This window comes from Nonomuraea sp. JJY05 (genome assembly GCF_043496855.1).
Taxonomy (GTDB): Bacteria; Actinomycetota; Actinomycetes; order Streptosporangiales; family Streptosporangiaceae; genus Nonomuraea.
The window spans coordinates 1-54,608 of record NZ_JBIEIS010000004.1; the positions used below are offsets into that span (position 1 = coordinate 1).

At 73.1% G+C, this 54,608-nt stretch carries 54 protein-coding genes and 2 pseudogenes (1 of these 56 running past the window's edge); 25 read left to right on the plus strand and 31 right to left on the minus strand.

From position 1 onward, the window contains the following. On the plus strand, nt 1-841 hold an 841-nt coding region (locus tag ACFKCF_RS06090), incomplete at its 5' end, for a sensor histidine kinase (protein WP_394491487.1). Continuing rightward, on the plus strand, nt 781-1,419 hold the full coding sequence (locus ACFKCF_RS06095) for a response regulator (protein WP_394491489.1): 639 nt from the start codon (nt 781-783) through the stop codon (nt 1,417-1,419). The genes ACFKCF_RS06090 and ACFKCF_RS06095, both read left to right, overlap by 61 nt. Before the next feature lie 48 nt (nt 1,420-1,467). Here ACFKCF_RS06095 and ACFKCF_RS06100 read toward each other — a convergent pair whose 3' ends face one another. Further along, nucleotides 1,468-2,244, minus strand: a complete 777-nt coding sequence (locus tag ACFKCF_RS06100) for a DUF2267 domain-containing protein (protein WP_394491491.1) — start codon at nt 2,242-2,244, stop codon at nt 1,468-1,470. Nucleotides 2,245-2,525: 281 nt separating this feature from the next. On the opposite strand from ACFKCF_RS06100, the gene ACFKCF_RS06105 reads away from it, so the two are divergent. From ACFKCF_RS06105 to ACFKCF_RS06115, 3 genes are all read left to right on the plus strand, one after another. Next, complete coding sequence (locus ACFKCF_RS06105) at nt 2,526-3,944, plus strand: alkaline phosphatase PhoX (protein WP_394491492.1); 1,419 nt, start codon at nt 2,526-2,528, stop codon at nt 3,942-3,944. A gap of 246 nt (nt 3,945-4,190) precedes the next feature. Then, nucleotides 4,191-5,609, plus strand: coding sequence for an amidase (locus tag ACFKCF_RS06110; protein ID WP_394491494.1), 1,419 nt, complete (start codon nt 4,191-4,193; stop codon nt 5,607-5,609). Nucleotides 5,610-5,692: 83 nt separating this feature from the next. After that, nucleotides 5,693-6,652: a hypothetical protein gene (locus ACFKCF_RS06115; RefSeq protein WP_394491496.1), complete on the plus strand. Its 960-nt coding sequence runs from the start codon at nt 5,693-5,695 to the stop codon at nt 6,650-6,652. 385 nt (nt 6,653-7,037) lie between these two features. On the opposite strand, the gene ACFKCF_RS06120 is transcribed toward ACFKCF_RS06115, so the two are convergent. Further along, a complete protein-coding gene (locus ACFKCF_RS06120) occupies nt 7,038-7,868 on the minus strand; it encodes a trypsin-like serine protease (RefSeq protein WP_394491498.1) in 831 nt (276 codons plus the stop codon). A gap of 130 nt (nt 7,869-7,998) precedes the next feature. Between ACFKCF_RS06120 and ACFKCF_RS06125 the strand changes: the two genes are divergently transcribed. Together ACFKCF_RS06125 and ACFKCF_RS06130 are read left to right on the plus strand one after the other, a co-directional pair. Then, entirely contained in the window at nt 7,999-8,658 is a 660-nt protein-coding gene (locus ACFKCF_RS06125; protein ID WP_394491500.1) for an acyl-CoA dehydrogenase family protein, read from the plus strand. A gap of 16 nt (nt 8,659-8,674) precedes the next feature. Then, complete coding sequence (locus ACFKCF_RS06130) at nt 8,675-9,463, plus strand: enoyl-CoA hydratase-related protein (protein ID WP_394491502.1); 789 nt, start codon at nt 8,675-8,677, stop codon at nt 9,461-9,463. A gap of 3 nt (nt 9,464-9,466) precedes the next feature. Here ACFKCF_RS06130 and ACFKCF_RS06135 read toward each other — a convergent pair whose 3' ends face one another. The 6 genes from ACFKCF_RS06135 to ACFKCF_RS06160 all read right to left on the minus strand — a co-directional run bounded on the left by ACFKCF_RS06135 (nt 9,467) and on the right by ACFKCF_RS06160 (nt 17,211). After that, nucleotides 9,467-9,970 (minus strand): cupin domain-containing protein, encoded by a 504-nt coding sequence (locus ACFKCF_RS06135; protein ID WP_394491504.1) that lies wholly within the window; start codon nt 9,968-9,970, stop codon nt 9,467-9,469. A gap of 23 nt (nt 9,971-9,993) precedes the next feature. Next, nucleotides 9,994-10,593, minus strand: a complete 600-nt coding sequence (locus ACFKCF_RS06140; protein WP_394491506.1) for a TetR/AcrR family transcriptional regulator — start codon at nt 10,591-10,593, stop codon at nt 9,994-9,996. 110 nt (nt 10,594-10,703) lie between these two features. Continuing rightward, nucleotides 10,704-12,236 carry an aldehyde dehydrogenase family protein gene (locus tag ACFKCF_RS06145; protein ID WP_394491508.1) on the minus strand — a complete coding sequence of 511 codons (1,533 nt, stop codon included), beginning with the start codon at nt 12,234-12,236 and terminating at the stop codon, nt 10,704-10,706. A gap of 14 nt (nt 12,237-12,250) precedes the next feature. Next, nucleotides 12,251-13,405, minus strand: coding sequence for an NAD(P)/FAD-dependent oxidoreductase (locus tag ACFKCF_RS06150; protein WP_394491510.1), 1,155 nt, complete (start codon nt 13,403-13,405; stop codon nt 12,251-12,253). A gap of 65 nt (nt 13,406-13,470) precedes the next feature. Continuing rightward, the gene (locus ACFKCF_RS06155) at nt 13,471-14,427 is read right to left on the minus strand and encodes a LysR family transcriptional regulator (RefSeq protein WP_394491512.1); all 957 of its coding nucleotides are present in this window, start codon (nt 14,425-14,427) and stop codon (nt 13,471-13,473) included. Nucleotides 14,428-14,436: 9 nt separating this feature from the next. After that, nucleotides 14,437-17,211: an FAD-binding and (Fe-S)-binding domain-containing protein gene (locus tag ACFKCF_RS06160; RefSeq protein ID WP_394491514.1), complete on the minus strand. Its 2,775-nt coding sequence runs from the start codon at nt 17,209-17,211 to the stop codon at nt 14,437-14,439. Between the two features lie 68 nt (nt 17,212-17,279). Here ACFKCF_RS06160 and ACFKCF_RS06165 point away from each other — a divergent pair, with 68 nt between their 5' ends. Then, the gene (locus ACFKCF_RS06165) at nt 17,280-18,686 is read left to right on the plus strand and encodes a 2-oxoadipate dioxygenase/decarboxylase family protein (protein ID WP_394491515.1); all 1,407 of its coding nucleotides are present in this window, start codon (nt 17,280-17,282) and stop codon (nt 18,684-18,686) included. A gap of 72 nt (nt 18,687-18,758) precedes the next feature. Here the strand turns inward: ACFKCF_RS06165 and ACFKCF_RS06170 are convergent, their stop codons facing one another. The 4 genes from ACFKCF_RS06170 to ACFKCF_RS06185 are packed head-to-tail and all read right to left on the minus strand — an operon-like array spanning nt 18,759 to nt 21,889. Beyond that, nucleotides 18,759-19,520: a GntR family transcriptional regulator gene (locus tag ACFKCF_RS06170; RefSeq protein ID WP_394491517.1), complete on the minus strand. Its 762-nt coding sequence runs from the start codon at nt 19,518-19,520 to the stop codon at nt 18,759-18,761. A gap of 56 nt (nt 19,521-19,576) precedes the next feature. Next, nucleotides 19,577-19,762 (minus strand): hypothetical protein, encoded by a 186-nt coding sequence (locus ACFKCF_RS06175; RefSeq protein ID WP_394491519.1) that lies wholly within the window; start codon nt 19,760-19,762, stop codon nt 19,577-19,579. Nucleotides 19,763-19,811: 49 nt separating this feature from the next. After that, entirely contained in the window at nt 19,812-20,675 is an 864-nt protein-coding gene (locus ACFKCF_RS06180) for a citryl-CoA lyase (protein ID WP_394491521.1), read from the minus strand. Continuing rightward, a complete protein-coding gene (locus ACFKCF_RS06185; RefSeq protein WP_394491523.1) occupies nt 20,672-21,889 on the minus strand; it encodes a CaiB/BaiF CoA transferase family protein in 1,218 nt (405 codons plus the stop codon). The genes ACFKCF_RS06180 and ACFKCF_RS06185 overlap by 4 nt, the downstream gene beginning before the upstream one ends. A gap of 156 nt (nt 21,890-22,045) precedes the next feature. Between ACFKCF_RS06185 and ACFKCF_RS06190 the strand changes: the two genes are divergently transcribed. After that, entirely contained in the window at nt 22,046-22,459 is a 414-nt protein-coding gene (locus ACFKCF_RS06190) for an alcohol dehydrogenase catalytic domain-containing protein (RefSeq protein ID WP_394491525.1), read from the plus strand. A gap of 4 nt (nt 22,460-22,463) precedes the next feature. On the opposite strand, the pseudogene ACFKCF_RS06195 reads toward ACFKCF_RS06190, so the two are convergent. Further along, nucleotides 22,464-23,486 (minus strand): annotated as a pseudogene (locus ACFKCF_RS06195) (RNA-guided endonuclease InsQ/TnpB family protein); the annotation flags it as partial. Nucleotides 23,487-23,505: 19 nt separating this feature from the next. Here ACFKCF_RS06195 and ACFKCF_RS06200 point away from each other — a divergent pair. Next, nucleotides 23,506-24,756, plus strand: a complete 1,251-nt coding sequence (locus ACFKCF_RS06200; RefSeq protein WP_394491527.1) for a cytochrome P450 — start codon at nt 23,506-23,508, stop codon at nt 24,754-24,756. Here the strand turns inward: ACFKCF_RS06200 and ACFKCF_RS06205 are convergent, their stop codons facing one another. Beyond that, a complete protein-coding gene (locus tag ACFKCF_RS06205; protein WP_394491529.1) occupies nt 24,757-25,248 on the minus strand; it encodes a hemerythrin domain-containing protein in 492 nt (163 codons plus the stop codon). 115 nt (nt 25,249-25,363) lie between these two features. On the opposite strand from ACFKCF_RS06205, the gene ACFKCF_RS06210 reads away from it, so the two are divergent. Both ACFKCF_RS06210 and ACFKCF_RS06215 read left to right on the plus strand, forming a co-directional pair. After that, nucleotides 25,364-27,073 carry an ABC transporter transmembrane domain-containing protein gene (locus ACFKCF_RS06210; protein WP_394491531.1) on the plus strand — a complete coding sequence of 570 codons (1,710 nt, stop codon included), beginning with the start codon at nt 25,364-25,366 and terminating at the stop codon, nt 27,071-27,073. Nucleotides 27,074-27,201: 128 nt separating this feature from the next. Continuing rightward, a complete protein-coding gene (locus tag ACFKCF_RS06215; RefSeq protein WP_394491533.1) occupies nt 27,202-28,968 on the plus strand; it encodes an ABC transporter ATP-binding protein in 1,767 nt (588 codons plus the stop codon). Between the two features lie 15 nt (nt 28,969-28,983). Here the strand turns inward: ACFKCF_RS06215 and ACFKCF_RS06220 are convergent, their stop codons facing one another. Next, entirely contained in the window at nt 28,984-29,472 is a 489-nt protein-coding gene (locus ACFKCF_RS06220) for a DUF4396 domain-containing protein (RefSeq protein ID WP_394491535.1), read from the minus strand. Nucleotides 29,473-29,661: 189 nt separating this feature from the next. Between ACFKCF_RS06220 and ACFKCF_RS06225 the strand changes: the two genes are divergently transcribed. Beyond that, nucleotides 29,662-30,309, plus strand: coding sequence for a nucleoside/nucleotide kinase family protein (locus ACFKCF_RS06225; RefSeq protein WP_394491537.1), 648 nt, complete (start codon nt 29,662-29,664; stop codon nt 30,307-30,309). Nucleotides 30,310-30,622: 313 nt separating this feature from the next. Here the strand turns inward: ACFKCF_RS06225 and ACFKCF_RS06230 are convergent, their stop codons facing one another. From ACFKCF_RS06230 to ACFKCF_RS06240, 3 genes are read right to left on the minus strand one after another with little or no spacing between them, the layout of a single operon-like run. Further along, nucleotides 30,623-31,786 (minus strand): RNA polymerase sigma factor, encoded by a 1,164-nt coding sequence (locus tag ACFKCF_RS06230; protein ID WP_394491539.1) that lies wholly within the window; start codon nt 31,784-31,786, stop codon nt 30,623-30,625. A 3-nt stretch (nt 31,787-31,789) separates the two neighbouring features. After that, a complete protein-coding gene (locus tag ACFKCF_RS06235; RefSeq protein ID WP_394491541.1) occupies nt 31,790-32,128 on the minus strand; it encodes a YciI family protein in 339 nt (112 codons plus the stop codon). Between the two features lie 11 nt (nt 32,129-32,139). Continuing rightward, nucleotides 32,140-32,700 (minus strand): dihydrofolate reductase family protein, encoded by a 561-nt coding sequence (locus ACFKCF_RS06240; protein ID WP_394491543.1) that lies wholly within the window; start codon nt 32,698-32,700, stop codon nt 32,140-32,142. A 300-nt stretch (nt 32,701-33,000) separates the two neighbouring features. On the opposite strand from ACFKCF_RS06240, the gene ACFKCF_RS06245 reads away from it, so the two are divergent. Beyond that, entirely contained in the window at nt 33,001-33,621 is a 621-nt protein-coding gene (locus ACFKCF_RS06245) for a DivIVA domain-containing protein (protein ID WP_394491545.1), read from the plus strand. Between the two features lie 34 nt (nt 33,622-33,655). Beyond that, on the plus strand, nt 33,656-34,858 hold the full coding sequence (locus tag ACFKCF_RS06250; protein WP_394491547.1) for a hypothetical protein: 1,203 nt from the start codon (nt 33,656-33,658) through the stop codon (nt 34,856-34,858). Between the two features lie 6 nt (nt 34,859-34,864). On the opposite strand, the gene ACFKCF_RS06255 is transcribed toward ACFKCF_RS06250, so the two are convergent. Then, complete coding sequence (locus tag ACFKCF_RS06255; protein WP_394491549.1) at nt 34,865-35,464, minus strand: TetR family transcriptional regulator; 600 nt, start codon at nt 35,462-35,464, stop codon at nt 34,865-34,867. 87 nt (nt 35,465-35,551) lie between these two features. Between ACFKCF_RS06255 and ACFKCF_RS06260 the strand changes: the two genes are divergently transcribed. The 3 genes from ACFKCF_RS06260 to ACFKCF_RS06270 all read left to right on the plus strand — a co-directional run bounded on the left by ACFKCF_RS06260 (nt 35,552) and on the right by ACFKCF_RS06270 (nt 37,254). Continuing rightward, nucleotides 35,552-36,124 (plus strand): CGNR zinc finger domain-containing protein, encoded by a 573-nt coding sequence (locus ACFKCF_RS06260; RefSeq protein WP_394491551.1) that lies wholly within the window; start codon nt 35,552-35,554, stop codon nt 36,122-36,124. Continuing rightward, nucleotides 36,124-36,669 carry a GNAT family N-acetyltransferase gene (locus ACFKCF_RS06265; RefSeq protein WP_394491553.1) on the plus strand — a complete coding sequence of 182 codons (546 nt, stop codon included), beginning with the start codon at nt 36,124-36,126 and terminating at the stop codon, nt 36,667-36,669. The genes ACFKCF_RS06260 and ACFKCF_RS06265 overlap by 1 nt, the downstream gene beginning before the upstream one ends. A 66-nt stretch (nt 36,670-36,735) precedes the next feature. Continuing rightward, on the plus strand, nt 36,736-37,254 hold the full coding sequence (locus ACFKCF_RS06270; RefSeq protein WP_313045650.1) for a nitroreductase family deazaflavin-dependent oxidoreductase: 519 nt from the start codon (nt 36,736-36,738) through the stop codon (nt 37,252-37,254). A gap of 177 nt (nt 37,255-37,431) precedes the next feature. Here the strand turns inward: ACFKCF_RS06270 and ACFKCF_RS06275 are convergent, their stop codons facing one another. Further along, nucleotides 37,432-38,511 carry a 1-aminocyclopropane-1-carboxylate deaminase/D-cysteine desulfhydrase gene (locus tag ACFKCF_RS06275; protein ID WP_394491555.1) on the minus strand — a complete coding sequence of 360 codons (1,080 nt, stop codon included), beginning with the start codon at nt 38,509-38,511 and terminating at the stop codon, nt 37,432-37,434. A 103-nt stretch (nt 38,512-38,614) separates the two neighbouring features. Between ACFKCF_RS06275 and ACFKCF_RS06280 the strand changes: the two genes are divergently transcribed. Further along, nucleotides 38,615-39,532, plus strand: coding sequence for a LysR family transcriptional regulator (locus ACFKCF_RS06280; RefSeq protein ID WP_394491557.1), 918 nt, complete (start codon nt 38,615-38,617; stop codon nt 39,530-39,532). Here the strand turns inward: ACFKCF_RS06280 and ACFKCF_RS06285 are convergent. The 3 genes and pseudogenes from ACFKCF_RS06285 to ACFKCF_RS06295 form a co-directional block, all read right to left on the minus strand. Further along, nucleotides 39,474-41,186: an ATP-binding protein gene (locus ACFKCF_RS06285; protein ID WP_394491559.1), complete on the minus strand. Its 1,713-nt coding sequence runs from the start codon at nt 41,184-41,186 to the stop codon at nt 39,474-39,476. The two genes, ACFKCF_RS06280 and ACFKCF_RS06285, sit on opposite strands and share 59 nt — an antisense overlap. An 82-nt stretch (nt 41,187-41,268) precedes the next feature. Further along, nucleotides 41,269-41,646, minus strand: a pseudogene (locus ACFKCF_RS06290) (AAA family ATPase); the annotation flags it as partial. Further along, nucleotides 41,643-43,985, minus strand: a complete 2,343-nt coding sequence (locus tag ACFKCF_RS06295) for an ATP-binding protein (RefSeq protein ID WP_394491561.1) — start codon at nt 43,983-43,985, stop codon at nt 41,643-41,645. The gene ACFKCF_RS06295 and the pseudogene ACFKCF_RS06290, both read right to left, overlap by 4 nt. A 290-nt stretch (nt 43,986-44,275) precedes the next feature. On the opposite strand from ACFKCF_RS06295, the gene ACFKCF_RS06300 reads away from it, so the two are divergent. After that, nucleotides 44,276-44,695: a hypothetical protein gene (locus tag ACFKCF_RS06300; protein WP_394491563.1), complete on the plus strand. Its 420-nt coding sequence runs from the start codon at nt 44,276-44,278 to the stop codon at nt 44,693-44,695. A gap of 205 nt (nt 44,696-44,900) precedes the next feature. Then, nucleotides 44,901-45,092, plus strand: a complete 192-nt coding sequence (locus ACFKCF_RS06305; protein WP_394491564.1) for a DUF5708 family protein — start codon at nt 44,901-44,903, stop codon at nt 45,090-45,092. 34 nt (nt 45,093-45,126) lie between these two features. On the opposite strand, the gene ACFKCF_RS06310 is transcribed toward ACFKCF_RS06305, so the two are convergent. Then, nucleotides 45,127-45,234 carry a hypothetical protein gene (locus tag ACFKCF_RS06310; RefSeq protein WP_394492162.1) on the minus strand — a complete coding sequence of 36 codons (108 nt, stop codon included), beginning with the start codon at nt 45,232-45,234 and terminating at the stop codon, nt 45,127-45,129. Between the two features lie 182 nt (nt 45,235-45,416). Here ACFKCF_RS06310 and ACFKCF_RS06315 point away from each other — a divergent pair, with 182 nt between their 5' ends. Continuing rightward, nucleotides 45,417-45,851: a hypothetical protein gene (locus ACFKCF_RS06315; protein ID WP_394491566.1), complete on the plus strand. Its 435-nt coding sequence runs from the start codon at nt 45,417-45,419 to the stop codon at nt 45,849-45,851. Nucleotides 45,852-45,919: 68 nt separating this feature from the next. After that, nucleotides 45,920-46,582: a hypothetical protein gene (locus ACFKCF_RS06320; RefSeq protein ID WP_394491568.1), complete on the plus strand. Its 663-nt coding sequence runs from the start codon at nt 45,920-45,922 to the stop codon at nt 46,580-46,582. Between the two features lie 5 nt (nt 46,583-46,587). Here ACFKCF_RS06320 and pcaG read toward each other — a convergent pair whose 3' ends face one another. Genes pcaG through ACFKCF_RS06345 form a run of 5 tightly spaced genes read right to left on the minus strand, consistent with a single transcriptional unit; the run spans nt 46,588 to nt 50,468 of the window. Next, nucleotides 46,588-47,112, minus strand: a complete 525-nt coding sequence (pcaG, locus tag ACFKCF_RS06325) for a protocatechuate 3,4-dioxygenase subunit alpha (protein WP_394491570.1) — start codon at nt 47,110-47,112, stop codon at nt 46,588-46,590. Nucleotides 47,113-47,161: 49 nt separating this feature from the next. After that, entirely contained in the window at nt 47,162-47,914 is a 753-nt protein-coding gene (gene pcaH / locus ACFKCF_RS06330) for a protocatechuate 3,4-dioxygenase subunit beta (protein ID WP_394491572.1), read from the minus strand. A 6-nt stretch (nt 47,915-47,920) separates the two neighbouring features. Further along, a complete protein-coding gene (locus tag ACFKCF_RS06335; RefSeq protein WP_394491574.1) occupies nt 47,921-49,066 on the minus strand; it encodes a thiolase family protein in 1,146 nt (381 codons plus the stop codon). Further along, nucleotides 49,063-49,692, minus strand: a complete 630-nt coding sequence (locus tag ACFKCF_RS06340; protein ID WP_394491576.1) for a CoA transferase subunit B — start codon at nt 49,690-49,692, stop codon at nt 49,063-49,065. Before ACFKCF_RS06340 ends, ACFKCF_RS06335 begins: the two co-directional genes overlap by 4 nt. Then, nucleotides 49,689-50,468 carry a CoA transferase subunit A gene (locus ACFKCF_RS06345; RefSeq protein WP_394491578.1) on the minus strand — a complete coding sequence of 260 codons (780 nt, stop codon included), beginning with the start codon at nt 50,466-50,468 and terminating at the stop codon, nt 49,689-49,691. Before ACFKCF_RS06345 ends, ACFKCF_RS06340 begins: the two co-directional genes overlap by 4 nt. A gap of 100 nt (nt 50,469-50,568) precedes the next feature. Between ACFKCF_RS06345 and ACFKCF_RS06350 the strand changes: the two genes are divergently transcribed. Together ACFKCF_RS06350 and ACFKCF_RS06355 are read left to right on the plus strand one after the other, a co-directional pair. Beyond that, entirely contained in the window at nt 50,569-52,158 is a 1,590-nt protein-coding gene (locus ACFKCF_RS06350) for an IclR family transcriptional regulator C-terminal domain-containing protein (RefSeq protein WP_394491580.1), read from the plus strand. A gap of 107 nt (nt 52,159-52,265) precedes the next feature. Continuing rightward, nucleotides 52,266-53,345, plus strand: coding sequence for a HesA/MoeB/ThiF family protein (locus ACFKCF_RS06355; protein WP_394491582.1), 1,080 nt, complete (start codon nt 52,266-52,268; stop codon nt 53,343-53,345). 93 nt (nt 53,346-53,438) lie between these two features. Here ACFKCF_RS06355 and ACFKCF_RS06360 read toward each other — a convergent pair whose 3' ends face one another. Further along, nucleotides 53,439-54,338: a discoidin domain-containing protein gene (locus ACFKCF_RS06360; RefSeq protein WP_394491584.1), complete on the minus strand. Its 900-nt coding sequence runs from the start codon at nt 54,336-54,338 to the stop codon at nt 53,439-53,441. Nucleotides 54,339-54,353: 15 nt separating this feature from the next. Further along, nucleotides 54,354-54,608, minus strand: the 3' end of a protein-coding gene (locus tag ACFKCF_RS06365; protein ID WP_394491586.1) for an alkaline phosphatase D family protein. 1,302 nt of this gene lie beyond the right edge of the window; only the last 255 of its 1,557 coding nucleotides appear in the window; its start codon lies beyond the right edge, outside the window; the stop codon is at nt 54,354-54,356.

Sequence of the window (54,608 nt, forward strand, 5' to 3'; positions counted from 1 at the left end):
CCCGGCCGCGTCGGCGGCGGGCCTGGCCGCGGCCGGCTGGCTGCTGCGGTTCTTCTTTCCGCTCTCGTGGCTGGAAGCGGTGGGCGCGTGCGCGTTCTGGGGACTGGGCGCGCTCCTGGCTGCCGCCGTGGGCGGCTACCTGCGCTTCCTCGACGTGCGGCAGGCGCGCGCGGCGGCCGACGCCCGGACCGCGCTGCGGCTGCGGCTGGCCCGGGACCTGCACGACTTCGTCGCCCACGACATCAGCGAGATGCTGGCGCACGCCCAGGCGGGCATGGTGGCGGGCGATCCGCTGCGCGCCCTCGAACGCGTCGAGGCGGCCGGCCAGCGCGCCCTGTCGATGCTGGACCGGACCCTGGACACGCTGCACCACGACCGGCCGCTCACCCCCGCGGGCGGCCTCGACGGCATCCGCGCCGCCGCCGAGCGCTTCTCCGAGGCGGGCCCCGCCGAGATCCGCCTGCGCATGGATCCGCTGCCGCAGGTGCCCGCGGACACCGGGGCCCTGGCCTACCGGATCGTGATCGAGGGGCTGACCAACGTGCGGCGGCACGCGCCTCGGGCGGCCCGGGTCGACCTCGCCGTGAGCGACGGGTCCGGCGCGCTCGAGATCGTCATGACCAACGACGGCGTGGCGGCGGCGCGGGGCGGCCGGCGAGGCGGGTCCGGCCTGCCCGCGCTGGCCGCGCTCGTCCGGGAGCAGGGCGGCGACCTGGTGGCGCAGGCCGTACCGGACGGGTGGTCGCTGACCGCCCGCCTGCCGCTGGCACAATCGCCGGGGTGGCCATCCGCATCCTCATCGCCGACGACCAGGAAGGCATCCGCGCCGCCTTCCGGCTGATCCTCGACGCCCAGCCCGACATGACCGTCGTGGCCGAGGCCGCCGACGGCCGGGCCGCGATCGAGACCGCCAGGGCGATCGAGCCCGACGTCGTGCTCGCCGACATCCGCATGCCCGGGGCCGACGGCATCGAGGTGGCCCGCGCCCTGGCCGGCACCGGCATCCACGTCGTGATCGTCACCACGTTCGGGCTGGACGAGTACGTCGACGCGGCGCTGCGGCACGGCGCCTCCGGGTTCGTCCTCAAACGCTCCGGCCCCACGCTGCTCGTCGAGGCCGTGCGGGCCGCGATGAACGGCGACATGCTCATCAGCCCCCAGCTCACCGTCCGGCTGCTCCGCCGGCGTGGCGTGCCCGGAACACCCTCCGGGGCGCCGCACGTCGTCCTCACCGGGCGCGAGGACGAGATCGTGGCGATGGTGGCGCACGGCAGGACCAACGCCGAGATCGCCGCGGAGCTCTTCCTCGCGCCGGGCACGGTCAAGAACCACATCGCCGCGATCCAGCGCAAGATCGAGGCCAGGAACCGGGTCGCCATCGCCGCGTGGGCCTGGGCCACCGGCAGGGCCGAGCCGTGATCCCTCAGGGGGCGCGCTCCCTGGTGGCCACATCTTCGCGGTAAAGGGTCAGGGGCGCGGGAGCAGGGTCCGGTATTCGTCGGGCAGCTGGGCCGTCACGTCGGCGTACTCCTCGCCGGCGATCGACTCGCGCATCATGGCGAAGACCGCCTTGGCGTGCTCGCGCGCCCGCTCCGGCGAGACGCCCTCGCGCGCGCCGATCCGGCGGACGAACTCCTCCAGCCCCAGGTGGACCTCCCGGCCGGGACCCGCGCCCACCCCGCGCTTCAGCGGCGCGTGCAGCTGGACGGGCAGCTGGCTGACCAGGTCCTCGACCTTGCCCGGGGCGATGCGCTCGGCGAGCGTCTCCAGCGCCGCCTCGGTGGCCCGGCGCGCGCCCGCGTAGTCGAGCCCGGCCCGTTCCGCGACCCCGACCAGGAACTCCCTGGCCGGCACGATCTCGACGTAGCGGCGCTCGGCCTCCGCGACCAGGGTCTCGAAGTCGTCCGGGAGATCGGCCGCCATGTCGGCGAACTCCTCGGGGCTCACGGCCTGCCCCATCGCCCAGAAGACCGCGCGGGCGTGCCGCCCGGCCGTCTCGACGTCGGTCCCGGCGCGCTGGGCCACCCGCCGGAGGAACTCCTCGACGCCGAAGGTCTCGGGATCCCGTTCGGTGTAGAGCCAGGGCATCGCCTCCGGGGGCAGCTCCCTGAGCAGGTCGCGGCTCTCGTCCTTGGGGAGCCGTTCGGAGAGCGTACGGAGCGTGGCCTGCACGGCGCGCTCGGCGGCCTGAGGTCCCGCCCCGGTCTGCTGCTCCACGATCTTGAGCAACTGGTCGTAGTACATCCCCGCTCCCCGGCGCCGAGCCTGTCGCGTTCCGTAAGCTCAGCTACCCCGGAAAGGGAGAGCGTCACCCGTCAGGCCACCTCCGGCGCGGTACGGCCCCAGCCGCCCGATCGCGGGCTCCGTCAGGCGCAGGCGAATCCGCCCAGCTCTCCGGATCGACGGACAGAGCCGGTTGTTCAGCCGGCGTTCATCATGCGGACTGCGGGCGGCGCGGCCGCCGTCTCCGTGGCATCGTTGGGTCGGCTGGTGTACAAGCGCCCAGACGCTAGAGGAGATGTCCCGTGTCCTCACCTGTTTCCCCTCACTCAATTCCGCGTCGTTCCTTCCTCGGCCGCGCGGCGGCCGGGAGCCTCGGCATCGCGTTAGCCGGCAGCATCGAGACCATCGCGGGCCCGGCCGCGCTCGCCGCCACCCGGCCCCCGCTCGGCTACGGCCCGCTGGTCCCCGACCCGGCCGGCATCCTGGCCCTGCCCGCCGGGTTCTCGTACCGCATCGTCGCGGAGGCGGGGGTGACGCTGCTGGAGAGCGGCGAGCCGACCCCGAGCGACGCCGACGGCACCGCGAGCTTCCCGCGCGGGCGGGGTGCCACGCTGGTCAACAACCACGAGATCGGAGGCAGCGAGCCGTATCGGGTGCCGGCGCTGCCCGGCCTCACCTACGACCCCGGCGCCGGGGGCGGCACCACGAACATCGACGTGGACGCGCACGGCGAGCGGATCCGCGAATACGTCAGCCTGGCCGGCACCCACAACAACTGCGCCGGCGGCAAGACCCCCTGGAACACCTGGCTGACCTGCGAGGAGACCGAGCAGCGCGCCGGCGGGGCCTACCAGAAGGACCACGGTTACGTCTTCGAGGTCGACCCGTTCGACCGCGAGGCCAACCGGGACCCGGTGCCGCTGAAGTTCCTGGGCCGCTACTCGCACGAGGCCGTCGCCGTCGACCCGAGGACGTCGGCGATCTACCTGACCGAGGACGCCGGTGGGCCGAACGGGCTGTACTACCGGTGGACCCCGCCGAGGAGGTTCCACGGCCGTAAGGGCGCGCTGAGGGCGCTGGCGCTGTCCGAGGGCGGTGACACCGCGGGCAAGCTGGAGGCGCTGAGCTGCTACCGGGACGACACGCACGTCGCCGACCTGTCGGAGGCGACCGAGCCGGGCACGCGCTTCAAGGCCCGCTGGGTGGAGGTGCCCGACCGCGACGCGAAGACCCAGTCGGTACGCCTGCAGTTCGCCAACGACCAGGTCACCCGCAGCCGCAAGCTGGAGGGCGCCTGGTGGGGCGACGGCGGCGCGTACTTCGTGGCCAGCTACGCCCGGCACACCGATGGCAGCGTCAACGAGCACGACGGCCAGGTGTGGTTCTACGACCCGCGCACCGAGACGGTCACCCTCAAGGTCATCTTCGGCGTCAACCCCGACCCCAGCCAGGACACCGGCTATGACGGGCCCGACAACATCACGGTCTCCCCGTACGGCGGGGTGATCCTCGCGGAGGACGGCGAGGGCATCCAGCACCTGGTGGGCGTCAGCGCGCACGGCAAGTCGTACCCGCTGGCGCGCAACGACCTCAACGACGGCGAGTTCACCGGCCCGACCTTCAGCGCCGACGGCCGCATCCTGTTCGCCAACATCCAGTCGCCCGGCCACGTCTTCGCCATCACCGGCCCGTGGCGGCGCTCCGCGCGCGCCGACGACTGACGCCGGCCCGTCCTCCCGGCGCAGCGGGCCGGGAGGACGGAGAAAACCGCTCGACGGCCCTGGGCGGCGTCCGCCACCATGGGTCGTGATGTACCGAGCGTAGAAGCACCTCGATCACCGCAGGGGATGGTCCCGTGACCATCGCCTCTGCTCAGGCTGCTCGTCATCGGCGGCGCCCCGGGCGCCGCCCACCGCCACATGTGATCGAGGTCGCGGGCGTCGAGGACGCCCAGAAAGAGGCTCTTCATGGAGCTCCACGAATACGCAAGGTACGACGCCGTCGGGATCCGGGACCTGATCAGGTCGGGCGAGGTCACCGCCGGCGAGGTCGAGGCCACCGCCAGGCGGGCCCTGGCGCGGGCGGACGCGCAGGTGAACGGCCTGGCGCTGCCGGCGTTCGAGCCGGCGCTGGACCGTGCCGGGGACGGGCCGTTCGCCGGGGTGCCGTTCCTGATCAAGGATCACGGGCCGGTGGCCGAGGGAGTGCCCTTCACTCTCGGCAGCCGGGCCCTGCCGGGCGTCGTCGCCAGGCGCGACACCGGCCTGATGGCCCGCTTCCGGGCCGCCGGACTGGTCACGCTCGGCCTGACCACCGTCCCGGAGCTGTGCCTCAGCTTCTCCACCGAATCGCTCAGGTACGGGCCCACCCGCAACCCCTGGGACCTGGACCGGGGCGCGGGCGGGTCGAGCGGCGGCGCGGCCGCCCTGGTCGCCGCCGGCGCCGTGCCCGTCGCGCACGCCAGCGACGGCGCCGGGTCCATCCGCGTCCCGGCCTCCTGCTGCGGGCTGGTCGGGCTGAAGCCGAGCCGCGGCCGGATCACCTGCGGGCCGGACGCGGGCGAGGCGATGCTCGGCATGTCGTACGAGTTCGCGCTCGCGCGGACCGTCCGCGACGCCGCGCACCTCCTGGACGCCGTCCACGGACCAGGCATCGGCGACAAGTACACCGCGCCGCCCCCGACGGGCCGGTACGCGGACGAGGTCGGGGCCGATCCCGGGCGGCTGAGGGTGGCGGTGACCACCAAGGCCTGGTCGGGGGCCGAGGTGGACGCCCAGGTGGCCGAGGCGGCGCTCCTGGTGGGCCGCGCGCTGGAGCGGGCCGGGCACGACGTCACCGAGGCCGCCCCGGCCGTGGACGGGGAGGCGGTCATGCGGAGCTGGGTGGCCGAAAGCGTGGCGATCGCCTCCACGCTGCTCCTGGCGCCCAGGCAGCCCGACCCGGCCCGGATGGAGGCCGTCTCCCGGCGGGCTCTGCGGGTGGCGCGGGAGTACACCGGGCTCGACCTGCTGGCCGCCTTCGACGCCCAGAACCGGGTGACCCGCTCGGTGGGCGCGTTCTTCGCCGAGCACGACTTGCTCGTCACCCCGACGCTGGCCCGCCTGCCCGCGCCGCACGGCACGCTGCGGTACGACGATCCCGGACACACGCTGACGAGCTGGCTGGAGTCGCTCGACGGCTACGGGCCGTTCACGGTGCTGTTCAACATCACCGGGCAGCCCGCGATCAGCCTGCCGCTCGGCCACGCCGGCGGGCTGCCCGTCGGCGTGCAGATCGTCGCCCCTTACGGTCGCGAGGATCGGCTGTTCCGGATCGCCGCCCACCTGGAACAGGCGATGCCCTGGAAGGACCGGACCCCTCCGGTCTTCGTGGGCAACCGTTCCTAGGTGCCGAACGGCACGGTCGCCGGGGTCGAGAGGTGCCGAACGGCATCTGGCCCCGGCGACCGGGTCCCGGAAGGCTTGATCGCATGGAAACCCGAACTTCTGGCCGGCGCGGCTACGCGGCAGCGCTGTGGGCGCTGGGCTACGGCCTGCTCGGAGCGGCCTGGGCGCTCGGGACGCCCGGCTTCCCCTGGGGCGCCTCGGACCCCGACCCGGACGGGGCGCTGTCCGTCCTGGCCGGCACGATGCCGAGCTTCGGCTGGTGGATCGCCGCCTTCTCGCTGCTCGCCCTGGTGACGGCCCTGGCGCTGACCCGCGGCGACGGCGGCCGCGCCCCGCTCTACCTGGCCTGGCCGATCGCCGTGCTCCTGATCCTGGTCGTGCCCGACTCCCGGCTCATGATGGGCCTGGCCTACACGCCCCTGCTGCTGGTCGCGCCGCTGTTCGGCTGGAGCCTGGGCGGCGCCACCCTCGCCGACGCCTGGCCGTGGCCGGTGCTCAACCAGCTCGTCTGCGTGCTCGGCGGGCTCCTCCTGGCCGCCGCGGCGCTGGCGTACGGCCGCGACCGGGGCGCCGCGCGCTGGTTCACCCCCGAGCGGGGACGCCTAGCCGTGCACGTCGCGGTCGCGGTGCCTCTGGTGTACTGCCTGACCCGGTGGGCCTGGGCCCTGGGCATCCCGCTCGGCGTCACCCCGGAGTTCCTCGCCCAGGGCGAGGACGGGCTGTGGCTGGCCGGCGCGTACCTGGCGACCTTCGGCGCGTTCGGCGGCGTGCTCACCCTCGGGCTGACCCAGCGGTGGGGCGAGGTCTTCCCACGCTGGATCCCCGGCCTGCGCGGCAGGCGGGTGCCGCCCCTGCTGGCGGTCATCCCCGCCGGGTTCGTCTCGATCCTCGTCACCGTGGCCGGGCTGACCTACATCAGGGCGACGGTCGCCGGCCGGTTCACCCTGGACGAATGGGGCGCCTGGCTCCCGGAGTGCTTCTGGCCGATCTGGGGCGCCGCCCTGGCCACCGCCGCGACCTGCTACTTCCGGCGCCGCTCCTAGCGGCGGGTCACTGCGGCCAGGTGGCGGTGCGGGCGGTCAGGGCCCGGTGCCGGGCCGCGCCGCGCTGTCGCCGGTGAGCTGGGACTATCCGCGCGCTTTCCCCTTCACCGGCACGATCGAGCGGGTACGCGTCGAACTGCACGACGACGTCCCGGAAACCCTCCACGAGACGTTCGACTGACGGGAAGTAACCGGGCGCGCTCGTGACCTGCTCTTGGCGTCCGTCTCAGTACGCTCCCCTGCGTGATGGATGACAAGAGCCGGAGCAGGCGGCGGATCAGCATCGACGGAGCGGGCATCGAGAGGCGCAGGACGGCGATCCAGGTGCTGGTGGATCAGGCGCCGCCGCCGGCGGCCGAGCGGGTCCCGATGCCCCGCCCCATCTTCAGCGCGCGCTCGGACGGGCCGGAGCCGCCGCGATCGCCGTTGGCTGGGCAGGTCCGGGAAGGGTGACGTACTTGCCGAGGAACTGCCGCGCCGAGGCGGAGTCCAGGCGGTAGTCGTAGTTGGTCTTCCTGCAGGCGTCGTCCGCACCGGAGATCGTCGTGGCGATGAGCAGGTGCGAGGTGAGCCCGCCCAGGAAGTTCGGGCCGCCCGAGTCGCCGAAGCAGGTGCTCCCGTCGCCCTTGGTGGACAGCGAGAGGTTGAGCCATCTCGGAGTCATGCTCTTGTAGGAGATGGTCGCCTGGTGGCGCGTGTCGGTGTAGTGGAAACGCTGGCCGCGCGGCTTCTTCTTGGTGGGCTGGAGCGAGCCGTACCCGACGGGGGTGAAGCGTGCGGACTCCAGCTTGTTCTCGGCCTTGAGGAGGTCGAGCAGGCCAGCGGCCGGCAGCTGGGCGGGCCTGATGTTCAGGACGGGCTTGCTGAAGATGACGACGGCCATGTCGTGCAGGTCGGACTTCTTCGAGAAGCGGGGGTCCGGGATGTAACGGCCGCTGTAGACCTGGGCCCCGCGCTTGTAGTGGTCGGCGAAGGAGACGGTGGCCGTCTTCTGCTTCGGCTCACCGCAGTGGGCGGCGGTGAGGAAGACAGTAGGCGAGATGAGCGTTCCGGTGCAGTACGCCCACGTGCCGTCGGGATTCTGCTCATCGGAGATGAGAGCCCCTACTTCCGGGTGGGTGTCACCGTCGGCGGAGCCGTTGGTGATGGCCGCAGCGGGAGTCGCGGTGTACGCCAGCGTCGCGGCGACAACCAGGACAAAAGGGACATAACGCATTCCCGAAGTTTAGGTGTCAGTGGTCGGTGAATGGCACATATGAGCAAAAGATCTACTCGTTTTCCGAGGAATGGCCGGTTTGGCCGCGCATTTCCCGGAGTGGGGGACATCGCGTATATAAGATCCCCTCGTGAATGCTCAGGCCCTGGCGCTCGGCGCGGTAGCCGGGCTGCCGGACGGGTTGCGGGAGCTCCGGTTGCGGGTCAGGAGGTTCCTCGAGGACGAGATCGCGGCCGGCGGCTTCGCCCCCGAGGCCGACGCCTGGATGTCGGGCGTCGATCCGGCCTTCAGCGGCCGTCTGGCCGGGCGCGCGTGGGTGGGGATGACGATCCCCGCCGCGTACGGCGGGCACGGGCGGACCGCGCTGGATCGTTATGTGGTGACCGAGGAGCTTCTGGCCGCCGGGGCGCCGGTGGCCGCTCAGCGGTGGTCGTCCTGGCGCACCGACGACGCCGGCGACCGGCACGCCGGGCTCTCCCAGTTCATCGTGGACCTGCCCCATCCGGCGGTCTCGATCCGGCCGATCATCACCATCGACGGGGCGCATCACTTCAACGAGGTGGTCTTCGACGACGCGGTGATCCCGGTGGCCGCCGCGGGCCACCAGCTGCACGGCGCGATCGGGTTCACGACGGAGCACCGGCTCGGCGCCTGCACCAGGAGGCTGTGGGCGTGGCGCGAGGAACACGGCAACGAGCTCCACTGGCAGCGCAGATGCGCCGACCTGGCGAGAGGATCGGGCGACGTGTGGGAGCTCGTCACCGGCGAGCCGGGGTCGAGGCCCCTTTGACGACAGGAGCAGCACCATGACCGCCGAACCGCCCGCCATCACCGCCGTCGGCGACGGGATCGCCAGGCTGACCCTCAACAACCCCCGGCGCAAGAACGCCATCACGCTGGAGATGGCCGCCCTCATCGAGGATTTCTGCGCCCTCGTCCACGGCGACGACACCATCGGCGCCGTCCTCGTCGACGGCGCGGGCGGCTACTTCTGCAGCGGCGCCGACACCCGCGACCTGGCCGCCTCCTCCGCCGATCCCGCCGCGCCCGAGTCGATCGCGCGGACCTCCGCCGTGTACGCGGCGTTCGTCCAGGTCGGGCGGCTCCCGGTGCCCAGCGTGTCCCTCGTGACCGGCGGCGCGGTCGGCGCCGGGCTCAACCTCGCCCTGGCCACCGACCTCATGCTGGTCAGCCATGACGCGGTGCTCGACAGCGGGTTCGTGGCGCGCGGCATCCATCCGGGCGGCGGTCACCTGTCCCTGCTCGGCCGCGCGGCCGGATATCAGCACGCCATCGCGCTCGGAGCCCTGGGCGCGGCGCTGTCCGGCGCCGAGGCCGTACGCCGCGGGCTGGCCTGGGACGTGGCCGAGCCGCACGCCATGCTGGACACCGCCACCCGGCTCGTGGCCGGAGCCGCCGCCGACCCTCAGCTGGCCCGGCGGATCAAGCAGAGCGCCACCCTCGAACTCGGCCCGCCCGCGGTGTCCTGGCCCTCGGCGCTGGAGATCGAACGCGGGATGCAGATGTGGTCGCTGGGCCGCAAGGGCAGCCAGGGGTGGGACCGGAAGCCGCCCAAGCCGCCTGTGGAGTCATGATCGTCAGCTTTGCCCGAGCGAGCGGGCCTCCTTCCACTGCGGGCTGTCGAGGAAGTGGTTGTCGTACAGCTCCTGCGAGTTCAGCAGCTCCTCGAGGGTGGCCTGGCCGGTGCGCAGGCGGGCCAGCAGGCGGAAATACTCGAAGCGCTCCACGCCCGGCGTGATGACGATCAGCAGGTCCGCCTCGGAGCCGGGGGCGGCGGCGAAGGCGTGGGCGACGTTCGGCGGCACCACGGCCATGTCGCCCTCCTCCAGGGTGAGCACCTCGTCGCCCGCCAGCACCTGGGCGGCGCCGCCGAGCACGTAGAACAGCTCGCTGGAGGAGGTGTGCAGGTGGGGCACCGCGCCGTCGGCGCCCGGGGTGAGGGTCATGCGGAGGCTGCTCAGGGCGCCTCCGGTGGAGCTGGAGTCGAGCAGGAGCCGGCCCGTGGCGGGGGCGTCGCCGCCGCCGATGATCTCGGCGTCGGCCGCGCGTACGACTGCGGTCTCGGGCGTGATGAGCGACATGGTGAAAAGTCCTTCCTGGGGAGTCAGCGGGCGCCGTCGAGGGCGGCGGCGACCAGGCGTTCGGCGTAGGCGCGATCCACCGGGTCACCGGTGATCAGGACGCGGTAGTACAGGGCCCCGGCGAGCTGCTCCAGCAGCGTCATGGGGTCGACGTCGGGGCGGAGCCGGCCCTCGTCGCGGGCGCGTTCGATGAGCCGGCAGGCCAGCGCGTTGCGGCGGGCGTAGACGTCCCGCTCCAGCTCGCCGACGTCGTCGTGGCGGGCGGCGGCGGCGACCAGCTCGGCCACCGTCCCCGCCGAGCGGCTCTCCCGGCCGGGCGGCAGGCCCGCGACCCGCATCCGGTTGAGCCCGGCGGCGACCTTCTCCATGTAGTCGGTGAGGTCGCGCCGGATGTCGCCGGTGTCGGTGATCTCGTCGTGGTCCTGCAACCTGGCCACGACGGCCAGGGCGAGATGGTCCTTGGTGGGCCAGCGGCGGTACAGCGTGGTCTTGGCGATGCCTGCCTGCTCGGCCACCTCGTCGGTGGACAGGCCGCCGTACCCGCGCCGCAGCAGCAGCTCGGTGGCCGCCTGCAGCACGCGCTCGTCGACCTCGGTGTCACGCGGTCGCCCCCGTGGACTCATGTGAATCCCTCCATTTCGCTACTGGGGTAGCGAAATTCAAGGTACACCGGGCCCGCTCATTTACGCAACAGCAGTTTCGTATATGTGCTCGGGGGACGCGGCGGCGCGGGTCAGACGGTGAACTCGACCCCCTGGGCCAGCGGCAGCTTCCCGGAGTAGTTGATCGTGTTCGTCGCCCGGCGCATGTAGCCGCGCCAGGCGTCCGAGCCGGACTCGCGCCCGCCGCCGGTCTCCTTCTCGCCGCCGAACGCGCCCCCGATCTCAGCCCCGGAGGTGCCGATGTTCACGTTGACGATCCCGCAGTCGGAGCCCTCCGCCGAGACGAACAGCTCCGCCTCGGCCTGGTCGCGGGTGAAGATGCTGGACGACAGGCCCTGGGGGACCGCGTTGTTGAGCGCGATGGCCTCCTCCAGGGTGTCGTACGGCATGACGTAGAGGATCGGCGCGAACGTCTCCTGGGTCACGATCGGCGTCTGCTCCCCGATCCGCACCAGCGCGGGCTCGGCGTAGAAGGCGTCCGGCGCCTGGTCGGCGAGCCGGCGCCCGCCGCCGGCCACCAGCGTCCCGCCCTGCTCCACGGCGGCCTCCAGCGCGGCGCGCATGGCGGCGTGCGCGCGGCCGTTGATGAGCGGCCCGACCAGGGTGCCCGGCGCCATCGGGTCGCCGATCGGCAGCCGCGCGTACGCGTCGGTGAGCCGCTCGACCAGCGCGTCGGCGATGTCGGTGTGGGCGATGACGCGGCGCATGGTCGTGCACCGCTGGCCCGCCGTCCCGGCGGCCGAGAACACGATGCCGCGCGTGGCCAGGGCCAGGTCCGCGGACGGGCACACCACGGCCGCGTTGTTGCCGCCGAGCTCCAGCAGCGACCGCCCGAACCTGGCGGCCACGCGCGGCCCCACGGCCCGGCCCATGCGAGTCGAGCCGGTGGCGCTGACCAGGGCGACCCCCGGGTGGTCCACGAGCGCCTCGCCGACCTCGGGACCGCCGATGAGGACCTGGCTCAGGTACGCGGGCGCGCCGTGCTCGGCGGCGGCCCGGTCGAGCAGGGCCGCGCAGGCCAGCGCGGTCAGCGGCGCCAGCTCCGACGGCTTCCAGACGACCGGGTCGCCGCAGACCAGGGCGATGGCCGTGTTCCACGACCAGACGGCCGCCGGGAAGTTGAACGCGCTGATCACGCCGACGACGCCCAGGGGGTGCCAGGTCTCCATGAGCCGGTGGCCGGGCCGCTCGGAGCTGATCGTGCGCCCGTACAGCTGGCGGGACAGGCCCACCGCGTAGTCGCAGATGTCGATCATCTCCTGGACCTCGCCGAGCGCCTCGGAGGTGATCTTCCCGACCTCCAGGCTGATCAGCGCGCCGAGGTCCGCCTTGTGCGCCGACAGCAGCTCGCCGAACCGCTTGACCAGCGCGCCCCGGGCCGGCGCGGGCACGGTCCGCCAGGCCAGGAACGCCTGCCTGGCCCGCTCCACGGCGGTGTCGACGGCGCCGGGGTCCGCCCAGTCCACGGCCGACAGCGACCCGCCGTTGATCGGTGAGGTCGTCGTGACGGCGCCGCCGAGCGCGTCCACGTCCACACCGCAGCGCTTGGCGGTCTCTCGCGCGATCGCGGCCAGTTCGTCGGCGCCGGGCAGCGTGGTCACCATTCAGGATCTCCTTGTCAGACGATGTTGATCTCGGGCCTGGCCCCGGACAGGGCGAAGCGGCCCGCGTCGAAGCCGGTGACGTCCACGAACGGCGTCCGGCCCAGATAGAGGTCGCGGACCACCTCGCCGACGGCCGGGCTCATCAGGAAGCCGTGGCCGGAGAAGCCGGTGGCGTAGATGAACCGGTCGACGCCGCGGGCGGTCCCGATGAGCGCGTTGTGATCCGGCGTCACCTCGTACAGCCCGGCCCAGCCGGTGGCGATGCCGGTCTCCATCAGCGCCGGGGCGCGGCGGGCCATGGCCTCGCCGAGCCTGGGCAGCCAGGCGTCGGAGCGGTCGAGCTTGAACCCCGGCGTCTCGTCGGGGTCGGACATGCCGAGGAGCAGCCCGGGGCCCTCGCGATGGAAGTAGAACGTGGTGCCGAAGTCGATGGTGAACGCCATCGGCGGCAGGTCCGCGACCGGCTCGGTGACCAGGATCTGCCGGCGCAGCGGGGTCACCGGCAGGTCGACGCCGGCCCACTCGCCGACCGGCCGCGACCAGGCGCCCGCCGCGCAGATCACCGTGTCGGTCTCGATGCGGCCGCCCTCGGTGCGGACGGCGACGATCCGGCCGTCCACCACCTCGATGCCGGTCGCGGCGCAGTTCGGCAGCAGCCGCGCGCCCAGCCGCCGGGCCGCACCCGCGTAGCCGAGCACCACGGACTCGGGCGTGCAGTGGCCGTCGGTGGGGGAGTAGGCGGCTGCCAGCAGCCCCTCGGTGTCGATCAGCGGCGACAGCCCCTTGGCCTCCCCGACCGAGATCATCCGGCTGGGGACGCCGAGGTCGTTCTGGATCGCCACGTTCTTCTCGAACTCCGCGACCGACTCGGGGGAGTCGAGCAGGAACAGGTAGCCCGGCTTGTGCAGGTCGATCTCCTGCCCGAAGCGCTCGGCGAAGGTCTCGAACGTCTGCAGGCTGCGTACGGCGAGCTCGATGTTGACCCGGTCGGAGAACTGCGCGCGCACGCCGCCGGCCGCCTTGGAGGTCGAGCCGGAGCCCAGCGGCCCCTTGTCGATGAGGACCACGTCGCTCACGCCGGCCGCGGCCAGCGCGTACGCCGAGCTGACGCCCATGGCGCCGCCTCCGATGATGACCACCGACGCCCGCTCGGGCAGGACACGTCCCATTGATCGGCTTCCTTCCTCACGTACCGCATTCAGGATCGGGGATCGGACAGAGCCGGAGGAAGCGGTCAAGCATCGGCATCTGTGGGTGAGGCATAAGAAGTTCTTACGCTCTCGGGGAGGCCGTCCTCTAGCCGGGCCGCGGCCAGCCGCAGGCACCAGACGGCGCCGGTCACCGCCGGGTTCGTGCCGGCCGTCCGGTGCACGGCGGCGATGCGCCGGCGGGCCTCGACGCCGTCGAGCCTGGTCGCGACCACGCCCTCGCCGGGCAGGTGCGCCAGCGCCGGGACGAGCGCGACCCCCAGGCCGGAGCGTACGAACCCGTGGATGACGCCGTAGTCGTTGCTGCGGTAGTCGACCTGCGGTTCGTAGCCCGCCCGCGCGCACAGCCGGCGCAGGCAGGAGGCCCCGGAGGTGCCCTCCCGGGTGGACACCCACGTCTCATGCTTGAGGTCGTCGAGCGCGACCGTGGCGGCGGCGGCCAGCGAGTGCCCTCCGGGCAGCAGGAGCAGCAGCTCCTCCGCCAGCAGCGGGATCTCCCGCATGTCACGCGGCCAGGCCCGGGGCACCAGGTCGTAGCGGTAGACCAGGGCCAGGTCGAGCTCGCCCGCCCGGACCAGCGGGATCAGCTCGTCGGGCTCGCCCTCGTCCAGCAGGGTCTCGACCGCCGGGTGCGTCTGCGCGTAGGCGGCCAGGGCGATCGGCAGCAGTCGCTGGCTCGCGGTGGGGAAGCTGCCCAGCCTGAGCCGGCCGATCGTGCCCTCGGACATGCCGCGGACGTCCTCCTCCAGCGCGTCCAGCGCGGCCAGCACCTCGTACGCCCGCAGCACCAGATAGCGGGCGGCCGGCGTGGGCGTGATCGTCTGGGCGCCGCGCTCGAACAGCGGCATCCTGACCGCCCGCTCCAGCGCCGAGATCTGCTGCGAGACCGCGGACCCCGTGTAGCCGAGCCGCCTGGCCGCGGCGGCGAACGAGCCCGCGTTCAGCACGGCCGTCAGCGTCCGCAGGTGGAGCGGGTTGAGCATAAGCAGACCTTACGGCAGCCGGTCGGCGAGGAGCTGGGCCAGGTGCGTGCCCTTGCGGGCCGACAGATCGGCGATCTGGGTGCGGCAGGAGAACCCGTCGGCGAGCACGGCCGTACCCGGCCCGGCCTCCCGGATCGCCGGGAGCAGCTGGTGCTCGGCCACCGCCACGGACACGTCGTAGTGCCCCTTCTCGACGCCGAAGTTGCCCGCCAGCCCGCAGCACCCGCCCAGCCGGCTCACCTGCGCGCCCGCCTCCCGCAGCAGCCGCAGGTCCTGCTCCCATCCCATGACGGCGTGATGGTGGCAGTGCGGCTGGGCCACCACCGTCACCCCGTCGAGCGCGGGCGGCCGCCAGCCGGGCGTGCCGGACAGCAGCTCGGCCAGCGTGCGGGTCATCCTGGCCACCGGCCCGGCCACCGCCTCGTCCAGCAGCTCCAGCGCGTCCGAACGCAGCACGGCCGTGCACGACGGCTCCATCCCCACGATCGGCACGCCCTCCCCGGCAGCCTGGGCCAGCTCGGCGACCGTGCGGCCCAGGATGGCCCGGGCCGCGTCCAGCTGGCCGGTGGAGATCCACGTGAGCGCGCAGCACTGGCGGCGCTCGCTGATCCGCGGCCGGTAGCCGGCGGCCTCCAGCACCTTCACGGTCGCCCGGCCGATCTCCGGCGCGAAATGGTCGGTGAAGGTGTCGACGAACAGCATCACCGGCCTGCCCTCCACGGGCCGCCGCCGCTCGAACCAGGCCCGGAACGTCTCCCGCGCGAACTCCGGGAGCCCGCGCCGCCGGTCCACCCCGGCCAGCGCCGGCAGCCCCGGCACCCGCATGAGCGCGTTCGCCGCCCGCGGCACCCTGCTCGCCAGCCGCGCCCAGCGCGGCAGCCGCCCCAGGGAGTAGTGCGCGAGCGGGCGGACGCGCCCCTTGTAGGTCTGGTGGAGCACCTCGGACTTGTACGCGGCCATGTCGATCCCCGTCGGGCAGTCCGAGGCGCAGCCCTTGCAGGACAGGCAGAGGTCGAGGGCCTCGTGGACCTCGGGGGAGCGCCAGAAGCCGGTGACGCCGGAGCCGTTGATCATCTCCTGGAGCACCCGGGCGCGGCCCCGGGTGGAGTCCTTCTCCTCCCTGGTGGCCAGGTAGGAGGGGCACATCACCCCGCCGGCCGCGGTGTTGTCGGCCCGGCACTTGCCCACGCCCGTGCAGCGGTGCACGGCCTGGCCGAAGTCGCCGCCGTCGTGGCGGTAGGCCAGGGCCAGGCCCTCGCGCACCGGGCGGGCGGCCGGAATGCGCAGGTCAGCGTCGAGGGGGCGGGGCCGTACGAGCACGCCGGGGTTGAGCACGTCGCCCGGGTCGAAGATCGCCTTGACCCCGGCGAACAGGTCGATCGCCGCCTGCGAGTACATGAGCGGCAGCAGCTCGCTCCTGGCGCGGCCGTCGCCGTGCTCGCCGGACAGCGAGCCGCCGTAGCCGGCGACCAGCGTGGCCGCGGCCACCAGGAAGTCCCTGAACTCCTTGCGCCCGCCCGGCCGGTCCAGCGGCACGTCGAGCCGGATGTGCAGGCAGCCGTCGCCGAAGTGCCCGTACGGCAGGCCGGTCAGGCCGTGCCCGGCCAGCAGCGCATCGAAGTCGCGCAGGTAGCGGCCCAGCATCTCGGGCGGCACGGCGGCGTCCTCCCAGCCCGCGTGCGCCGGTCGCCCGGCCGGGCTGCGGCCCGACAGGCCCGCGCCGTCCTCGCGGATGCGCCAGAGCGCCGCGGCCCTGGCCGGGTCGGTGACGACCAGGGCGTCCTCCCCGCCTGCCGCCACCCGCACGGCCCGCTCCAGCACCTCGGCCTCGTCGTCGCCCGCGACCTCGACGAACAGCCAGGCGGCGCCGCGCGGCAGCGGCGGCACCGCGCCGGGGCCCCGCCGCAGGCGCACCACGTCGACGATGCGCGCGTCGATGCCCTCGCAGGCCGTCGGCCGGTGCGCCAGCATCGCCGGCGCGGCGTCCCCGGCGGCGGCGATGTCGGCGTAGCCGAGCACGACCAGGGCGCGGTGCGCCGGGTCGGCCACCAGCCGCACCGTCGCCTCCGTGAGCACCGCCAGCGTGCCCTCGCTGCCCACCAGCAGGCGGGCCACGTCGAACCCCCGCTCCGGCAGCAGGTGCTCCAGCGCGTATCCGGACATCTGCCGCCCGAACCGGCCGAACTCGGTCCTGATCGTGGCCAGGTTTCCCATCGCGAGGTCCCGCAGCGCGGCCGTAATGCCCTGGGCGGGCAGGTCCAGCGCGGTCCCGTCGCCGGCCACTGCCTTGAGCCCGGCGACGTTGTCGGACGTGCGGCCGTAGCCGAGCGTCCTGGAGCCGCAGGCGTTGTTGCCGATCATGCCGCCGATCGTGCAGCGGGTGTGGGTGGACGGGTCTGGGCCGAACCTGAGCCCGTACGGGGCCGCCGCCCGCTGCAGGGCCGCCTGGACCACGCCGGGCTGCACCACCGCCGTGCGGGTCTCGGCGTCGACGTGCAGCACCTGGTTCATGTGGCGGCTGAAGTCCAGCACCAGGCCGGGGCCGACCGCGTTCCCGGCGACCGACGTGCCGCCGCCGCGCGCGGTGAGGGGGATCTCGTGGCGCGCGCACAACTCGATCGCCGCGGCCACGTCGTCGGCGGACCTGGGCCGGGCCACCAGCAGCGGCGGCACCCGGTAGAGGGAGGCGTCGGAGGAGTGGAGCGCCCGCGAGGTGGAGTCGTCCAGCACGTCGGTGATCCCGCGACGGCGGAGGTCGGCCGCGAGAGCGGCTGCACGGTCCATGAGTAGCATGCTACATGCGACTCATGTAGCATGCTACTCGCTTCCGGCGGCGAGGAGGAGAAGGCACGATGGTCGACGCGACCGCACTCCGGGCGGCTTTCGCCCGGCGCCTGTCAGCGATGTACGGCACCGAGGTGCCCGCGTACAACACGCTCGTCGACGTCGCGCAGGAGGTGAACCGCGAAGTGCTGGCCCGGATGGGCGCCGGCGCCGAACGCCTCGGCTCGATCGGCCGCGTCACCGCCGAACGGCACGGCGCGATCCGCGTCGGCACCCCGGCGGAGCTGGCGCAGGTCGCGCGGATCTTCGGCGCGATGGGCATGTACCCCGTCGGCTACTACGACCTGCGCGAGGCGGCCAGCAGCTCCGTGCCCGTCGTCTCCACGGCCTTCCGCCCCGTGGACGAGGCCGAGCTGGCCGCCAACCCCTTCCGCGTCTTCACCTCCATGCTGGTGACGGGCGACCGGCGGTTCTTCAGCGCGGACCTGGAGCGCCGGCTCGGCGAGTTCCTGGGAGCGCGCCGGCTGTTCCCGCCGCGCCTGCTCGACCTGGCGGACCGCGCCGAGGCCGAGGGCGGCCTGGACGGCGAGGCGGCCGAGGAGTTCCTGACGCTCGCCACGCGGGCGTTCGAGCTGTCCGCGGAGCCGGTCTCCCGCAGCTGGTACGCCGAGCTCGAAAGCGTGTCAGCCGTGGCCGCCGACATCGGCGGCGTGGCCTCCACGCACGTCAACCACCTGACCCCGCGCGTGCTCGACATCGACGCCCTCTACGCCCGCATGAGCGAGCGCGGCATCACCATGATCGACGCCATCCAGGGTCCGCCCCGCTGGGACGGCCCCGACCTCCTGCTGCGCCAGACCTCCTTCCGCGCGCTGGCCGAGCCGCGGCTGTTCCGGGAGGACGACGGCCGGGTCGTCCAGGACGACCTGCGGGTGCGGTTCGGGGAGGTCGAGGCGCGCGGCATCGCCGTGACGCCCGGGGGACGCGCGCTCTACGACGAGCTGTCGGCCGAGTTGGACGCGGTGCTCGCCGGGCAGCGGGTCACCGCGGAGGAGCGCAACGCCGCCGGCGCCAAGCTGTGGGCGGACCGGGTGCCGGGCAGCGAGGCCGAGCTGGCCGCGGGCGACCTGGCGTACTTCACCTTCCACGCCCTCGACGCCCGCCCGGGCGGCGCCGCGCCCGCCGACCTCGCGACCCTCCTGGCCGACGGGTGGGTCGGGGCCAGGCCCATCGTGTACGAGGACTTCCTGCCGCGCTCGGCCGCCGGCATCTTCCAGTCCAACCTGACCTCCGACGGCGCCAAGGACGCGACGGCGGCGGGCGCGGACTTCGGCCCCGAGGCGCTGGCCGGGGTGCTCGAGCGTGCGCTGCACGACCCCTACGAGCTGTACGCGTCGATCCGGGCGGCGTCGCTGGCCCGCGTCCGCGACCAGCTCGGCCTAACCCAGGAGATCGCCCTCCCCACGGCCCACTAACCCGGCTGCGGCCCGCCACCCTGCCTGCGGCCCGCTAGCCCGGTCGCGCCCCGCTAATCCGCCTGCGGCCCGCTAGCCCGGCTCGGGTTGCGGCTCCTCGACGATGGACGCCCACAACTCGTCCACGTCGACGGGCTCGCCCTGGGCCCTGGCCGCCTGCCGGGCCAGGATGAGGCCGGTGTTGGTCAGGTGGGCCCGCATCGCGCGCGCCGCGCCCTCGGCGTCCGCCGCCGCGACCGCCGCCACGATCGGCTCGTGCTCCTCGTGCACCTGCCGCAGCGTGCGGGAACGGTCGTCCGTGGACGTGCCGAGGATACGCATGGTGTCGCGCAGCCCGCCCACGATCGCACGGGCCCTGCCGTTGCCCGCCGCGACCAGGATGTGGTCGTGCAGCGCCTGGTCGAGCTGGAAGAACAGCGCCTCGTCGGCCGCCTCGACCGCCGCCGCCATCTCCTCCATGGTGGCCCGCAGCGCCGCGCCGAGCCCGGCGGTGTCGCCCCTGGAGGCCCGCCGCGCGGCGGGCAGCTCCAGAGCCAGCCGCACCCCGAAGATCTCGACGATCTCCCGGGGATGCGGCAGCACGACGCGGAACCCGCGGTTGCGCTCGACCTGCACCAGCCCCGCCTCGGCCAGGCGCAGCATCGCCTCGCGGACCGGGCTCCTGGAGACGTTGAGCTGCTCGGCCACCTGGTAGACGGAGTAGAGCCGGCCGGGGACCATCGCGCCCGTGTGCACCGCCCGGCGCACCTCGGAGATCACCTGCTCGGCCAGCGACCGGCCCGCGTGCGGCAACGGCTGCAGCTTCAGCTCGGCGTGTTCGCGGGTCGGCGGCATGTCGGCATGCTACCCGTACGGGACCGGCGGCGATCATGCGCCGCCCGGCGAGCGTTTCAGCACCGCTTCAGCCCTCGGTGCCAGGGTCGGGGTCGGCAGCTGGACGTGAAGCGCTTACGCCCCTTGAAGGTCACGAGGAGCGCCCGGCAGGCCCAGCCGCCGGACTCCGCCGTGGTCCAGCTCGTGGCGTTCAGCAGCCCGGCGGCCGGGTCCCACGGCGCCGTGTCTCCGCTGAGGGTCATGCGGCGCCGTGCTTCCGTCGGGTCCCGCGGTGCGTGTTTCCGCTGGGCGTCATGCCGCGCCGTGGTCCCGGTGAGCGGGGAGGTCGCGTGGCTCGGGGCCCCGGTAGGCGGGCAGTAGCGGGGGCGGGATGGGGCCTTTGATGCGGCGGCCCTCCCCGTGCTCCTCCCACGCGTGCGCCAGGACGCCGACCGCGCGTGACACGACGAACAGGCCCCGGCCCAGCTCGGGCGCGAAACCGAGCTCGCTGTAGACGATGGCGGTGGCGCCGTCGACGTTCATCGGCACCGGCGCCAGCTGCCGCTCGATCTCCAGCCCGATCCGCAGGTACGCGCCCTCGACGACGCCCTCGCGCACCGCGTCCTCGACCGCCCGCACGAGCGGGTCGCGGCGCGGATCGCGCGGGTGGAAGCGGTGGCCGAACCCGGGGACGTACCGCTTGCCGCCCCGATACCCGGCCAGCACCCCCGAAACCGCCTCCGAAACCGCCTCCGTCGGGTCGGCTCCCGTCGGGTCGGCTCCCGTCGGATCGGTGGCGGCGGTCGTTCGCTCGTGGATGTCGGCGAGCACGGCCATGCACTCCTGGCCCGCGCCGCCGTGCACGTCGCCGAGCAGGCCGACGCCCGTGGCCACGGCGGTGTTGAGGCCGACGCCGCAGGTGGCGGCCATGCGGGCGGCGGCGATCGAGGGCGCCTGCGGTCCGTGGTCGACCCCGGCCACCAGCGCGGCCTCGAACAGCGCGGACTGACCGGGCGACGGCACCTCGCCGCGCAGCATCAGCCAGATCGTGTCGGCGAACGACAGCCGGCCGATGAGCTGCTCGACGGGATAGCCGTGCAGCCGGATGACGCCGGGGGAGATGTCGGATATGGCGGTGGCCCACCATCCGGTCACCTGCTCTGTCGTCGTGCTCATACTGCTCCTTCCTCGTGCAGGCGGGCGATGTCGGCGTCGGAGTAGCCGAGGGTGCGCAGCACCGCGTCGGTGTGCTCGCCGAGCCTCGGGGGCGGGCCGGCGGGGGCCAGGGGACGGCCGTCCACGTGGGCGGCCCCGCCCAGGAGCACGAGCTCCCCGCCGCCGGTGGCCGGGGAGGGCAGCCGGTGCAGCAGCCCCCGGTGCTCGACCTGCGGCGAGCGCAGCGCCTGAGGGACGGAGACCACCGGCGCCGCCGGCACGCCGGTCGGCAGCAAAATCTCGTCCCACTCGGCCGCCGACCTGGTCTTCAACGTCTTCTCCAGCTCCTCGCGCAGGGCGTCGCGGTGGGCCTTGCGGTCGTCCCTGGTGCGGAAGCGGGGGTCGCTCATGAGCTCCGGCCGGCCCAGCACCCGGCAGAGGGTCTCGAACTGCTCCTGCTTGTTGGCGGCGATGTTGAGCTGGCCGCAGGCGGTCTCGAACGTGCCCGACGGCGCCGACGTACGGTTCTCGTTGGCCATGGCCACCGGCTCCCGCCCGGCGACGAGGTAGTCGGAGACCACCCAGCCCATCCCCGTGAGCGCGGCGTCCAGCATGGACACGTCCAGGTAGGCGCCCTGCCCGGTGCGCAGCTTGCGGTGCAGGGCGGCGGCCACGGCGAAGGCGGCGGTGATGCCTCCCGCGCTGTCGCACACCGGGTAGCCCACCCGTACGGGCGCGGTGTCCGGGGTGCCGGTGACGCTCATGATGCCCGCCAGACCCTGGATCACCTGGTCGTAGGCGGGGCGCTCGCGCATGGGCCCGGTGGCGCCGAAACCGGACAGCGCGCAGTAGACCAGGCCGGGGTTGAGCTCGCGCAGCCGCTCCCAGCCGAAACCGAGCTTGTCCAGCACGCCGGGGCGGAAGTTCTCCAGCAGCACGTCGGCCTCGGCCAGCAGCCTGGTGAAGACCTCGCGGCCGGAGGCGTGCTTGAGGTTGACGGTGACCGAGCGCTTGCCCGCGTTCTGCGCCAGGAAGGAGACGCCCAGGTTCTCGCCGCTGAGGCGGGGGTCGGCGCCGAGCTGGCGGGCCAGGTCTCCGGTGCCGGGGATCTCCAGCTTGATCACGTCGGCGCCCATGAGGGCGAGCTGGTAGCCGGCGTACGGGCCGGACAGGACGTTCGTCATGTCGAGCACGCGTACGCCGTCGAGCAGCCGCGGTGGTGAGTTGTCGGTCATCGAACCCCTGTCCGTACCGCTATGTGGTCCAAAAATACCGTACAGCGGTTCACGCTGACGTGTCGATGACCGAGCCGCATGCTTGACACGCCCAGGGAGCGGCCATAGCGTCGCCATTGAATTGGACGGCCCCATCCAAAAAGCCCGGGGAGTGAGATGCGAGCTCAAGCCGCGATCCTGCGCGACCCGGGCAAGCCGTTCACCGTCGAGCACGTCTCGCTCGCCGCGCCCGGTCCCGGCGAGGCGCTGGTCCGCGTGGCGGGCGCGGGCATGTGCCACACCGACGTGCTGTTCCGGGGGCGGGCGGAGCTGCCGATGCCGATGGTCTTCGGGCACGAGGGCTCGGGGGTCGTCGAGGCGGTCGGCCCCGGGGTGACCCGCGTGGCGCCCGGCGATCACGTCGTGATGAGCTACGACTCCTGCGGCTGGTGCGGGCGGTGCGTGGCCGGCGCGGCCTCGTACTGCGACGAGTTCATGGCGCGCAACCTCAGCGGGGTGCGCGCGGACGGGTCGGCCGGGGCCACCGGCTCCGGCGGCGAGCCGGTCGCGGCCCGCTGGTGGTCCTGGTAGGGAGTCATCCTTGACTGCCTGCCAGCCCGGCGGCCAAGAGGTTGCGGGCCGCGTTGACGTCCCGGTCGTGGATCGCGCCACATGCGCAGGTCCATTTCCGGATGTTCAGCGGCATCTGTTCTTGCGCGCTCCCGCACGCCGAGCACAGTCGGGAGGAGGGGAACCAGCGGTCCACGACGACCACGGCCCGGCCGTACCAGGCGGCCTTGTATTCCAGCATGGCCCGCAGCTCCCGCCACGAGGCGTCGGAGATGGCGCGGGCGAGCTTGCCGTTCTTGACCAGGTTGCGGACGGTGAGGTCCTCGATCGCGACCGTTTGGTTTTCGCGGACGAGTCGAGTGGTGAGCTTGTGCAGGAAATCCCGGCGACGGTCGGCGACCCTGGCGTGGAGGCGGGCGACCTTGAGCCGGGCCTTGGTCCGGTTGGCGCTCCCTTTGGCCTTGCGGGCCAGCGCCCGCTGAGCCGTGGCCAGCTTGCGCCGGTCACGGCGTTCGTGGCGGGGATTGAGGATTTTCTCTCCGGTGGACAGCGTGGCCAGGGCGGTGATGCCCGCATCCACCGCGACCGTCTGCTCCACCGGAGTGAGGGGGGTGATCGTCTCTTCCACGAGGAGGGAGACGAACCAACGGCCCGCCGCGTCCCGGGAAACGGTGACCGTGGACGGTTCGGCGCCCTCCGGCAGCGGACGCGACCAGCGAATGTCGAGCGGCGCGTCCATCTTGGCCAGCCACAGCCGGCCCTCGCGCCAGCGGAAGGCCGAGCGGGTGGACTCGGCCGAAGCCCGCGACTTCTTGCGCGATTTGAACGTCGGGTATTTGGCCCGTTTGGCGAAGAAGTTCGCGAACGCGGCCTGGAGGTGGCGAAGCGCCTGCTGCAACGGGACGGAGGAGACCTGCGCCAGGAAGTCGTAATCGCCGCTGCGCTTCCATGCGGTGAGGGCCGCCGACGACTCCACGTAGGAGACTCGACGCCCTTCGATGGCATAGGCGCGGGTGCGCTCGTGCAGGGCCTTGTTGTAGACGAGTTTTCACGCTCAAGGAGATTTGATGAACATGACCATCGAGCAGGCGGGGCTCATGCTGGCCGACCCCCTCGCCTACGCCGACGAGCCGCGGCTGCACCAGGCGCTCACCCTGCTGCGCCGGGAGGCCCCGGTCCATCTCGTGGAGGCGCCCGAGTACACGCCCTTCTACGCCGTCACCCGGCACGCCGACATCATGCGGGTCGAACGCGACAACGACCTCTGGCTCAGCGCGCCACGCCCGGTCCTGGGCAAGAAGGCGTTCGAGGAGCACGCCAGGGCGCAGGCGGCGCAGGGCGTCCAGCTGAAGACGCTGGTCCACATGGACGACCCGGACCACCGGGTGGTCCGGGCCATCGGCGCCGACTGGTTCCGCCCCAAGGCCATGCGCGCCATGGAGAGCCGGATCCAGGAGCTCGCCCGCCGTTACGTGGACCGGATGGCCGACTACGGCGGCGAATGCGACTTCGCCACCCAGATCGCGGTGCACTACCCGCTGTACGTGATCCTCTCCCTGCTCGGGCTGCCCGAGTCCGACTTCCCCCGCATGCTCAAGCTCACCCAGGAGCTGTTCGGCGGCGCGGACGCGGAGACCAGGCGCGGAGACACCGCCGAGGACCAGTTCGCGGTGCTCCTGGACTTCTTCGCCTACTTCCAGCAGCTCACCGCCGCCCGCCGCGCCCACCCCACCGAGGACCTGGCCTCCGCCATCGCCAACGCCCAGGTGGACGGCAAGCCGCTCAACGACATGGAGACGGCCTCCTACTACGTCATCATCGCCTCCGCCGGCCACGACACCACCAGCTCCACCGTCGCCGGCGGCCTGCATGCCCTCATCGAACACCCCGGCCAGCTGGCCCGGCTGCGCGAGGACCCCGGCCTGCTGCCGCTCGCGGTCGACGAGATGATCCGCTGGGTCACCCCGGTCAAGGAGTTCATGCGCACGGCCTCGGCCGACACCACCCTCAACGGCGTGGACATCAAGGCGGGCGAGTCGGTCCTGCTGTCGTACCCGTCGGCCAACCGCGACGAGGAGGTGTTCAGCGACCCGTTCACCTTCGACGCCGGCCGCGACCCCAACCGCCACCTGGCCTTCGGGTTCGGCGTGCACTACTGTCTCGGCGCCGCGCTGGCCCGCATGGAGCTGAAGGCCCTGTTCGCCGAGCTGCTGCCCCGACTGGAGAGCGTCGAGCTCGCCGGGCGGCCCGAATGGACCGCCACGACGTTCGTCGGCGGCATCAAGCACCTGCCCATCCGCTACAAACTCCGCCGCTGATCAGGTGTCGCCGGACATCAGGAACGCGGGCCGGGCCCGGCGCCACGCCGGGGCGTCCAGCGCGTTGAGCGCCGCGACGATCCGTTTCTCCTCGTAGACGAAGTGCGTCTCCATCAGCGCGGCGAGGGTGTCCAGCTCGCCGCGCACGCGGACCGGGTCGTGCTCCTGCCCGAGGCCGTCGAGGAGCGCCTGCAGCCGCCGCAGGGAGTCGTCCACCAGCCGGTGGTCGCGGCGCAGCTCCTCCAGCACCGGGCGCAGCTCGGGGAAGCTGCGGGCGAGCTCGGGGAAGGCGCCGCCGTCCTCGCCGGTGTGGTGCCGCTCCAGCGCGGAGCAGAAGGTCAGGCAGTGGGTACGCAGGTCGCGGGGGAGCGCGCCGCCCGCGAGATAGGTTTCGACGTCCTCACGCAGCGCGGCGAGCTGCTCGCGGAGCCAGAGGTGCACGTCGATCAACTGATTGCCGAACGCCGCAAGGCGGCCGTCGGAGGTGTCCATGGTCGTCCCATGTTTCGGCGCCTCCATGCCCTCGGCGATCTGCTTGCCGGGTGCACCGCGACGCTGGCACGTACCCCATCATCGTTCCGGCGATCAGTCAAATAGGGTGAAGATCGTGGATCCAGGGACTCCCGACTGCCGAAGCGCCGGACGGTACCTGTGGTGGCTGGTCAGGAGCCAGCCCGGCCGCATCGCCGTCGGCGCCTTACTGGGCTCCGCCTGGATGGTCTGCCTGACGCTGCCGCCGTACTTCCTGGCCCGCGCCATCGACGACGGCCTGGCGCCGGGGGACAAGCCCGCGCTGGCCGGCTGGACCGCCGCCGTGCTCGGCGTCGGGGCGCTGAACGCCTGGCTGGCCATCATGCGCCATCGCACGATGACCAGGGTCCGGATGGACGCCGCGTTCCGCACCGTACAGGTGGTGGTGCTGCACGCGACGCGGCTGGGCGCGGCGCTCCCGCGCAAGGTCACGGCCGGGGAGGTGGTGACGATCGGGTTCGGCGACGCCGCCCTGATCGCCGACGCGCTGACCATCACCGGCCCCGGCGTCGGCGCGGTGCTCGCCTATGTCGTCGTGGCCGTGCTGCTGCTGGCCGTCTCGCCGCTGCTCGCCGCGGTGGTGCTGCTGGGCGTGCCGTTGCTGGTCATGCTGGTCGGGCCGCTGCTGGGACGGCTGCGCGGCGCCGAGACGGCATACCGGCTGCGGCAGGGCGAGCTCGCCGCCCGGTTCGGGGACATCGCCGGAGGGCTGCGGGTCCTGAACGGCGTCGGCGGCAAGGACGTGTACGCCGAGCGCTACCGGCGCGGCTCCCAGGAGCTCCGGGAGAAGGGCTACCAGGTGGGCGCGGTCACCAGCTGGGTCCACGCCCTCGGGGTCGGCCTGCCCACGGTGTTCCTCGGCGCCGTGACGTGGCTGGCGGCCCGGATGGCCGCGCAAGGCGACATCACCACCGGCGAGCTGGTCGCGGTGTACGGGTACGCCGGCGTGCTGGTGGTGCCGGTCACGAACCTCATCGAGACCGGGTACGGCCTCAGCCGCGGCCTCGTGGCCGCCCGCAGGGTCATCCACTTCCTCACCCTGAAGCCGGACGTCACCGGCGGTGACGCGGATCCGCCCGCGTCGCCCGCGCCGCTGCGCGACCCGGTCTCGGGCGTCGAGATCGCGCCGGGGAGGCTGACCGCGCTGGTCAGCGCCCGCCCGGGTGACTCGGCGGCGGTGCTCGACCGGTTGGGCGGGTTCACCGCGTCCGCCGCGACCTGGGGCGGGGTCCGGCTCGACACCATCGACCCGGTACGTCTCCGCGAGCGGATCCTGCCGGCCGACAACGAGGCGGACCTGTTCGCCGGCACGCTGCGCGACGTCGTCGCGGGCAGCCACGAGCCCGGTGACGAGGCCGTGGGCCGGGCGGTCCACGCGGCCATGGCCGAGGACGTCGTCCGCGGGCTGCCGGACGGGCTGGACTCCGCCATCGACCCCCAGGGCGGCAACCTGTCCGGCGGGCAGCGTCAGCGCGTCCGCCTGGCCCGGGCCCTGCTGGCCGACCCCGAGATCCTGCTGGCGGACGAGCCCACCTCCGCCGTGGACGCCCACACCGAGGCCACCATCGCCGCCCGCCTGCGCGACGCGCGAAGGGGCCGCGCCACGGTGGTGGCCACGACCTCGCCTCTGCTGCTGGACCGGGCGGACATGGTGTACTACCTCGTGGACGGCTCGGTCGCGGCGGCCGGCGACCATCGCGAGCTGCTGCGCGAGCATCCCGGCTACCGCCTGCTGGTCTCACGCGACGACGAACCCAGCACACCACCCGAGCGGGTCGCGCGATGACCGGCCCCCTGCCCTGCGCCTCACCCGAGCGGGTCGCGCGATGACCGGCCCCCTGCCCTGCGCCTCACCCGAGCGGGTCGCGCGATGACCGGCCCCCTGCCCTGCGCCTCACCCGAGGGGGCCGCCCGATGACCGAGCCCCAGCCCGCCCGTGCGATGGCCGGGGCCCTGCCCGTCGCGGAGCCGTCCCGGGTACGGCGGGCGGCGTCGCGCCTGATCCGCCTGGACGGTCGCGCCTTCGCCGCCATGATCGCCCTCAACGCCCTGGCCGCCGCCGCGGGCCTGGCCGGGCCGTGGCTGCTCGGCCGGATCATCGACGCGGTCAAGTCGGGCGCCGGGGCCGCGACCGTGGACCGGCTGGCCCTGGCCATCCTGGCCGCCGCCCTCGTGCAGCTCGTCCTGTCCCGCTACGCGGGTTACATCGGCCACCGCTTCGGCGAGCGCACGCTGGCCCGCGTCCGCGAGCGGTTCGCCGAACGCGCCCTCGACCTGCCCGTCTCGGTGGTCGAGCGGGCCGGCACGGGCGACCTGACCACCCGGGGGACCACCGACGTGGCCGCGCTGGGCGCCACGCTGCGCGACGCCGGTCCCGACGTCCTCATCGCCGCGGTCCAGGCGGCGTTCATCCTGGCCGCGGTCTTCGTGCTCGATCCGCTGCTGGGCGCCTGCGGGGTGCTCGGCCTGCTGGGCATCTGGTTCGCCGCCCGCTGGTATCTGCGCCGCGCGGTCCCGGCGTACCTGGCCGAGGGCGCGGCCAACTCCGCGCTGGCCGAGCAGCTCGCGGCCACCACCGCCGGCGCCCGCACCGTCGCCGCGCTCCGCCTCGAACACCGCCGCATCACGGCCTGCCAGGCGGCGATCGGCGAGTGCCGCCGGACCCGCATCCGGACGTTGTTCCTGCGCAGCGTCCTCTTCCCCGTCGTGGACGTCTCGTACGCCATCCCGGTGGCCGGCGTGCTGCTGGTCGGCGGCTTCATGGCGGACGGCTCCATGACCCTCGGAACGGTCGTCGCCGCCGCCCTCTACCTGCGCCAGCTCGGCCAGCCGCTGGACACGATCCTCCTGCACCTGGAGGGCATGCAGAGCAGCGGGGCCTCGTTCGCCAGGGTCGAGGGCCTGGCCCTGGTACCGCGGCCGGCGCCGGCCGCCGAGCCGGCCCCCGTACCCGACGGCGACCGGCTGGTGGCCGCCGGCGTGCACTACGCCTACGACGGCGGCCCCGACGTCCTGCGCGGGGTGGACCTGACCGTCCGCCCCGGCGAGCGCCTGGCGATCGTCGGGCCCTCGGGCGCGGGCAAGACCACGCTGGGCAGGCTCCTTGCGGGCGTGGACGCCCCGCGCAGCGGCACCGTCACCGTGGGCGGCGTGCCCGTCGCCGCCCTCGACCCCGGCCGCCTGCGCGAACGCGTGGTCCTGGTCACCCAGGAACACCACGTGTTCCTCGGCACGGTACGCGACAACCTGCGCATCGCCGCCCCTTCCGCCACCGACGCCGAGCTGCGCGCGGCCCTGGCCACCGTCGGCGCCGACTGGATCGACGACCTCCCGGACGGCCTCGGCACCGATCTCGGCCCCGGAGGCCACCGGCCCGACGGCGCGCAGGCCCAGCAGCTGGCCCTGGCGCGAGTCGTGCTGGCCGACCCCCACACGCTCATCCTCGACGAGGCCACCGCGCTCCTGGACCCGAGGACCGCCCGCCACACCGAGCGGGCCCTGGCCGCCGTGCTCGACGGCCGTACCGTCATCGCCATCGCCCACCGCCTCCAGACGGCCCACGACGCCGACCGGGTGGCGGTCATGCAGGACGGCCGCCTCACCGAGCTCGGCACGCACCACGACCTCGTCGCGGCGGGGGGCACGTACGCCGAGCTCTGGCGCTCGTGGCACGGCGAGTGAAGGCCCAGCGGCTGCTCAGTGGCCCTGGTGGTACTGGTGCGTCACCGCATGGCCCTTGCCCCGTGAGATGAGCCACTTGTTCACCGGGGTCGTCAGCACGAAGGCCACCAGTAGCGATCCGGCCAGCGCCGTCCAGAACAGCCAGTTCGACAGGCCCGCGTCCATGGCGCCGGGCACGATCAGCATCACCCCGTTGTCCAGGATCTCCATCATCGCGATGGAGATCGTGTCGGCGGCCAGCGCCACCCGCAGCGCGGTGCGGAAGTCGACACCGGCCCGCAGCACGCCCCGCATGGTCAGCGCGTAGCCGAACACGAAGGCCAGCGCCACGGACAGCACCACGGTGGTCAGGTTGGACAGGCCGGCGGCGGTGCCGATGACCATGCCCAGCACCTCGCCGATGGCGCAGCCGGTCAGGCAGTGGAGGGTCGCCTGCGCGGCCATTCCCCACGTGGCCGCGGGGGGTGCCTCATGGTGGGTGTGGTGGTGCTCGCCGTGCTCCATACGATGCTCCTTAGTAGAGGGGAGACACATTGTACGGGTATGGGGTATCTCGGGCGCCAGGGCCGGTGCCGGCGCGGATAAGCTTGCAGCTCATTGCCGACATATCCCGCTCAATCCGTATTCGAGGAGAATCTTGAGCCCTACCCAGTCACCCGGCGCCCAGCGCTTCCCGCTCGCAGGAGGCGTCCGGTGACCGGCGAGCGGCTGATCGAGCGCGTACGCGGGCTGGCCGCGTCCGGCGAGCGCGTCGTGGTGGGCATCGCCGGATGCCCGGGCGCGGGCAAGTCCACGCTGGCCGGCTGGCTGGCCGAAAGCCTCACCTCCGCCGGGCTGCCGGCGGTGTGGGTGCCGATGGACGGCTTCCACCTGGCCGACGTCGAGCTCGAACGCCTCGGGCGGCGGCGGCGCAAGGGCGCCATGGACACCTTCGACGCCCACGGCTACCTGGCGCTGCTCCACCGCATCCGCGCCGAGACCGGCTCCGTCGTCTACGCCCCGTCCTTCGACCGCGAGATCGAGCAGCCGATCGCCGGCGCCATCCCGGTGCCGCCGGCCGCGCGGGTCGTGGTCAGCGAGGGCAACTACCTCCTCGCCGACGACGACCCGTGGCGCCGGGTGCGGGCGGCCATGACCGAGGTCTGGTACGCCGAGATCGACGACCGCGTCCGCCTGCACCGCCTCACCAGGCGGCACGTCCAGTTCGGCAAGACCCCCTCCCAGGCGGCCCGCTGGGTCGCCGAGGTCGACGAACCCAACGCCGCCACCATCCGCACCACCCGCGACCGCGCCGACCTGCTGGTCAACCCCGACACCCTCTCACCGACGCCCGACCCGTGACCCCCGGTCACGATTGACCCACGGCACCGCCTGACGGGCACCGCCTGACCGGCACCGCCTGACCGGCACCGGCTGACCGGCACCGCCTGACCTCTGGCGCCGCCTGATCGGCGGTCACCCCTGACCGACGGTGCCGCCTGACCCATCGGCACCCCGACCTGCCCGCCCCCCTGATCCACCCGCAGCCCACCGCCCCAGAGCACCGGGCTGGGCGCCGTCCGTGTCGCGCCGGCCCCCCGTCCCGCATCCCCGGCGCGGGCGGTGAAGCGGGGGCGTCGCCGGCGGGGCGTTCGTGGGTGCCGGCGCCAGGGGATCAGAGCTCGCCGAGGCGGCGGGTGAGGAAGCGGCGCTCGGCCTCCGTCGTGGTCAGCTCCAGGGCCCTCCGGTACGCGGCCCGTGCCCCCGCCGTGTCGTCCAGGCGCCGCAGCAGTTCGGCGCGGGTGGAATGGAAGTAGCGGTAGCCGTCGAGATCGAGCCCGTCCACGATCGCCAGCGCCGCCCGCGGCCCCTCGACCTCGGCGACCGCCACCGCGCGGTTGAGCTCGACCACGGCCGAGCCCGTCAGCTCCCGCAGCCGGTCATAGAGCGCGGCGACGGCCGGCCAGTCGATCCGCTCCTCGGTCTGCAGCGCCGCGATGGCCGCCTGCACCACGTAGGCGCCGCGGGCGCCGAGCGCGAGGGCGCGGTCGAGCAGCGCCTGCCCCTCCTCGATCCGGGCGGCGTCCCACAGGCCGCGATCCTGCTCCTGCAGCAGGACGATCTCGCCGTCGCGGACCCGGGCGGCCCGTCGCGAGTCGTGCAGCAGCATCAGCGCCAGCAGCCCGGCGGCCTCGGGCTCGCCGGGCACGAGCTCGACCAGGGTCCGGGTCAGCCGGACGGCCTCGGCCGCCAGGTCGGCGCGGCCGTCGCCGTACCCCTGGTTGAAGATGAGGTAGAGCACGGAGAGCACCGCCTCCAGGCGGGCGGGCAGCAGGTGCTCCCGGGGGATCCCGAACGGGATCCCGGCCGCCCGGATCTTGTTGCGCGCCCGGGAGAGCCGCCGCTTCATCGTCTCCTCGCTCACCAGGAACGCCCGGGCGATTTCCGGGGTGGACAGGCCGCCCAGGGCCCGCAGGGTGAGCGCGACCTGGGCCTCGTCCGCCAGCGCCGGATGGCAGCACAGGAAGAACAGCTCGAGCCGTTCGTCGGGGACCGCCGACTCGTCCATGGTCACCTCCTCGCCCGGCTCCGGCCGGTCCAGCAGCCGGAGCTTCTCCGCGCGGGTACGGTCCCGGCGAAGGCGGTCGATCGCCCGGTGGCGCCCGGTCACCACGAGCCAGGCCCCGGGGTTGTCCGGGACCCCGTCGCGGGCCCAGCGCTCGGCCGCGACGGCGAACGCCTCCTGAGCGGCCTCCTCGGCGACGTCGATGTCGCCGGTGTAGCTCACCAGGGCGGCGAACACGCGGGCCCACTGCTCGCGGAAGATCTCCTCGAGCACCGGCTACAGCTCCACCAGCGGCCGCACCTCGACCGATCCGCCGAGGTGGGCGGCGGGTATGCGGGCGGCGAGCTCCAGCGCGTCGTCGAGGTCGTCCGCCTCGACGATGTAGAACCCGCCGAAGATCTCCTTGGTGTCGGCGAACGGCCCGTCGGTCACCAGCGTCCGGCCGCCCTGGACCCGGACGGTGGTCGCGGTGTCGGCCGGCTGGAGCCGCTCGCCCGCGATCATGCGCTCGTCCTTCATCAGCGCGACGTACTCGGCGGTGATGGCGGCGCGCTCGTCGGCGCTCAGCCCGTCGTACGCCTCGGGCCGCTCGTTGATCAGCAGTGCGTATCTCACGGTGGTCTCCTTCACGCCGCCGCGTCGCGGCCGTAGACGAGGCGGACGGCCTGCCCCACGCGTTCGGCGGACTCGAGAGCCAGGCCGACGGGCTGGTCGAACAGGCGGCGCCCCCGGCCCAGCACGACCGGGAACACCAGCAGCCGATACTGGTCGACCAGGTCGTGCGCCCGCAGCGTGGCGACGACGCTGCCGCTGCCGGCGACCACGATATCCCGGTCCCGCCTGCGCTCGGCCACCTCCTCGACCAGGTCGCCGCGCAGGAGGGAGGAGTTGCTCCACGCCTCGACGCCGTCCGCCGATCGGGAGGCGACGAGCTTGGGGATGGCGTTCATCTTCCGGGAGAACGCGTCGTCCCTGGTGGGCCAGATGCGGGAGAAGCGCTGCCAGGTGGCGCGACCCAGCAGCATGGCCCCGGTGTCCAGCACCTCGCCGAGCGCGAACTTGTCGCCGGCCACCGACTCGGGCCCGTACCGGAAGGCCCAGCCTCCCCACGGCGTCCCGTCGGCCCCGTCCGGGTCCTCGACGACCATGTCGAGGGAGACGAACTCGATGACGATCAGCTTGCCCATGATCTTGGACCTTCCTCGTAGCCGGTTGCTCGGCCGGAGGACGTACGGGGCGGGCTCCGGGGGACAGGCGGCCGGTGTGACCCTGGTCACATCCGAGATGGCCTTTACCTGTGAGCGGCCGCTCACATGTTTAAGCAGACGGTAACGTGTCAACTACTGTGCGTATAAGATGCGCGGTTGGACGGTCAAGGTTTCGTACCGGTTCCCCCCGATCCGGGGCACCCCTCCATGCCCCGGGGCCGGTGCGGGCGCGCCCGGCCGCTCCAGCGCTGACGGTGAAAGGTTCGGTGAAACTCCGTCATGCACGTCGAGCACGAAGACCACGTCTACGGCCTCCCGATCCCGCACGGTCACGCCGCCGGCGACGGCTTCGTCACCATCCCGGCCCAGGCCGCCGGCCCCGGCCAGCTCACGCTGCTGACCCCCACCGCCGTGCACCACCAGGTCTTCACCGTGGTCCGGTTGCGGGCCGGCTACGACCTGGCCGAGGTGGACGCGTTCCTGTCCACCGTGGAGACCACGATCAGCCTGCTCTGGCAGGACAACGCCCACCTGCGCGAACGTCTCGCCGCCGCCACCCCGGCCCCGGCCGACATGCTGGCCGCCGCGGAGGAGAGCGCGCGGGAGACCGTCGAGAACGCCCGGCAGGAGGCGCGGCAGATCCTGACCGAGGCCCGCCTCGACGCCGAACGGGTGCGGCTCGATGGCGCCGCCGCGGCCGAGGCGCTGACCAGGACCGCCCGCCTGGCCTACCAGGAGGCCATCGAGGAGCAGCTCGACCAGTTCGACACGGTCCTCGCCGACCACGGCCGGCAACTGCAGGACAGCCTGCGCGCCCAGCTCGGCCGGCTGCGCGGCGTCCTGGAGGACGTCGCGACGCCCGGCCACGGCGCGCACACCGGCCCTCTCGCGGCTCAGTGATCGATCACCGCACTCTCGCCAGAAAGGCCGTCACATGTCCTTGCCGCTCGGGGGGCCAGTACTGCAGTCGCCGGCGCACGACGCGGCCATGGGCGCCGCCATGCCGGTCTGGACCGTGTGGGCCGCCGTGGGCCTGGTGGCCCTGTCCACGCTGGCCGGCGCCCACCTGGCGCAGCGCAAGGCCGACAGGATCAGCGTCTGGCTGGCCGTCGCCTCGGCGCTCATGCTCATCACCGCCCTGACCGACGTGATGCCCGACGCCTGGCGGGAGGCCGTCGCGACCCATGTGCCCGTGTGGCTGGTGGCGCTGGCCGGGCTGTTCGGGTACGCCGTCATCACGCACTTCACCCGCCACGGGTGCGCCCACCAGCACGACGTGGGGCGGCGCGCCCGGCACGCCCCCGGCATGCACCGGCGGGTCGAGCAGGCCGTCAGCGCCGCCGTGTACGGGGGCGTGGGCACCGCCGTCGCGCTGAGCCTGCACCGCATGATCGAGGGCGCCACCCTGGTGCTGGCCGCCTCGATCATCGTCGTGGCCGCACTCATGATCCACTCGGCCGGCGAAGGGGTGGCCCTGACGGCCATGCTCGACCTGGCCCGAAGGCCGCTGGCGCCCTGGCTGGCGCTGGCCTGCCTCAGCCCGGCGGCCGGCGTCGTGCTGGCCAGCGTGGCGCCGCTGCCGCCGCAGAGCGTGCCGATCCTGCTGGGCGTGCTCACCGGCGTGCTGCTGCGTACCGCGATGGTGGGGCTGCAGATGGCCCGCGCCGGCGGGCGGCTGCCGCGCCGCCAGGTCGTCGTCGTGGCGACCGGCGTGCTGGCCGTGGGCGGCCTGCTGGTCGTCGCGCAGACCATGCTCGCCGGCGAGCTGCCCGCCCCGGCCGTACCCGTCGCCGCCGCCCGGCAGGCGGGCAGGCCGCCCACGCCGCAGCCGCGCCCGCCGTCCCCGCGGCCCAAGCCGTCGACCGGGCCGGAGCCGATGACGGCCGGCGAGCTGCGCGCCGCCGTCGCGGCCGGGCGGCTCGGCCTGGAGGCCCTGCTGTCGCGCACCGACCTGGCCACCATCGGGGCCGACGTGGAAACGGTCCTGCGGGCCCTGCCCGGGCGCAGCGCCACCGAGATCACCCGCGTGCTGCGCCGGGGCAGGATCGTCAGCGGCGCCAGCATCGGGGACCTCACCCTGCGCCAGCGCCACTACCTCCTCCTCACCCTCGGCGCCCCGTCGACCCCGCTGCGATGAGCCCCGTCAGGGGGCTCGGCCGGTGAGGTAGCGCTGCAGCGTCGGCGCCAGCCAGGCGATGAGCTCGTCGGGCGAGGACGAGACCAGCGCGTCCACCCGTACGGCGTAGCGGGTGATGGCCAGGCCCACGAGCTGGCCGGCCGCGAGCGCCGCGCGCAGCTCGGGCTGGTCCACGCCGAGCTTCCTGGTGACCTTGCCGAGCATGTCGTTGGCGAGGAACTCCCTGATCAGGGCGGCCGCGTGCGCGTTCGTGGCGGCCGAGCGCATCAGGCCCAGCACCGGGCCGGGCCGGTCCACCGCGCCGAGCAGGCCGAGCACGTATCCGGCCAGCCGCTCCCCGAGCCTGCCGCGGGGCCCGTCCAGCAGCATGGCCACGGCCTGCTCGGGCTGGAACACCGACGTCACGACCGCGCTGAACAGCTGCTCCTTGCCGCCGAAGAACCGGCGCACGAGCGCCGGGTCCACGCCGGCGTCCGCGGCCACCTGGCGCATGCTGGTGGCCTCGTAGCCGCCGGCGCTGAAGGCCCTGGCCGCCGCCGCGACGATCTCTTCCCTGGTGGTCGAGGTCCCCGGCCGCCGCCCGGTCCTGCCTGTGCGTTCCTCCACGGCCGCCAAGTTATATCCCCGTACAGGGACTTGCTACCCCTATAAATGAGATGCTGACGGTTGAAGCAGCCTGCTAGCGTCAGTGTCATGACGGCTGCCGAGTTCCCGATCCTCGGGACGGAACCTCTCGCGGTGGAGCTGGCCAACACGCTGTACGGCGCGGGGCAGGCGCGGATCGACTTCCTGCCGGACGCCCGGCGGATCGGCGAGTGGTTCGCCCAGGTCTCCGGGCGGCACGGGGTCGCGGTCCCGATGGGTCCGCACGCGGCCCGGGTGCGGTTGCTGCGCGACTGCGTGCACGCCCTGCTGTCGGCCGCCGTCGAGGGGCGCGTTCCCGACGCGGCGCTGGTCGAGCGGGTCAACCACTTCGCGGCGGCGGCGCCGACGTACCTCCGGCTCGACTGGAGCGGCGGCGCGCCGGCCTCGCGCCGGGCCGGCACCGTCACCGGCGCGGCGGCCGTGCTCGGGAGCATCGCCACCTGCTGCGTCGAGCTGCTGACCGGCCCCCGGGCGGATCGGGTACGCCGCTGCCAGGGCCCGGGCTGCTCCCTGTTCTTCGTCCAGAACCACTCGCGCCGGCGCTGGTGCCACCCCTCGTGCGGTCACCGCGACCGCCAGGCCCGCTACTACCGCCGGCAGCACACCCCCGGAGCGTCCTGATGATCACATGGCGTCGGCTCGGCCACGAGGATTTCCCGTTGCTGCGTACGTGGCTGGAGCAGCCGCACGTGGCGCTGTGGTGGAACCACGAGACCTCGACGGAGGCGGTGGCCCGCGACTTCGGCCCCGCCGCCCGCGGTGAGGAGCCGTCGGAGGACCTGCTCGTGTTCCTCGACGGCCGGCCGCTCGGCCTGGTCCAGCGGTCGCGGTACGCGGACTACCCCGCCTACCTGACCGAACTGGCGACGCTCACCCCTGTCCCCGACGGCGCGGTGAGCATCGACTACCTGATCGGCGATCCCGGCCAGGTCGGCCGGGGGCTGGGTCCGGCGATGATCCGCTCGGTGATCGAGCGGACCTGGGCGGAGATCCCCGGCGCGTCCTGCGTGCTGGTGCCCGTCTCGGCGGCCAACCGTGCGTCGTGGCGGGCGCTGGAGAAGGCCGGGCTGCGCCGGGTGGCCGAGGGCGAGCTCGAGCCCGACAACCCGATCCACGGGCGCGAGCACTATGTCTACCGGATCGACCGGCCGGCCGGCCCCGAGTAGACCAATCGCTTGGTTGGGCAGTATCCTTGGCCCCCGTCAGCAGCGCAACGAGGACGTGAGGGCACCGTGGTCGAGCAGCAGCAGTCCAGCGGCGGTTTCATGGCACGCGTCAGCACCGCGCTCCGCCCGTTCTTCCAGTGGCTCGCGGGCACGAGGGGGTTCGCGCGGGTCGCGCCCAAGATCGTCCCGCCTCTTGATCGTTTCGTCAACCGGGTGACCGGCGGCCGCGTGCTCATGGGGGACCAGATGATCCCCCACCTGCTGCTCACCACGACCGGCAGCAAGTCCGGGCAGCAGCGCGAGAGCCCGCTGGCCTGCCTGCCCGAGGACGGCGGCACGTTCCTCGTGGTCGGCAGCAACTTCGGCAGGGAGCACCACCCGGCCTGGAGCGGCAACCTGCTCAAGACCCCGCAGGCCACGGTGACCTTCCGCGGGCGGGTCATCCCCGTCACGGCCGCCCTGCTGGCCGGGGCCGACCGCGAGCAGGCCTGGCAGGCGCTCACCCGCTTCTGGCCGCTGTACGAGGGCTACACCGAGCGCTCCGGCCGCGAGCTGCGCGTCTTCCGCCTGTCACCGCGCTCCTGAACGCCCGGTGACCGCGCTCCTGAACGCCCGGTGACCGCGTTCCTGAACGCCCGGTGACCGCGTTCCTGAACGCCCGGTGACCGCGTTCCTGAACGCCCGGTGACCGCGTTCCTGAACGCCCGGTGACCGCGTTCCTGAACGCCCGGCGCCGCGATCCTGATCGCTCTGTCGCCGCGTTCAGCCGGCCACGTCGCCGACGACCTGCGGGATCTCGAACAGGTTGGCGGTGTCTCCGGTGTGCAGGAACGCCACGTTCCGCCCCGGCTCGACCCGCCCCGAGCGCACGTGGTCGAGGAGCCCAGCGAAGCCCTTGCCCGTGTAGACCGGGCCGATGAACACGCCCTCCGACCGGGCCAGCTCCTTGATGGCGGCGACGCCTTCCGGCGAGGGCACCGCGTAGTCCTCGCCGATGAACCGTTCGTCCACGTCGATCTCGGCGCGGATGACCTCGTCGGCGGGGACGGGGACCTCGAGCAGCTTGAGGATGTGCTTGACGCGGTCGACGATGATCTCGACGTTGATCCAGTTCCCGGGCCGGTAGTCGCAGATCGCGATGGAGCGGACGACGACCGGGCTGCCCGTCACCAGCTTCGCCGCGATCAGCCCCGGCAGCGCCGTGCCCGTCCCCGCCGTGTGGTAGAGGTAGTCGAGCCGGACGCCGGACGCCTCGGCCTGCTGGATCATCTCCGTGAACGTCAGCGTGTGCGCCACGAACCCGTAGGGATGCGCGCCGCCGGTGGGCACGATGAGCGCCTTGTGCCCCCGCGCCTCGAGCTCGGCCTTGCGGACGTTCATCGCGTCGGCGATGCGCTGCTGCTCGTCGGCCGTGTCCCAGTAAGCGCCGCCCCGGGTGGGCAGGTAGTGCGTCTCCACGTCCATGATCTTGCTGAGCAGCAGGTTCCCGCGATACTCCGCGAGCTCGCCGTGGCGTCCTTCGTCCCGGGTGAGAAAGAGGACCGGCGTGAGCCCGGCGGCCCGGCAGGCCGCGGCGAACTGCATGCCGGAGTTGGTCAGGTAGACGCCCTGCGTGATGATGTGCGTGACGCCGTCCTCCAGGGCCTGGCCGACGATGAACTCGGCCAGGCGGGTCTTGCTCCCGCTGATGGCGCCGGGCCCCGCCAGGTCCTCCCGCTTGAGGAAGAAGCCGGTCCCGTAGGCGGCCGACAGATTGTCCAGGCGATGGAAAGGCGTCGGGTAGAAGCCGATCCGCCTGCGGGGCAGCCGGTCGACCAGCGCGTCGAGGGCGGCGAGATCCATGGTGGGAACCCTTCTTCCAGGCGACGTGTCTCCCATGCTCCACCGGAGTCCGCATAAGCGCCAGCAAAGTCTGCTAAGCCATGCATTAGGTAGGCTAATGCTCGTGCCCGGACAACTGGAGCCTCGCCTGCTGGCCACGCTGGAGGCCGTCATCCGGCTGGGCTCGTTCGCGGCGGCCGCCGAGGAGCTCGGCTACACGCAGGGGGCCGTCTCCCAGCAGATCGCCGACCTCGAACGGCGGGCCGGCCTGCGGCTCCTCGACCGCCGCCCAGTGCGCCCCACCGCCGCCGGCGTCGTCCTCCTGCAGGCCGAAGAGGCGGTCCGGGCGGCGATGACCCGGGCCAGGACGGAGCTGGAGGCCCTGGACGCCGGGCTGTCGGGCGAGGTACGGCTGGGCGCCTTCGTCTCCGCGGCGGCCGGCATCGTCCCCCCGGCCCTGGCCGCCTTCCGCCGGGCCTGCCCGGCCGTGCGGGTGACGCTGAGCCAGTACGAGACCGAGGACGCCTACCAGCGGCTGCTCCGCGGCGACCTCGACCTCGCGGTCACCTTCGACTACAGCTGGTTCCCCCTGCCGCCGCCACCGGGCCTGCGGCGCTCGCTGATCGGCCGCGACCCGGTCATGGCCGCGCTCCCCGCCCGCCACGTCCTGGCCGGGCGCGGGTCGCTGAGCCTGGCCGACCTGGCCGGCGAGGCCTGGATCGGCACCCCCGTCACCGGCCCCAAGCTGGGGCCCCTCGCGGAGCTGGCCCGCACGGCGGGCATCCAGCCACGGCTCGCCTTCGAGGGCGACGACTTCAGGACGGTGCTGCAACTCGTCGCCCACGAGCTCGGCATCGCCGTGCTGCCCGCGCTGGCGCTCGCGGACCCCGTGGACGGCGTCGTCGCCCGCCCCATCGCCGAGGAGCCCCTCGTACGCTTCCTGTACTGCTGCCGGATCGACACCGCCGGGGCTCCGGCCATCGTCACCCGGCTGGAGACGTGCCTGACCGAGGCCGCCGCCGGCCTCCCGCGCCCGTCGTGACGGGCGCTCCCGAGCTTCGGCCGCCCCGCCGCCCCGGCGACCGCTCCCGGGGCGCGCCGCTCACGGCGTAGGCCACGGCATGCTGCGGCCCGAGCCGCGACCCCTGGCGGAACGCCGTCGCGAACGCCGACCGGCCGAGCGCCGCGCGGGCCTGCTCCGTGCAGCGCTCGTGCCAGGTCGCGTGGTAGCTGATCCACTCGGGCGAGGTCCCCACCACCTGCCACATGGCGTGCGCCGCTCCCAGCAGCTCGGCGGCCCGGTCGTGCTCGTCCCGCGCGCCGGCGAGCCATGCCAGCACCTCCAGGCACTGGGTCAGGCACCACCGGTCGTTGATCCTGCCGGTGAACTCGGTGGCCGCCGTCAGCAACGCCTCCGCGCGCCGGAGGTCGCCCAGATTCCAGTGCGCGACACCGAGCGCGAGCTGCGCGTACGCGCGGAAGACCAGGGCGCGCCGGCTCTCGCACAGGGCCAGCAGCCGCTCGCCGAACTCGCTCGCCTGGCGGGGATACTCGGTCGAGCCGTACGCGGCTCCGACGTAGAGGCTGAACATGATGCCGTCCACATCGCCCATGGCCTCGTGGAGGGCGAGGGCCTCCCGGACCAGCGCCAGGCCGCGCCGGGCGTCGCCGGCGAAGAACGCCGCGACGCTCGAGCAGCGGATGCCTTGGGCCACGAGACTCTCGTCACCTTCTCCGCGGGCGAAGGCGAGAAACTCCTCCAGCCCCCGCGTGGCCGCCGCGGTCTGGCCCTGGCGCTGGGCGAGCAGGCTGTCCGCCCAGAGTCCCACCGCACGGCACCGGCCGGCCTCCGGCACCCGCTCCAGGCCGCGTCCCAGCCAGTAGCGGCCCTCCGAGAACGACCCGGCCAGCAGCCAGAAGCACCACATCGCCGCCGCGGCCTCCAGCTCCATCGGCGCCAGGGCCGGCTCGCTCAGGCACGTCTCCAGGGCGACGCGGATGTTGGGCAGCTCCCGCTGCAGGAGCAGGTACCGGTCCAGCTGCTCGGGGACCATCCGGTCGATCCGGTGCTCCTTCACCAGGTCCCGGTAGTGCTCGGCGTAACGCCGGCGCAGCCGCCGCTCCTCGGGAGGCGGCAGTTGCTCGCAGCCGTACGCGCGCAGCGCCTCCGGCATGCGGTATCTGGATCCGTCCCGGACCAGGACCGACTTGTCCACCAGCCCGGTCAGGTGGTCGAGCACGTCGAGCCGGTCGATGCCGTCGCCGGAGCACACCGCCTCGGCGGTCTCCAGGTCGGCCCCTGAGGGGAACAGCCCCAGCCGCGCCCACAACCGCCGCTCCCCGGCCGAGCAGAGGCGGAAGCTCCACTCCATGGTCGCGCGCATCGTCTGGTGGCGGGGCAGGGCGGTGGGCGTCCTCGCGACCAGCACGTCGAACCGCTCCTCCAGCTCCCGCGCCAGGCGTTCGAGCGGCATGGAGCGCAGCCGGACCGCGGCCAGCTCGATCGCCAGCGGGATGCCCTCCAGGCGCCGGACCAGCTGCGCCACGGGCGCCACGTTGCGCGCGTTCAGCCGGAAGCCGGGTACGGCGCCCGCCGCGCGCTCCACGAACAGCCGGACGGAGTCGTGGCGGCCGATCTCCTTGACCGTGTGGCCGCAACCGGGGCCGGAACCAGGAGTGGACAGGGGAGCGACCATGAGCACCCTGTTCGCCGGAGACCCGCAGCGTCTGCCTGCTGGTCGCCAGGACCTGCAGCCGGGGCGCGGAGCGCAGCAGCCGGTCCACGAGCCGGGCGCAGACCGCGCTCAGGTGCTCGCAGTTGTCCAGGACCAGCAGCATCCGCTTGCGGGACAGGTGGTCCACCAGCATGCCCATGGGGTCGCGGCGCACGTCGCGCAGCCCCAGCGCCATGGCGACCTCCGACTCCAGCAGGTCGCCCGTCTCCAGGCGGGCCAGCTCGACCACCTCGACCCCGTCCTGGTAGGTGTCCCGCAGCAGCTCGGCGGCCCTGAGCGCCAGCCGGGTCTTGCCGACGCCGCCCGCGCCCGTCAAGGTGAGCAGCCGGGAGCTGCCCAGCAGCTTGCGCACCGTGGACAGCTCCCGGGTCCGCCCGACAAAGGTGGACTTGTCGGTCAGAACGCCGGTGCCCGACGTCATGGGGCGCCCCCGGGAAGCAGGCCCTGCTCGCCGACCCAGGCCGCGATCTGGGAGCGCGAGTTGAACCCGAGCTTGGTCAGGATGTGCTCGACGTGTCCCTCGGCCGTGCGCTGGGCGATCACCAGCCTGGAGGCGATGGCCTTGTTGGTCATGCCCTGGGCGACGAGCCGGGCGATCTCCATCTCCCTGCGGGTGAGCGGCGAGCTCTGGGCCGCGGCCGGTGCCGGCCTGGCCGGTTTCGCGCTCTCGCACATCGCGTACGAGAGCGCGTCGGCCGGGGTGAGCTCGGTGCCCTTGCGGAAGGCGGCCTCGAACTCCTGCTCTCCGAGGCGCTCGCGCGCCAGCGCCTCGGAGGCGTCGTGGTGGCCGGACACGAAGCCGAACGGGGGAGCGCCGAACGCCCGCCAGCGCTCCTGCGAGACCCCGAACAGCACGGCGGCCCGCTTGGGCGTGCCGTCGGCGGCCATCCACGCCAGCGCCTCGATGCACAGCGCGGTGCCCAGCCGGTCGTCGAAGGGCCGCTTGAGCCGGATGGCCTCGCGCTCCATCTCGACCGCCCCGGCCACGTCGCCCTGCCGCCACGTCTCGATCCCGTACACCCACAGCGTGTACGACCTGAACCAGTGGTCCTCGCGGCCCTCGCAGATCTCCAGGCCCTCCTTGAACCGCGCCACGGCCTCGTCGGAACGGCCGAGCAGCGAGTAGGCGGTGCCCAGGTACAGCAGCGTGTTCACCACCCCCATCGGGGCGTCCGTCTCGCGGTAGCCCGCCACCGCCTCCTCCAGCAGGGCCGCCGCGCCCGTGAGGTCGCGCTGGACGAGGGTCGCGAGGCCGGAGACATAGGAGATCTCGGCGAGGACCGCCGCGCTGTCGAGCTGCTTCGCCAGCTCGCGGGCCTCCTCCAGCATGTCCGCCGCCAGCGCGAAGTCGCTCTGCAGCACCGCCAGCCGCGCGTTGACGCACAGGGCGTTGGCACGGGCGAGGGTCACCCCGTCACCCGCGGCCGGGAAGGCCGCGAGGAGGCGGTCGAGCCAGTCGCGCGGCTCCCGCAGCGACCCGGTCGCGATCCAGTAGAAGCGCAGCGCCGTGGCGATGGCCAGGCCGCGCTCCGCCTCGCCCGGCGTCGTGAGGCAGTGGTCGAGGGCGCTGCGGATGTTGCCGTGCTCGGCGCGCAGGCGCCTGAACCAGGCCACCTGGTCGGGGCCGAACCACTCCCGCTGCCCGCGGCCCGCGAGGTCCTCGAACCAGTCGCGGTGCCGGGCCCTCAGCGCCGCCTCGTCGCCCGACTCGCGCAGCCGGTCGCGGCCGTACTGGCGGATCGTCTCCAGCAGCCGGTAGCGCACCGTGGCGTGGTCGCCCTCGCGGGCCAGCACCGACTTGCCCACCAGGCCGACCACCAGATCGACGATCTCGTCGGGGTCGATGCCGTCGCCGGAGCACACGTGCTCGGCCGCCTCCAGGTCCAGACCGCCGGAGAACACCGACAGCCGGGCCCAGAGCAGCCGCTCCTGCTCGGTGCAGAGGGTGTAGCTCCAGTCGATCAGCGCCCGCAGCGTCTGCTGGCGGGGCATCGCGGTGCGCGCCCCCATCGTGAGCAGCCGGAACCGGTCGTCCAGCCGGGACAGCAGCTGCTCCACCGACAGGGCCCGCAGCCGGACGGCCGCCAGCTCGATCGCCAGCGGGATGCCGTCCAGCCGCCGCACGATCCGCGCCACGCTGTCCTGGTTGTCGTCGGTGACCTCGAACCCCGGCAGCACGGACTGGGACCGGTCGGCGAACAGCCGGATCGCGTCGAACTGTTTCAGCGAATCCGTGGACGAGCGCGAAACGTCGAAATCCGGCATGGGCAGCGGCGGAACCGGCATCATCTGCTCGCCCACCACCCCGAGCGACTGCCGGCTGGTGGCCAGGATCCGCAGACCGGGCGCGGCACGCATGAGCGTCTCGGCCACCGCGGCGCATTCGTCAAGCAGGTGCTCGCAGTTGTCCAGAATGAGGAGCATTCTCTTGTCACGCAGATGATCCGTGAGCACCTCGATGGGGGGCCGCACCGAACGGTCCTGGATTTCCAGGCATTCCATCACCGTCTGCACCAGCAATGCGGGGCTCTCCAGGCCCGCGAGCTCGACCAGCCACACGCCGTCGGCGAAGCTGCGCCGCAGGTCGAACCCGACCCGCTGGGCCAGGCGGGTCTTGCCGACCCCGCCGACGCCGATCAGGGTCACCAGCCTGGCATCGGACAGCAGCCGCTTGACCTCGGCGATTTCGTGCCGCCTGCCGATGAAGCTGTTGAGCTCCGCGGGCAGGTGGCAGGAAACGATCGGTGCGGTCGTGGTCATGAATGCTCCAACGGCTCCGTCGCTCGGATCACCGCGCCATCGGTGGCCGAGCCTCCACTCCCAGATTATTCGGTGAAGGTATTCCTCGCACTTTGTCGTTTCCGCCCGGGGGACGTCGGCCAAGTGAATCCCCATTTTCTGGAAAAATTGGGGAAAGTGGAAGGCTAAATGGCGGCGCTCTTTGCCGATGCGAGGACATAGCTTTGCCCGGCGGGATTTTGTCTTTAGACATTTCGGGCATGGGTGGAGACGGCGACCCGGAGTTTCAACTCGCCGGGAAGGAGACGATCATGGCGACGTCAACGTCACCGTTCGCATTCCATCGTGGTGGCTATTCGGGCTGGCTCGGCTTCGCCGGCACCCTCGCGATGGTGCTGGGCATCTTCAACATCATCGAGGGCGTCATAGCCCTGTTCAAGACGTACTTCTTCGTCACGCCCAGCGGCCAGCTGCTGGTGTGGAACTACACCGCCTGGGGCTGGATCTGGTTGGCGATCGGCGTCCTGCAGTTCGCGGTGGGGCTCGGCGTGCTGGCCGGGCAGGGCTGGGCCCGCTGGTCCGGGGTCGTCCTGGCCGGGCTGGCGATGATCGGCCACTTCGCCTTCATGGTGGCCTTCCCCGTCTGGTCGGTGATCTCGATCGCGCTCTGCGCCCTGGTCATGTACGGCCTGATCACGCCGCCCCGCGGGGCGACGGGGGTTCCCGGGTGACGGTCGCTTCCGGCGGGGGGCCTGCCGCGAATGGTCGCGCGGTCCGCGGCGGCAAGGGCGCGAGCCGCCCCGCCGTGGGCGTCAGATGAGCGTCACGCGGGCGTCAGCCGAAGGATGTACGCCGATCTCCTCAGCGGGCAGGAAGCCTTGCGGGTCGGGCCGTAGCTAGCGTTGCGGGAAACGGCTCTGATCGAAAGAGGTCCCCATGGCGCCTGCCCGCAAGACGTTCCTCACCGGACTGACGGTTTCCGTCATCGGGCTGGCGCTGTGGCTGTTCGGGATCGACGTCGAGATCGTCGTGTTCACCCCGTCGAAGGTCGGCGTGGTCATGATGGTGCTCGGCGCGATCGAGGCCGCGTACGGGCTCTACCGGATGGCCCGCGACGAGCGCGCCTGACGGGGTCGCCTCGCCGGTGCTCGAAAAGGGCGCGTCAGAGCCAGCCGGCCTCGGTGGCGATGCGTACCGCGTCCAGCCGGTTGCGGGCGTCGAGCTTGGTGACGATCGCCCCCAGGTAGGTGCGTACCGTGCCCTTCGTCAGGTGGAGCCGACCCCGCCCGCGCGGAAGCCGAGCTGGCCGGCATCGTCACCGTGGCCCGCAGCGCGCTCGCCGGCCTGCGCTCGACGCGACCCTGCCCGCGCCGGCACGGCACTGACCGGGATGTCACATTCGGGGGCGCTACCACGTCTTGTCTGTGTAGACGCGCCTGAACGGACAGCGAGGTGAGCCCCTTGATCCCCTACACCGATCCCAATGCCTGGCGGATCGCCATGGACGCCAGCGAGGCGACGCTCTCGGCCGGTCACGGCAGCGGTTACTTCGACGGCTCCTTCTACCTGAGCCCGGCCGGGTCGCTGGCGGGCTTCACTCTGCGGCTCTCCCTGCCCGGAACGCCCGAGCTCCTCTGGGAGTCGGTGAGCCTGGAGGGCGGATCCGAGGTACGAGGGAGCAGCCGGCTGATGCTGGGCCGGCGGGTGGCCCGCGCCGAGGTGTCGGGATTCTGCGCGCACGTGCCCGTGGGGCAGACCGGGAGCTCCTACCTGAAGATCGTCCTGGCGGCGACCTTCTCACCCCTGCGGTTGCGCCGGCCCAGGTGGCGGCTGCGGCCGGTGACGCTCCGCCTGTTCACCGAGATCCGCCCCACCGCGTCGGGGTGACTCCGGACGCTTCGCAAATGTACGAAGCGTCACGGCACAACAGGCGATCCCGGCTAACCTGCCGTCTCATGATGTACGGCCCGCACCAGCAGCCACAGCAGCAGTTCAACGCCCCCTACCCCCCGCAGCAGCCCGCCTTCGCGCCGCCTCCCGTGGTGATCGACGTCGGCGGCGACGCCAAGGTGAAGGCGCTGATCGGCGCCTCCGTCGCGGGGGTCATCGGACTCATGGCGGTCTTCTCGGCGCTCACCGGGCAGACGACGGGCGGCTCGGGCTCCGCGGTCGCCGTCCTGGTCCTCGGGCTGATCTTCCTGTTCATCGGGCTGCTGCCGATCATCACCTGGCGCAAGCTCAGCCGGCCGCGCAAGCTCGTCTTCGACGTCTACGGCGTGCGCTGGGACGACCCCCAGGGCAGCCCGTGGGCGGTCCCGTGGGCCGAGCTGTCCGCGGTGGGCATCTCGCGAACGCAGCAGCGCCGCGTCAAACTGGCCGACTACATCATGCGCAAGACGATGGTCCGCCTCGACCTCTTCCCGGCCGACCCGGGCTTCCGCGGGCGCCATCCGGACATGGAGCACCTGTGGGAGTTCCACACGGTCAAGAACGGCTACCGGCTCCCGCTGGGCTCCAACCCCAAGTACATCCCGGTCATCGAGCACGCCATGCGGCAGTACCGCCCGGCCATCTACCTGGGCATCCGCGACGAGGGCTTCATGGTGGGCCTGGTCTGAGAAGATCAGCCGAAGTCCAGGAAGACGGTCTCCTCGTCGCCCTGCAGGTGGATGTCGAACCGGTGGACGCCCGCCCGCTCCTCCACGGGCACCAGCGTCCGCGCGCGCTCGGGGGGCAGCGAGCCGAGGAAGGCGTCCTGGGCGAAGTAGATGCGGGTGTAGAGGTGGTGGAGCAGGCCGCGGGCGAACACACAGACGCTGATGTAGCCGTTGCCGGGCGGGAGCGTGCGCAGGACCCAGCCGCCGTCGGCGTCGGTGGCCACCCGGCCGAACCCGGTGAAGTCGACGCCGCGCCTGCCCAGCAGCGCGCCGCTGACCTGGTCGCGCCGGAGCGTGCCCGGCGCGCCCGCGAGGCTGCCGGACGGGTCGGCCTGCCAGAACTCCAGCAGCGCGTCGGGCACCGGCTCGCCCGCGCCGTCGTAGACGTGACCGTGGACGACGATGCCGCCTTCGGCGAGGTCGCCGCCGCGGGGGATCGGCAGCGCGTAGCCGTAGAACGGGCCCACGGTCTGCGAGGGGGTGGGGTTCATCGGAGCTCCTTGAGTGTAGAGACCTCCGCCTTCAGGCGTGGGGAGGAAGTCAACGGCCTTCCTCCATCCAGGTCGCGGCGGGGCCGTCCAGCACGATGTCCCACCGGTAGCCCAGCGACCACTCCGGCACGGACAGGTCGTGCTCGTACGCGGAGACCAGCCGCTGCCTGGCCCGCTCGTCGGTGACGGAGTTGAGCACGGGGTCGTAGGGGAACAGCGGGTCGTTCGGGAAGTACATCTGGGTCACCAGCCGCTGCGTGAAGGCCGTGCCGAACACCGAGAAGTGGATGTGCGCGGGCCGCCAGGCGTTGACGTGGTTGCGCCACGGGTACGCGCCCGGCTTGATCGTGGTGAACGCGTAGCGGCCCTCGTCGTCGGTCAGGCAGCGGCCCACGCCGGAGAAGTTGGGGTCGAGCGGCGCGGGATGGTCGTCGCGCTGGTGGAGGTAGCGGCCCGAGGCGTTGGCCTGCCAGATCTCCACGAGCTGGCCGCGTACCGGACGGCCGTCGCGGTCCAGCACCCGCCCCTGGACGGTGATCCGCTCGCCGAGCGGCTCGCCGGCGTGCTGCCTGGTCAGGTCCGCGTCGAACGGCGCCACGTCGGCGACGCCGAAGACCGGCCCGGCCAGCTCCGCCGCCTCCGGGTCCTTCAGCGCGACGAGCGGCTGCTTCGGGTGGCGCAGCACGCTGCTGCGGTAGGGGGTGAAGTCGCGATCGGGATGGTTCGACTCCTCGCCCGCGCGGGCCTTGTGGACCTCGGCGATCTCGCGGTCGATGTCGGCTTGGGTGAGGGGTGGGGTCATCTGCGGCTACCTTTCCAGGACGACGGCCAGGCCCTGGCCGACGCCGATACAGAGGGACGCGAGCCCGATGCCGGAGCCGGCGGCGGCGAGCCGGTGGGCCAGGGTGCCGGTGATGCGGGCGCCGGAGGCCCCGAGCGGGTGGCCCAGGGCGATGGCGCCGCCGTCGGGGTTGACGATGGCGGGGTCGAGGTCGGGCAGCTCGGCCAGGCAGCCGAGCACCTGCGCGGCGAACGCCTCGTTCAGCTCGGCCGACGCCAGGTCGCCGAACCCCTTGCCCGCCCTGGCCAGGGCCCTGCGCGAGGCCTCGACCGGGCCGAGCCCGAAGTAGCGGGGTTCGAGCGCGCTCGCCGCGCCGGCGACGATCCTGGCCAGGGGCTCGCGCCCGCGCAGCCCCGCCTCGTCGGTCAGCAGCAGGGCCGCCGCGCCGTCGTTGAGCGGGGAGGAGTTGCCCGCGGTGACCGTGCCGCCCGGGCGGAAGACGGGCTTGAGCCGGGCGAGCTTGTCCAGGCCGGTGTCCTCGCGGATGCCTTCGTCCCCGGTCAGCTCGCCGACGGGGATGATCTCGCGCTCGAAGGAGGCCTTGGCCGCCTTCTGGTGGCTGGCCAGCGCGTACGCGTCCTGCTCCGCCCTGGCGATGCCGTGCCGGTCGGCGATCAGCTCGGCGCCCTCGCCCAGGGGCACGGTGTGCTCGGCGGGCATCCGCGGGTTGACCAGCCGCCAGCCGAGCGTCGTGGAGACCAGCTCCTGGCCGCCGGCCGGGAACGCCCTGTCCGGCTTGGGCAGCACCCACGGCGCGCGGGTCATCGACTCCACGCCGCCGGCGATCACGGTGGAGGCGTCGCCGAGGGCGATCATGCGGTACGCCTGGATGACGGCCTCCATGCCGGAGCCGCACAGCCGGTTCACGGTCACGCCCGGGGTGGTCACGGGCAGGCCGGCGAGCAGCGCGGCCATGCGGGCGACGTTGCGGTTCTCCTCGCCCGCGCCGTTGGCGTTGCCGAGGATCACCTCGTCGGGGGCCTCCACGTCGTTGCGCTCGGCGACGGCCTTGACGACGTGGGCGGCCAGGTCGTCGGGCCGGATGCCGGCCAGCGCCCCGCCGTGGCGGCCGAAGGGCGTGCGGACGGCGTCGACGATGTAGACGGTGTTCATCCGGCCACCTGCGCTTCCGTGCGGTCGCGCAGCTCGGACACGCTCACCCCGGGCGCGGTCTCGACCAGCCTCAGCCCGTCCCCGGTGACGTCGAGCACGCCCAGGTCGGTGATGATCCGGTGCACGCACTCCTTCCCCGTGAGGGGCAGCGAGCACTCCTTGACGATTTTCGGCGTGCCGTCCTTGGCGGTGTGATCCATGATCACGATGACCCGGCCCGCGCCGTGGACCAGGTCCATCGCCCCGCCCATGCCCTTGACCAGCTTCCCGGGCACCATCCAGTTGGCCAGGTCGCCCCGCGCCGAGACCTGCATCGCGCCCAGCACCGCCACGTCGATGTGGCCGCCCCGGATCATCCCGAACGACAGCGACGAGTCGAAGAACGACGCTCCCGGGCGCACGGTCACGGTCTCCTTGCCGGCGTTGATCAGATCGGGGTCCAGCGCGTCGGGGGCGGGGTAGGGGCCGACGCCGAGGATGCCGTTCTCCGAGTGCAGGATCACGTCCACGTCGGGCGGCAGGAACGACGGGATGCGGGTGGGCAGCCCGATGCCGAGGTTGACGTAGTCGCCGTCGCGCAGCTCGGCCGCCGCCCGCGCGACCATCTCGTCCCTGGTCCAGCTCATGAGGTCGTTCCTTCCCGTGCCGCAGGCGCGGAAATGGTGCGCCGTTCTATGCCCTTGTCGGTCGCCTGCTCGGGGGTCAGGACGAGGACGCGCTGGACGAACACCCCGGGCACGTGCACCTCGTCCGGCTCCAGCTCGGTCAGCTCCTCCACCTCGGCGACCGTGATCCGGCCGGCCATCGCGGCGAGGGGGTTGAAGTTGCGGGCGGCCTTGTTGAAGACCAGGTTGCCGTAGCGGTCGCCCTTGGCGGCCCGCACCAGCGCGAAGTCGGTGGTGATGCTGCGCTCCAGCACGTAGGAGCGGCCGTCGAACTCGCGGACCTCCTTCGGCGGCGAGGCCACCGCGATCGAGCCGTCCGGATTGTGGCGCAGCGGCAGGCCGCCGTCGGCGACCGGCGTGCCCACCCCGGCGGGGGTGTAGAAGGCGGGGATGCCGGCGCCGCCCGCCCGCAGCCGCTCGGCCAGGCTGCCCTGCGGGGTCAGCTCCACCTCCAGCTCCCCGGCGAGGTACTGGCGGGCGAACTCCTTGTTGTCGCCGATGTAGGAGGCGGTCACGCGGGAGATGCGTCCGGCCGCCAGCAGGATGCCGAGGCCGCCGCCGTCCACCCCGCAGTTGTTCGACACCACGCCGATCCCCGTCACGCCGGTGGTGTAGAGGGCCTGGATCAGGACGTTGGGGATGCCGCTGAGCCCGAAGCCGCCGACCGCGAACGACGCGCCGTCCGACACGCCGGCCAGCGCCTCCTGCGCGGTCGCGACCACCTTGTCTCTCCGCACGACGCTCCATTCATCGGGAGTGTTCGCATAGTGAACTTTAGTTCACTATTGTGATGTCGAGTATGCGTACGCCACCGCGCTCGTGTCAAAGGAGGGCCCGATGGAGCCTGCGGGGTCCCTGGAACGCGGCCTGGCCGTGCTGCGGGCACTGACGGCGGATCCCGCCGGCGGGCGCTCACGCGCGGCGCGGGTGCGCGCCACCGACCTCGTGCGCGCCACCGGCCTGGCCAGGTCCACGGTCGACCGCGTGCTGGCCACCCTGGTCCACCTCGGCTACGTCCGCGCCGAGGGGCGTGACCTGCTGCCCGCGCCGCGCCTGATGGAGCTGGGCGAGGCCTACCTCGCCTGCGGCGGCCTGCGCGACCCCCTCGCGCCGCCGGCGGAGCGGCTCGCGGAGGAGCTGGACGAGTCCGTGTCGCTGGCCGTCGGGGACGGCGACGGGGTGCGCTTCATCGGCCAGTTCACCCGCAGGCGCACCATGTCGGTCGCCTTCCGGGTCGGCGACCTGCTGCCCGCCGACCGCTGCGCGGCGGGCCTGGCCCTGGGCGATCCCGCCGCGCCGTGGGCCGAGGACGACCAGCTCATCGAGCCGGGCCTGGTCGCGGTCGCGGTGCCCGTACGCGACCCGCGGGGGCAGGCGGTCTGCGCGGTGAGCGTCGTCAGCCACACCAGCCGGCACACCGCCGCCAGCCTGCGCGACTACGCGCTGCCCCGGCTGCGCGAAACGGTCGCGACCATGGAAGCGGCCCTCGCCGAACCGGCGTCCCGACTTCCTCTCCAACCGGCCTGGCGAGGGAGCGCCGTCGCCTGGAGGAGCGGCGGGAGCGCAGCGACCAGAGCGGGGGAAGGCGACGGCATCGAGGGCGACCGAGCCCGCCTCAACGGAGTGGAGACCATAAACACCGACCTTTCGCGCGCTGCTAAGGAGGAGCTGGGCAGCGGTTACCTTCAGTCGCTGGCCCGCGGCCTGGCCGTGCTGGTGGCGCTGGGCTCGGCCCGCGGCGGGCTGAGCCTGGCCGACGCCGCCAAGACCACCGGGCTCCCGCGCGCCACCGCGCGGCGATCGTTGCAGGTGCTGGCGAGGCTGGGCTACGTGGCCTGCCACGACTCCCGCTTCGCCGTGCTCCCCAAGGTGATGGAGCTGGGCTACGCCGCCCTGTCCGAGCGCACCTTCGGCGAGGTCGTCCAGCCGCACCTGGCCGACCTGGTGGCCCGCGTCCACGAGTCGGCCTCGGTCGGGGTGCTGTCGGGCGACGACGTCCTGTACGTGGCGCGCGTGCCCACCGTGAGCATCATGACCGTCAACATCACGGTCGGCACCCGCTTCCCCGCGTACGCCACGTCGATGGGCCGGGTGCTCCTGGCCGACCAGCCCGAGGAACGGCTGGCCGCCATCGCGCCCGAGCCGCTGACCCGCCACACCATCACGGCGCCCGACAGGCTAAGGGCCGCCGTCCGGCAGGCCGCCGAGGACGGCTACGCGCTGGTGGACCAGGAGCTGGAGGAGGGGGTCCGGTCGATCGCCGTACCGGTCCGGGGCCGGGACGGGCGGGTGGTCGCGGCCGTCAACGTCGCCACCCACGCCAGCCGGGCCACCCGCGCCGACCTGCTCCGCGACATCCTGCCCACCCTGGCCGAGACGGCCGCCAGGATGTCCGCCGACCTGCGGCACGTCCCCGCGACCCCCTGAGCCGGCCCGGCGCCCGTGTGGCGGCTTTGTAGCCGCTGTATGGCGCGCCGGAGCACATTGGCTCCATTGAGGCCCGCCCCCACGCCCTCATGGATAGAGGAGTGACGATGCGGATCGCGCTGAAGGAATGCGCATGGGAGTCCTCGGGCGAGGAGCTGCTCGTCCTCACCGACCCGCGCGAGGTGCTCACGCTCGGGGACGAGGACGGCCAGGTGGCGGCGCTCTTCGCGGCGCTCGGCCGGGGACCGTGCACGGTGCCCGAGCTGCGGGGCCGGCTGGCGGCGGCGGGCCTGTCCTTGAGCGAGGCGGACGTGCGCTGCGCCGTGGAGGCGCTCGACGGGCTCGGCCTGGTCGAGTGCGAGTCCGACCGCACGCTCGGAGACCCCGACCTGGACGCCAGGCACCGCTCCAACCTCGCCTTCTTCGAGGCGTTCGCCCGGCTCGACCGGCCGCGGGCGGACTTCGTCAACAGTCTCAGGCGCTCGCACGTCCTCGTGCTCGGCGTCGGGGGCGCGGGCTCCTCGCTGGTGCAGTGCCTGGCGGGGCTCGGCGTGGGCCGGCTGACCCTGGTCGACCGGGACGACGTGGAGCCGCGCAACTTCGCCAGGCAGTTCCTCTACCACCACGCCGACATCGGCAGGTCCAAGGTGGAGTGCGCGGCCGAGTGGGTGCGGGCCTACGACCCGCGCATCGAGGTACGCGCCGTGGACCGCTGGATCACCTGCCCCGACGATCTGAAGGACCTGGTGGACGGGGCGGACCTGGTGGCCGGCGGCCTCGACGGGCACCCCGAGGCCCACCTGTGGGTGAACGAGGCGGCGGTGCGCGCCGGGGTGCCGCTCGTGGTGGGCGGGATGACCCGCTCGCAGGTCACGTACTACTCGGTGGACCCGGGGCGCAGCGCGTGCGTCCGGTGCGACTGGAGCGACCGCCCGGCGGCCGACGAGGCGAGCCCCGGCGGCTTCGCCGAGCGCAACCGGGCCAAGCTGATGATCCAGAACGCGCTGATCGGCCCGCTGGCCATGCAGATGGGCTCGCTGGTCGCGTACGAGGCCATGCGTTACCTGACCGGCTTCGAGGAGCCGCAGGCGGCGGGCACGTTCGTCAAGCTCGACCTGCGCAACGGCCTGGTGCCCGAACGCCAGCCCTTCACCCGCGACCCCGGCTGCCCGGTGTGCCTGCGATGACTGCGGGCACGGTGCGGCTGCGGCCGTGGAGGAGACGGCCAGGCGCGGGAGCCCCGGCGGTGAGGTCCCGCCGCCAGGGCTGACCCGCAGGTTTCAGCGGACCTCCACCTCCGTGATGCGGGTGTAGTCGTTGGCGCCGTTCGAGGCCAGGGCGACGATGCGGACCGCGTCCGCCGTGACCGGGGCGAAGTCCGAGCGCACGCTGCCCGCGGTGTTGCCGCGGACCTGCGCGACCGTCTGCCACTGGCCGTTCAGCCCCGCCTGGACGTCCCAGTCGCGCAGCCCGTAGATCGAGGCCGGGTAGCGCTCGGTGTGCAGGGTGTGGAGGTCGGCGCGGGAGATCTGCCTGGGGCCGCCCAGCGCGATCGAGACCGTGTCCGGCCAGGCCCTGGCCGTGGCGTCGTTCCAGCCGTTGCCCCCGGCCCAGCCGTTCGAGCCGGGGTCGCCGTCGGCGACGCTGCACGGCGGATAGTTCGCGTTGGTGTGCTGGGAGGAGGCGGTGACGGGGCGGCGCAGGGCGAGATTGCCGCCGTTGTCGAGCTGGTCCAGGGTGACGACCTGGACGGGGACCGACAGGGTGCGGTCCGGCGTCTTCAGGCGCAGCGCGTACTCGCCCTGCGGCGTGGCGGGCGGCACGGCGATCAGCAGCTTCGCGCCGAGCTCGTAGCCGGGCGGCAGGTAGCTGGTCAGCATCGAGCGGGAGGCGGACAGCGGCGGCGTCATTTCGACGGACATGGTCGCGTACGACGGCTTCCTGGCGTCGCTGCGCATGCCGATCTCGAGCTTGGCCGGGCAGGCCGGGTCCACGCCGAGCGGGGCCACGACCCGGTCGGCGCCCGCGATGGGGGTCAGCTTCCCGGTGCCCTTGGAAGCGCCTGATCTGACGGTGAGCGACGGGTTCGACGCAGGCTCGGAGGGATCCTGCGCCCGGGCGGCGGCCGGGGTGGTCAGGACGACGGCGGTGGCGGCCAGCGCGGCGGTGAGGAGTCGCATGATCGGTCCTTCCTGTCAGAGCGCGTGCAGGCCGGGCACGCCGTCGAGGGTCACGAGGCTGGCCCTGGTGGAGACCGGCGCGCCGGGCCGGTCCACGTACGGCACCACCTTGAAGTCCGCCCGCCACTGGCTCCTGGTGACCTCGCAGGAGACGTAGCCGCGCTGGTAGCTGGAGAAGCGGAGATGCGGGTTGGTCGGGTCGGAGCCGCCCGGCGGCAGGCCGGTGTTCGGGTTGCCGTTGCCGCCGCTGGTGACGGAGGTGCCGACGAA

Excerpts from the sequence above, each read along its gene's own strand:
- ACFKCF_RS06115 (WP_394491496.1), top strand. The coding sequence starts at position 5,693 with ATGGAAACCCGAACTTCTGGCCGGCGCGGCTACGCGGCAGCGCTGTGG.
- ACFKCF_RS06285 (WP_394491559.1), bottom strand. The coding sequence starts at position 41,186 with ATGGTCGCTCCCCTGTCCACTCCTGGTTCCGGCCCCGGTTGCGGCCAC.
- ACFKCF_RS06110 (WP_394491494.1), top strand. The coding sequence starts at position 4,191 with ATGGAGCTCCACGAATACGCAAGGTACGACGCCGTCGGGATCCGGGAC.
- ACFKCF_RS06275 (WP_394491555.1), bottom strand. The coding sequence starts at position 38,511 with ATGGATCTCGCCGCCCTCGACGCGCTGGTCGACCGGCTGCCCCGCAGG.
- ACFKCF_RS06190 (WP_394491525.1), top strand. The coding sequence starts at position 22,046 with ATGCGAGCTCAAGCCGCGATCCTGCGCGACCCGGGCAAGCCGTTCACC.
- pcaH (WP_394491572.1), bottom strand. The coding sequence starts at position 47,914 with ATGACCCCACCCCTCACCCAAGCCGACATCGACCGCGAGATCGCCGAG.
- ACFKCF_RS06175 (WP_394491519.1), bottom strand. The coding sequence starts at position 19,762 with ATGACCCTCAGCGGAGACACGGCGCCGTGGGACCCGGCCGCCGGGCTG.
- ACFKCF_RS06165 (WP_394491515.1), top strand. The coding sequence starts at position 17,280 with ATGGTCGACGCGACCGCACTCCGGGCGGCTTTCGCCCGGCGCCTGTCA.
- ACFKCF_RS06150 (WP_394491510.1), bottom strand. The coding sequence starts at position 13,405 with ATGGGACGTGTCCTGCCCGAGCGGGCGTCGGTGGTCATCATCGGAGGC.
- ACFKCF_RS06295 (WP_394491561.1), bottom strand. The coding sequence starts at position 43,985 with ATGACCACGACCGCACCGATCGTTTCCTGCCACCTGCCCGCGGAGCTC.
- ACFKCF_RS06120 (WP_394491498.1), bottom strand. The coding sequence starts at position 7,868 with ATGCGTTATGTCCCTTTTGTCCTGGTTGTCGCCGCGACGCTGGCGTAC.
- ACFKCF_RS06260 (WP_394491551.1), top strand. The coding sequence starts at position 35,552 with ATGACGGCTGCCGAGTTCCCGATCCTCGGGACGGAACCTCTCGCGGTG.
- ACFKCF_RS06145 (WP_394491508.1), bottom strand. The coding sequence starts at position 12,236 with ATGGTGACCACGCTGCCCGGCGCCGACGAACTGGCCGCGATCGCGCGA.
- ACFKCF_RS06170 (WP_394491517.1), bottom strand. The coding sequence starts at position 19,520 with ATGCCGCCGACCCGCGAACACGCCGAGCTGAAGCTGCAGCCGTTGCCG.
- ACFKCF_RS06360 (WP_394491584.1), bottom strand. The coding sequence starts at position 54,338 with ATGCGACTCCTCACCGCCGCGCTGGCCGCCACCGCCGTCGTCCTGACC.
- ACFKCF_RS06205 (WP_394491529.1), bottom strand. The coding sequence starts at position 25,248 with ATGGACACCTCCGACGGCCGCCTTGCGGCGTTCGGCAATCAGTTGATC.
- ACFKCF_RS06160 (WP_394491514.1), bottom strand. The coding sequence starts at position 17,211 with ATGGACCGTGCAGCCGCTCTCGCGGCCGACCTCCGCCGTCGCGGGATC.
- pcaG (WP_394491570.1), bottom strand. The coding sequence starts at position 47,112 with ATGAACCCCACCCCCTCGCAGACCGTGGGCCCGTTCTACGGCTACGCG.
- ACFKCF_RS06200 (WP_394491527.1), top strand. The coding sequence starts at position 23,506 with ATGAACATGACCATCGAGCAGGCGGGGCTCATGCTGGCCGACCCCCTC.
- ACFKCF_RS06215 (WP_394491533.1), top strand. The coding sequence starts at position 27,202 with ATGACCGAGCCCCAGCCCGCCCGTGCGATGGCCGGGGCCCTGCCCGTC.
- ACFKCF_RS06140 (WP_394491506.1), bottom strand. The coding sequence starts at position 10,593 with ATGAGTCCACGGGGGCGACCGCGTGACACCGAGGTCGACGAGCGCGTG.
- ACFKCF_RS06250 (WP_394491547.1), top strand. The coding sequence starts at position 33,656 with ATGTCCTTGCCGCTCGGGGGGCCAGTACTGCAGTCGCCGGCGCACGAC.
- ACFKCF_RS06265 (WP_394491553.1), top strand. The coding sequence starts at position 36,124 with ATGATCACATGGCGTCGGCTCGGCCACGAGGATTTCCCGTTGCTGCGT.
- ACFKCF_RS06300 (WP_394491563.1), top strand. The coding sequence starts at position 44,276 with ATGGCGACGTCAACGTCACCGTTCGCATTCCATCGTGGTGGCTATTCG.
- ACFKCF_RS06100 (WP_394491491.1), bottom strand. The coding sequence starts at position 2,244 with ATGTACTACGACCAGTTGCTCAAGATCGTGGAGCAGCAGACCGGGGCG.
- ACFKCF_RS06340 (WP_394491576.1), bottom strand. The coding sequence starts at position 49,692 with ATGAGCTGGACCAGGGACGAGATGGTCGCGCGGGCGGCGGCCGAGCTG.
- ACFKCF_RS06185 (WP_394491523.1), bottom strand. The coding sequence starts at position 21,889 with ATGACCGACAACTCACCACCGCGGCTGCTCGACGGCGTACGCGTGCTC.
- ACFKCF_RS06135 (WP_394491504.1), bottom strand. The coding sequence starts at position 9,970 with ATGTCGCTCATCACGCCCGAGACCGCAGTCGTACGCGCGGCCGACGCC.
- ACFKCF_RS06355 (WP_394491582.1), top strand. The coding sequence starts at position 52,266 with ATGCGGATCGCGCTGAAGGAATGCGCATGGGAGTCCTCGGGCGAGGAG.
- ACFKCF_RS06245 (WP_394491545.1), top strand. The coding sequence starts at position 33,001 with ATGCACGTCGAGCACGAAGACCACGTCTACGGCCTCCCGATCCCGCAC.
- ACFKCF_RS06335 (WP_394491574.1), bottom strand. The coding sequence starts at position 49,066 with ATGAACACCGTCTACATCGTCGACGCCGTCCGCACGCCCTTCGGCCGC.
- ACFKCF_RS06130 (WP_394491502.1), top strand. The coding sequence starts at position 8,675 with ATGACCGCCGAACCGCCCGCCATCACCGCCGTCGGCGACGGGATCGCC.
- ACFKCF_RS06350 (WP_394491580.1), top strand. The coding sequence starts at position 50,569 with ATGGAGCCTGCGGGGTCCCTGGAACGCGGCCTGGCCGTGCTGCGGGCA.
- ACFKCF_RS06220 (WP_394491535.1), bottom strand. The coding sequence starts at position 29,472 with ATGGAGCACGGCGAGCACCACCACACCCACCATGAGGCACCCCCCGCG.
- ACFKCF_RS06180 (WP_394491521.1), bottom strand. The coding sequence starts at position 20,675 with ATGAGCACGACGACAGAGCAGGTGACCGGATGGTGGGCCACCGCCATA.
- ACFKCF_RS06305 (WP_394491564.1), top strand. The coding sequence starts at position 44,901 with ATGGCGCCTGCCCGCAAGACGTTCCTCACCGGACTGACGGTTTCCGTC.
- ACFKCF_RS06155 (WP_394491512.1), bottom strand. The coding sequence starts at position 14,427 with ATGCTCAACCCGCTCCACCTGCGGACGCTGACGGCCGTGCTGAACGCG.
- ACFKCF_RS06240 (WP_394491543.1), bottom strand. The coding sequence starts at position 32,700 with ATGGGCAAGCTGATCGTCATCGAGTTCGTCTCCCTCGACATGGTCGTC.
- ACFKCF_RS06320 (WP_394491568.1), top strand. The coding sequence starts at position 45,920 with ATGATGTACGGCCCGCACCAGCAGCCACAGCAGCAGTTCAACGCCCCC.